General features: G+C 46.3%; 45 protein-coding genes (1 of these 45 running past the window's edge). 30 read left to right on the forward strand and 15 right to left on the reverse strand.

The genetic code is table 11. The annotated features are described in order from the left end of the window. Positions 1 to 76 precede the first annotated feature (76 nt). The 6 genes from CALK_RS11955 to CALK_RS11960 form a co-directional block, all read right to left on the reverse strand. A complete protein-coding gene (locus tag CALK_RS11955) occupies positions 77 to 1030 on the reverse strand; it encodes a GGDEF domain-containing protein (RefSeq protein WP_022636084.1) in 954 nt (317 codons plus the stop codon). After that, the gene (locus CALK_RS02575; protein WP_022636085.1) at positions 1027 to 1224 is read right to left on the reverse strand and encodes a hypothetical protein; all 198 of its coding nucleotides are present in this window, start codon (positions 1222 to 1224) and stop codon (positions 1027 to 1029) included. Before CALK_RS02575 ends, CALK_RS11955 begins: the two co-directional genes overlap by 4 nt. Further along, positions 1224 to 2291, reverse strand: a complete 1068-nt coding sequence (locus tag CALK_RS02580) for a LacI family DNA-binding transcriptional regulator (protein WP_022636086.1) — start codon at positions 2289 to 2291, stop codon at positions 1224 to 1226. Before CALK_RS02580 ends, CALK_RS02575 begins: the two co-directional genes overlap by 1 nt. Before the next feature lie 126 nt (positions 2292 to 2417). Continuing rightward, positions 2418 to 2594 (reverse strand): putative motility protein, encoded by a 177-nt coding sequence (locus CALK_RS02585; protein WP_162146692.1) that lies wholly within the window; start codon positions 2592 to 2594, stop codon positions 2418 to 2420. Between the two features lie 58 nt (positions 2595 to 2652). Further along, positions 2653 to 3618 (reverse strand): radical SAM protein, encoded by a 966-nt coding sequence (locus CALK_RS02590; RefSeq protein ID WP_022636088.1) that lies wholly within the window; start codon positions 3616 to 3618, stop codon positions 2653 to 2655. An 11-nt stretch (positions 3619 to 3629) separates the two neighbouring features. Continuing rightward, the gene (locus CALK_RS11960) at positions 3630 to 5876 is read right to left on the reverse strand and encodes a patatin-like phospholipase family protein (RefSeq protein ID WP_022636089.1); all 2247 of its coding nucleotides are present in this window, start codon (positions 5874 to 5876) and stop codon (positions 3630 to 3632) included. A 98-nt stretch (positions 5877 to 5974) separates the two neighbouring features. Here CALK_RS11960 and CALK_RS02600 point away from each other — a divergent pair, with 98 nt between their 5' ends. Both CALK_RS02600 and CALK_RS02605 read left to right on the forward strand, forming a co-directional pair. Beyond that, positions 5975 to 7477: a hypothetical protein gene (locus CALK_RS02600; RefSeq protein WP_155851769.1), complete on the forward strand. Its 1503-nt coding sequence runs from the start codon at positions 5975 to 5977 to the stop codon at positions 7475 to 7477. Then, positions 7452 to 8054, forward strand: coding sequence for a hypothetical protein (locus CALK_RS02605; RefSeq protein WP_022636091.1), 603 nt, complete (start codon positions 7452 to 7454; stop codon positions 8052 to 8054). Before CALK_RS02600 ends, CALK_RS02605 begins: the two co-directional genes overlap by 26 nt. Positions 8055 to 8057: 3 nt before the next feature. Here the strand turns inward: CALK_RS02605 and CALK_RS02610 are convergent, their stop codons facing one another. Continuing rightward, positions 8058 to 8966: a helix-turn-helix domain-containing protein gene (locus tag CALK_RS02610; protein ID WP_022636092.1), complete on the reverse strand. Its 909-nt coding sequence runs from the start codon at positions 8964 to 8966 to the stop codon at positions 8058 to 8060. Between the two features lie 518 nt (positions 8967 to 9484). On the opposite strand from CALK_RS02610, the gene CALK_RS02615 reads away from it, so the two are divergent. After that, the gene (locus CALK_RS02615) at positions 9485 to 10489 is read left to right on the forward strand and encodes a hypothetical protein (protein ID WP_022636094.1); all 1005 of its coding nucleotides are present in this window, start codon (positions 9485 to 9487) and stop codon (positions 10487 to 10489) included. Between the two features lie 6 nt (positions 10490 to 10495). Here the strand turns inward: CALK_RS02615 and CALK_RS02620 are convergent, their stop codons facing one another. Next, positions 10496 to 11473 (reverse strand): FAD:protein FMN transferase, encoded by a 978-nt coding sequence (locus CALK_RS02620; protein ID WP_034636463.1) that lies wholly within the window; start codon positions 11471 to 11473, stop codon positions 10496 to 10498. Positions 11474 to 11502: 29 nt separating this feature from the next. Further along, complete coding sequence (queF, locus tag CALK_RS02625; protein WP_022636096.1) at positions 11503 to 11955, reverse strand: preQ(1) synthase; 453 nt, start codon at positions 11953 to 11955, stop codon at positions 11503 to 11505. A 135-nt stretch (positions 11956 to 12090) separates the two neighbouring features. Here queF and CALK_RS11965 point away from each other — a divergent pair, with 135 nt between their 5' ends. The 17 genes from CALK_RS11965 to CALK_RS02710 all read left to right on the forward strand — a co-directional run bounded on the left by CALK_RS11965 (position 12091) and on the right by CALK_RS02710 (position 35857). Next, positions 12091 to 14088 carry an HD domain-containing phosphohydrolase gene (locus CALK_RS11965; protein ID WP_022636097.1) on the forward strand — a complete coding sequence of 666 codons (1998 nt, stop codon included), beginning with the start codon at positions 12091 to 12093 and terminating at the stop codon, positions 14086 to 14088. Then, positions 14078 to 14962, forward strand: a complete 885-nt coding sequence (locus CALK_RS02635; protein WP_022636098.1) for a DMT family transporter — start codon at positions 14078 to 14080, stop codon at positions 14960 to 14962. Before CALK_RS11965 ends, CALK_RS02635 begins: the two co-directional genes overlap by 11 nt. Before the next feature lie 95 nt (positions 14963 to 15057). Further along, a complete protein-coding gene (locus CALK_RS02640; RefSeq protein WP_162146693.1) occupies positions 15058 to 15618 on the forward strand; it encodes a LolA family protein in 561 nt (186 codons plus the stop codon). Further along, positions 15599 to 17101: a flagellar hook assembly protein FlgD gene (locus CALK_RS02645; RefSeq protein WP_022636100.1), complete on the forward strand. Its 1503-nt coding sequence runs from the start codon at positions 15599 to 15601 to the stop codon at positions 17099 to 17101. Before CALK_RS02640 ends, CALK_RS02645 begins: the two co-directional genes overlap by 20 nt. Then, a complete protein-coding gene (locus CALK_RS02650) occupies positions 17073 to 18140 on the forward strand; it encodes a hypothetical protein (RefSeq protein ID WP_022636101.1) in 1068 nt (355 codons plus the stop codon). The genes CALK_RS02645 and CALK_RS02650 overlap by 29 nt, the downstream gene beginning before the upstream one ends. A 10-nt stretch (positions 18141 to 18150) precedes the next feature. Beyond that, positions 18151 to 19137, forward strand: a complete 987-nt coding sequence (locus CALK_RS02655; protein WP_022636102.1) for a hypothetical protein — start codon at positions 18151 to 18153, stop codon at positions 19135 to 19137. Positions 19138 to 19165: 28 nt separating this feature from the next. Further along, complete coding sequence (locus CALK_RS02660; RefSeq protein WP_022636103.1) at positions 19166 to 19621, forward strand: hypothetical protein; 456 nt, start codon at positions 19166 to 19168, stop codon at positions 19619 to 19621. Positions 19622 to 19636: 15 nt separating this feature from the next. Beyond that, positions 19637 to 20119: an SsrA-binding protein SmpB gene (gene smpB, locus CALK_RS02665; protein ID WP_022636104.1), complete on the forward strand. Its 483-nt coding sequence runs from the start codon at positions 19637 to 19639 to the stop codon at positions 20117 to 20119. Next, positions 20116 to 21225 (forward strand): N-acetylmuramoyl-L-alanine amidase family protein, encoded by a 1110-nt coding sequence (locus tag CALK_RS11970; RefSeq protein WP_022636105.1) that lies wholly within the window; start codon positions 20116 to 20118, stop codon positions 21223 to 21225. Before smpB ends, CALK_RS11970 begins: the two co-directional genes overlap by 4 nt. After that, entirely contained in the window at positions 21218 to 22051 is an 834-nt protein-coding gene (gene murI / locus CALK_RS02675; protein ID WP_022636106.1) for a glutamate racemase, read from the forward strand. The genes CALK_RS11970 and murI overlap by 8 nt, the downstream gene beginning before the upstream one ends. Before the next feature lie 2 nt (positions 22052 to 22053). Beyond that, complete coding sequence (locus CALK_RS02680) at positions 22054 to 22776, forward strand: YebC/PmpR family DNA-binding transcriptional regulator (protein WP_022636107.1); 723 nt, start codon at positions 22054 to 22056, stop codon at positions 22774 to 22776. Positions 22777 to 23131: 355 nt separating this feature from the next. Then, complete coding sequence (locus tag CALK_RS02685; protein WP_034636466.1) at positions 23132 to 24232, forward strand: CapA family protein; 1101 nt, start codon at positions 23132 to 23134, stop codon at positions 24230 to 24232. A gap of 197 nt (positions 24233 to 24429) precedes the next feature. Beyond that, a complete protein-coding gene (gene ftsH, locus CALK_RS02690; protein WP_420806137.1) occupies positions 24430 to 26466 on the forward strand; it encodes an ATP-dependent zinc metalloprotease FtsH in 2037 nt (678 codons plus the stop codon). Between the two features lie 15 nt (positions 26467 to 26481). Further along, positions 26482 to 27294, forward strand: a complete 813-nt coding sequence (folP, locus tag CALK_RS02695; RefSeq protein WP_022636110.1) for a dihydropteroate synthase — start codon at positions 26482 to 26484, stop codon at positions 27292 to 27294. Positions 27295 to 27300: 6 nt separating this feature from the next. Further along, positions 27301 to 28587, forward strand: a complete 1287-nt coding sequence (locus CALK_RS02700) for an SUMF1/EgtB/PvdO family nonheme iron enzyme (RefSeq protein WP_022636111.1) — start codon at positions 27301 to 27303, stop codon at positions 28585 to 28587. Positions 28588 to 28589: 2 nt separating this feature from the next. Beyond that, positions 28590 to 35096 (forward strand): hypothetical protein, encoded by a 6507-nt coding sequence (locus CALK_RS02705; RefSeq protein ID WP_155851771.1) that lies wholly within the window; start codon positions 28590 to 28592, stop codon positions 35094 to 35096. A 71-nt stretch (positions 35097 to 35167) separates the two neighbouring features. After that, positions 35168 to 35857, forward strand: a complete 690-nt coding sequence (locus tag CALK_RS02710) for a hypothetical protein (protein ID WP_022636113.1) — start codon at positions 35168 to 35170, stop codon at positions 35855 to 35857. A 33-nt stretch (positions 35858 to 35890) separates the two neighbouring features. Here the strand turns inward: CALK_RS02710 and CALK_RS02715 are convergent, their stop codons facing one another. Next, on the reverse strand, positions 35891 to 36616 hold the full coding sequence (locus tag CALK_RS02715) for a pyridoxine 5'-phosphate synthase (RefSeq protein WP_022636114.1): 726 nt from the start codon (positions 36614 to 36616) through the stop codon (positions 35891 to 35893). A gap of 17 nt (positions 36617 to 36633) precedes the next feature. Continuing rightward, positions 36634 to 37677 (reverse strand): divergent polysaccharide deacetylase family protein, encoded by a 1044-nt coding sequence (locus tag CALK_RS02720; protein WP_022636115.1) that lies wholly within the window; start codon positions 37675 to 37677, stop codon positions 36634 to 36636. A 151-nt stretch (positions 37678 to 37828) separates the two neighbouring features. Here CALK_RS02720 and miaA point away from each other — a divergent pair, with 151 nt between their 5' ends. From miaA to glgC, 5 genes are all read left to right on the forward strand, one after another. Continuing rightward, entirely contained in the window at positions 37829 to 38737 is a 909-nt protein-coding gene (miaA, locus tag CALK_RS02730) for a tRNA (adenosine(37)-N6)-dimethylallyltransferase MiaA (protein WP_022636116.1), read from the forward strand. A gap of 3 nt (positions 38738 to 38740) precedes the next feature. Beyond that, positions 38741 to 39049 (forward strand): hypothetical protein, encoded by a 309-nt coding sequence (locus CALK_RS02735; protein WP_022636117.1) that lies wholly within the window; start codon positions 38741 to 38743, stop codon positions 39047 to 39049. Positions 39050 to 39067: 18 nt separating this feature from the next. After that, positions 39068 to 40480, forward strand: coding sequence for a HEAT repeat domain-containing protein (locus CALK_RS02740; RefSeq protein ID WP_022636118.1), 1413 nt, complete (start codon positions 39068 to 39070; stop codon positions 40478 to 40480). 37 nt (positions 40481 to 40517) lie between these two features. Beyond that, on the forward strand, positions 40518 to 41084 hold the full coding sequence (efp, locus tag CALK_RS02745; RefSeq protein WP_022636119.1) for an elongation factor P: 567 nt from the start codon (positions 40518 to 40520) through the stop codon (positions 41082 to 41084). A gap of 118 nt (positions 41085 to 41202) precedes the next feature. After that, the gene (gene glgC / locus CALK_RS02750) at positions 41203 to 42450 is read left to right on the forward strand and encodes a glucose-1-phosphate adenylyltransferase (RefSeq protein WP_022636120.1); all 1248 of its coding nucleotides are present in this window, start codon (positions 41203 to 41205) and stop codon (positions 42448 to 42450) included. Between the two features lie 44 nt (positions 42451 to 42494). On the opposite strand, the gene CALK_RS02755 is transcribed toward glgC, so the two are convergent. The 4 genes from CALK_RS02755 to CALK_RS02770 all read right to left on the reverse strand — a co-directional run bounded on the left by CALK_RS02755 (position 42495) and on the right by CALK_RS02770 (position 46866). After that, positions 42495 to 43904 (reverse strand): hypothetical protein, encoded by a 1410-nt coding sequence (locus CALK_RS02755; protein ID WP_022636121.1) that lies wholly within the window; start codon positions 43902 to 43904, stop codon positions 42495 to 42497. Beyond that, positions 43897 to 44994, reverse strand: a complete 1098-nt coding sequence (locus CALK_RS02760) for a helix-turn-helix transcriptional regulator (protein WP_022636122.1) — start codon at positions 44992 to 44994, stop codon at positions 43897 to 43899. The genes CALK_RS02755 and CALK_RS02760 overlap by 8 nt, the downstream gene beginning before the upstream one ends. Before the next feature lie 97 nt (positions 44995 to 45091). Then, complete coding sequence (gene ahcY, locus CALK_RS02765) at positions 45092 to 46519, reverse strand: adenosylhomocysteinase (RefSeq protein WP_022636123.1); 1428 nt, start codon at positions 46517 to 46519, stop codon at positions 45092 to 45094. 101 nt (positions 46520 to 46620) lie between these two features. Then, positions 46621 to 46866: a hypothetical protein gene (locus CALK_RS02770; protein ID WP_022636124.1), complete on the reverse strand. Its 246-nt coding sequence runs from the start codon at positions 46864 to 46866 to the stop codon at positions 46621 to 46623. 83 nt (positions 46867 to 46949) lie between these two features. On the opposite strand from CALK_RS02770, the gene CALK_RS02775 reads away from it, so the two are divergent. From CALK_RS02775 to CALK_RS02795, 5 genes are all read left to right on the forward strand, one after another. Next, a complete protein-coding gene (locus tag CALK_RS02775) occupies positions 46950 to 48335 on the forward strand; it encodes a leucyl aminopeptidase family protein (RefSeq protein ID WP_022636125.1) in 1386 nt (461 codons plus the stop codon). Then, positions 48332 to 48868, forward strand: coding sequence for a nucleoside deaminase (locus tag CALK_RS02780; protein WP_022636126.1), 537 nt, complete (start codon positions 48332 to 48334; stop codon positions 48866 to 48868). The genes CALK_RS02775 and CALK_RS02780 overlap by 4 nt, the downstream gene beginning before the upstream one ends. 459 nt (positions 48869 to 49327) lie before the next feature. Beyond that, positions 49328 to 54964 carry a chitobiase/beta-hexosaminidase C-terminal domain-containing protein gene (locus CALK_RS02785; RefSeq protein ID WP_022636127.1) on the forward strand — a complete coding sequence of 1879 codons (5637 nt, stop codon included), beginning with the start codon at positions 49328 to 49330 and terminating at the stop codon, positions 54962 to 54964. A 147-nt stretch (positions 54965 to 55111) separates the two neighbouring features. Beyond that, on the forward strand, positions 55112 to 57373 hold the full coding sequence (locus CALK_RS02790) for an ATP-binding protein (protein WP_022636128.1): 2262 nt from the start codon (positions 55112 to 55114) through the stop codon (positions 57371 to 57373). A gap of 89 nt (positions 57374 to 57462) precedes the next feature. Then, positions 57463 to 57671, forward strand: partial view of a 1-acyl-sn-glycerol-3-phosphate acyltransferase gene (locus CALK_RS02795; protein WP_022636129.1) — the beginning only. Its footprint extends 934 nt past the window's final position; the window shows 209 of its 1143 coding nt (coding positions 1–209); its start codon is at positions 57463 to 57465; its stop codon lies beyond the right edge, outside the window.

Here is a 57671-nt window from a genome sequence, read left to right on the forward strand (position 1 = left end):
ACATGTACTTTGCAGAAAGTCAAAGATCAAATTCGGCCTAAATATACATCTCTTGTGAGGAAGAAACAATACTTTTTTATTTTCTGCTTACCCCGGCTTTTCTTTTTCGTCGTTTCTCTTCATAGAGTAGGCTGTCTGCTTTAGTGAGTACCGCATTAAAAGCTCGTTCTGTGTAGTTTTCAAGAAGTGAGTAACCGATACTGCAACTGAGGGTGAAACCGTTTTCAGGGTGTGCTGTATTGTATGATGCAAAGTTTTTGCGAATCCGTTCTACGATTATTCCTATGGTTGTTGCGTCAATTTGAGATGCAAAAATGGTGAATTCATCTCCCCCTATACGACCGATAATATCTTCTTCTCGAACAGAATTTTTGAGTATTTGTGCAGTTGCTGCAATAGCGGTATCCCCTGCTTTGTGACCAAGGGTATCATTTATTACTTTTAGGCCGTCAAGGTCAATAAACATGAGTCCTGCCACGGTGTTTGTTCTCTTTAATCGTGCAAGCCGTGAGTAGGAGAGTGTTAAAAAACCTCGACGATTATAGAGTTTTGTTAAGTCGTCAGTTATTGAAATTTTCTGCACTTCCTTAATTAAAGAAGCTCCTTTTATTGCCGTGGCGATCCCCATGCGAATAGATTCATATGCATCGATTGGAATATTTCGTTTGTATTCAAGAAGCAGGATTCCCGTTTGTTCTTTATTAAAAAATATGGGCATGTAGAGTATGGTTAAGCGTTTTGACTGGGCTTTGTCTCGATGTTCAATATGTTCAAAGGGGACTTGTTGTTCCCGGCTATCGAATTCGCTGATCGTATCTCCACGAAGCTCAATGATGTTGTTTGCTGTTTGAGGGGGTAGCCATTCTTCATACTGAATTGGGGTATCGTAGAGAAAAACTTGTACATACTCAAGCTTCAACGACTCTTTGACGTGGAGTAGACTTTTTGTTAATGAGTGATAGTCAAAAGAGGTGATAATATCTTCAATGAATCCACGGAGTTCCCACTGAGAAAAGACCAATTCAGTCATTTTGTTTTTTCAGAACGAACTTCAGTGGTGTTAATTATACGGTAAATTTGTTCAACCGCCTCAAATATGTCAATGGGACGTACGGTGAATAAATCGGTATATTCTACGGTGCATTGCAGGAAAAAGGTCATTACATCCCGCCAGATTGAGATATCTTTTTTTGCCCGTTGTGATCGAATAATTGCGGTATGCACTATTTGTATGAACTGCTTCTTGTCAAAGGGGGGGTGGAGAGTGCTGAGGTAAGTGACTGTATCCACGGAGAGATGGGGAGATCGATGTAGCCATTTTCAATAAAGTGAGCTGAGAGAGGATCTACACATACTGTTTGAATCGATGGCTGTATTGGTGCGGGAAGTGGGATTTTACTTTGTATGCAATTAATATTTTCCGTCGATTCTCGGGTAAGTAATTCTGCTGAGATGTAGTTGATTTTATGCTCTGTTTCTGGATGTGTACAGAGCTTTTGAAGGGCTTCGGCGGCTCGATATCCTAATTCGTCAAAGGGTTGATTTAGGGTGGTGAGAGAGGGGGTAGAGTTTTGTGATATGTCAGAATTGTCAAACCCTCCAAGAAGCACATCGTCGGGGACAGAGATTGTGTGTCTGTCAAGGGCTTGGAGGGCACCTAGGGCGGTATCATCATCCACCGCTGCTATGGCATCAAAATCTGCTCCTCTCTTGAGGAGTTGTTCCACTGCTTCTTCGCCTTCTTCTACACTGAATTGACAGTTCCTAATAACGAGTTTTTCCGAAAAGGGAATACGGAACTCCTGCAATGCTCGCATATAGCCTGCAAATCGTGCCTGTGCTTCTTCGTGGTCGTCGGGGCCGCAAAGAAAGGCAATTTTTTGTTTTTTACAATCCGTGATGAGGTGGCGGACAAGGTGGTATGTTCCTGCTTCGTTGTCGGTGAGAAAGGCTGTTTCTCCAGGGCATGAAGAAGCTATGGATACGCGTGGTATGCAGGGGATTGAGTCAATAAACTCCATGAGAGTGGCATTACCGATATCCTCAGCAATAAAGCCTCCTAAATAGATGAGGCCATCAAGCTTTGTATTGGTTCGTATGGCATCAAAAATTACTTTATAATGTTCTTCAAGTTTTCCGGTTTTTTGTTGGAATACGGAGATATAGGCTGTGACATCAATATTGTTTTGTCTGCAGAATCGTTCTATGCCCTTCCAGACACGGTGTTGTCCCGGTTCTTCAATCGTTGAAAGAAGCACTCCAAAATTGAGGCGTTCTATCGATTTCTTCATATCCCCTACCCGTTTTGTATAAGACTGTACATCGTATATAGGGTATAGTATTTACGGGAAAATGCATGGTTTTTCTGTTCTTGAGCAGGATTCTGTACTATGGGAGGCAGGGGCCTCCCCACGAAATTAGCCTTGAAGATCGATCTGGGTGCCTTGGTTTGGCATGTTTGCAGACTGCGGCATCGCACGCAGAAGATTCGCTGCTGTTGTTTCTGCGCTGTCTATGGCTGTCTTTTGGAGACGGCTGTTGATTTCAACCGCAAGACGTGCTTGATTTACTCCACCAACAGATACATCGCTCATAAAATACTCCCGGTTATACATTTACTCTCCCCATATATCGGCAGAAAGAAGTAATTCTTTATCTATTAAAGGGAAAATCTTTCAGATATTTCTGTAAAAAATACCTCCCCTTCGCGGCAAGGCTCTGTAGGAAAAGGGAGTCGTATCGGTAGAGATAGGAGGGGTCGAAGTAACAATTAATGTGGCATCCGGAACAATAGGGGTGTGAGCCTTCTGTTACCAGATATGCGTGCCGCTTATACGATGCATAGGCCGTCGAAAGATCGGGGGTGATTGGTATGGCGGTTTCTTTGTTGTGGTAGCAGGGTAAGGCGAGGGTGTTATCCGGGAGAATAACCACGGTAGATTGCACTGCTTTACAGCGAGGCGCTGTTGTGGAGTTGCCCCCCCTTTGTCTGAGGGTGAGGTGGGCTTTGTTTAGGTATACGCGAGGATGTTTTGCCCATTGTAGAGCATATTCATGGGTGCTTGCACTGACGGGGTCATGGCCGGTATCTGAAAAGACAGGATCCAGAATAAGCATGAGTTTTTTTTCTTCGCAGAGCGAGATAACTCCCTTCAGTGAGTGAATGTTTTCATTGGTATAGGTAAAGAGGATATCCGGCTTCATCTTGTGAGCACAAGCGATATCAATAGCTTCCAGCACAGAGTGATAGGACCTGACGCCTCGAAGCATGTCGTGTTCTTCTGCCGTATCTGAATCAAGGCTGAAATGGAGAAGGTCTATTTTACCGATGAGTTGAGATACTCGTTTTTTAAAGAGAAGAGTATTTGTGGTTACGGAGGTTATAAGCCCTTCTTCTTTTGCCGCAGATAAAAAAAGAGGAAGGTCTTTATGGAGGAGTGGTTCTCCTCCAGTAAAATCGACAAAGCGACACCCGACTTTGCGTGCCTCTCTAATATTGGAAAGTACGTGAGACGGATTTGCGTATTGGGGTGATTTTTTCTTCCATATGTTACAGAACGTACATTTTGCATTACATGCTTCAGTAATATAGTAGTGGAGTAGGAGTGGTTTCTTCATAGTAATCCTCTTTAAAAGCTATGGCCGAGGGAAAACCGAATGAGCGATGAGGGAATGGTTTTTGTTTCTTCCGGCAAGTTGTTTTTCAGTAGGGTTGCCCAAGAAAATCGCACGGGTCCTACGGGGGTGTCAAGGGATAATTCTGTTTCAATTCCGAGAGATTTTTGTTCCGCTAATTCTCGTGGTGTTCTACTTGTTCCAGCATCCCAGAGGGATAGTATATCGAGATAATTGCTGAGATAGAAATCACTGTCTCTTAGCCGGAGTCGTTTTTTAAAGGTGAGGAGTAGCGCCTTATCTATGGAGAGGGCGTTGTCTTCAAGGCCTGCCAAGGGAAGGGTTATGTTGACATCGGAGGGAGTGTGAAGCCTTCGGTGGCGACTGCCTCCGAGGTAATTGCTGTTGGTGATGGTTGGGGTTTGGTCTACCCAGAGATATTCGAGGCTTGGTATAAAAACCACGTGCTCATTTGGGAAGGAAAAGGCGCGTGTGTGGTTGCCCGCAAACAGAAGGGATGAAGAGGGGAGATTGAGATTGCGTGCACCGGAAATAAGCCAAAAAACATGTCTGCTTCCCGTAGTAGAAAAGGGCTCCTTGTCAAGGGTTTCTGCAATGAGGGAGCCCCAAAAGTAGGTGTGGAAATTATTGTCAAGGGCAGGGATCTGGATGTCTGTGCTGCGGGAGATTGTGGCAGATTCAAATTTAACACCTCCAAGGCATTGTATGGTGTTGTTGAAATCGAGCCCGCCGGAGAAAAGAAACCCCAATTTTGAAATGCGGGTTTCATCGTAGGATACCAAGCTGAGGGTATCATGGCGATCACTATCGGTGACTATGGTGTCTCGTTCGCTATGTCGAATAATGTCTTTTGCACTGAGATAGCTTTGGAAAATATAATCGTTGCGAACCTGCGTTGCCACGGGAAGACTTCCCATGATGTTCAGGGCGTATTTCTCCCGGTGTTTTCCATATTGGATATAGGCTTGTATTTTTGTTCCAACGCCCCAAAGATTGCCTATTTCGGGAGCAAGGAAAAATTCTGCGTTGTAGTAGTTGTCCACACGGCTTCCAAAAGAAAGACGGAGACGCTTCTTTTCTTCTACTTCGATGAGGAGGGTGTCGGATTCAGCATACACATTTACTGTGGAGAAAAGCCCTGTTCCGTAAATGGTATTTATGCTATGCTCAATACCTTCTGGTGAGAGGGTGTCCCCTTTCTGAATATGGGAGTGTCGTGTGATAAATCCATCTCGGGTGTTTGTATTACCCAGAACATGAATGGTTTCTATGGGAACGGGGCTCTTTTTTGCTGTCGTGTCTTTATCTTGGGCGAAACCTAAGGCTGGGAAGTCGGTTTTCAAAGCTTCGGCCGTTTTTCTATAGGTGAGATCTATGTATTGAAATATGTCTCCAGCTTCACGGTGTGACTGGCTTTCTGCGGGGGCATGTATTAAAAGATCTGCTCGTTTTCTTCGTTTTTGTTTTCGCGCCTCTATGGTATGACCCACAACTTGCAATCCAATATTTATGGGGCTGTTGAGATCCTCTGCAGTAAAGAGCGGTGAGGTTGCATCTGAAGCTATAACAAAGTCATCATCTCCAATGTATTCGGGTAAGATGGGAAGGTTATCGGTGATACCGCCGTCTATGAGGAGGGTTCCTTCATGGGGTACCGGGGCAAAGGCGAGAGGGACTGATGCCGAGGCCTTAATCGCTTTTACGAGATTTCCTTCAGAAAACACAACACTTTCACCGGTGAGTAGGTCACTGGCAACCACCCGTATGGGTATCGGTAATTTGTCGAAGTTGCCTGAAGCAGATTGCAGTTTCGGGGCAATGAAGGGGGATAGTTTTGTGTAGATTACTTGTGCTTCAAGAAGGGAAGAGGGCATTTGGGGGCGGAAGTCAGAGCCAAATTGAAGGGTGAATATTGGGGTGGGACTGAGGTGTTTTTGTGGTATGGGTATATACTGTTGCTGGGGTATATTACGGATTTCATTACGGAGATCGGTGTTTTGGAGTATGTATAAAATCTCATGGCTGCTGTAGCCTGCAGCGTAGAGGCCGCCAATAATGGCTCCCATACTTGTTGCAATGATGAGGTCTGGTTGTATGTCTGCTTCTTCCAAGGCGCGAATTACCCCGATGTGAGCAAAGCCGCGTGTGCCCCCACCGCTTAAGACCAGCACGGTTTGTGCGGAAGCAGATAGAGAGAAGGAGAGTATGAGAATATACATGAGTAAATGGTAGAGTTTCATAGATAGTAGTCTCCCCTCTTTTCCAATAATATAAATTATTTGTATCATCTTGTTTCATATTCACTGTGCCTATGAGAAAATCAATACAATTTTGGGGAATGATTTTTCTTTGTTCGATGCATATTGCCGGGGTGGAAATTCCCCAAACGCTTGATGATGTACATCTTCTGTATCGGGAGGGGGTACTCTCTGCTGAAGATGCGGAGCGCTATGAAGATCTCATATTGACACCGCTTATACCCTCGAAAGAAGGATGGGAACGTCTTTTAGCGCTTTCGTCTTTTTCTGTCAGCACAGAACTTCCAAGTGCGACGACCGTGGCTCTGTACATTGACCATGCAGAAAAACACGAGGATGATTTTTTTTCAAGATACCCAGAGTTATACCCCTATGCGCATCTTATCGATCTTACCGCGCAACCGCACTTGTTTTCAGGAGATGTACGGCTAACACACCGGCAGAATCCTTATTATGGCCATCGGGGCGGGCGTATTTCTGGAAAAGTGCAGGTTGACGAAAAACTGGAGTTGCAAGCAAGTCTTGCCGCAACGGACACGTCGGTGTATTGGCATGAGCGAGCCCTTGTGACAACGCCTTCTTCGAAGTGTTCCCTCAGTATTGGTTCCTATACTCTTCCGCCAAACCCCTTAGTATGGGGAGACTTATCCAAATCATCCCGCACTGCCGCCACAGGATCATTCCTCACTCCCTACCGAGCAATGTGGAACGGGGTTTCCTTTTTTCATGCTGGAAGGCACGGGCCCTCTCGGGTCTTTGTGCACAGCCGTGGTTCGGGCATACTCGGTGGTGCCATGAGTAGCTATGAAACTTCTTCTGCAGAGTATGGTGTTGGTGCATTTGGTGGATCGCTTCCTGGTTCAGGGGTACTTTTTGTTCGAAGAGAAACATCGCGCGGTCGTATGGATTTGGTATTAACAGAGGAGAAGCGGTGGGCCTTTTGGGGGGAGTTTCGCAATAGCAGGGGTGCGCGTTCCGGCCATACTGCAGTGTCGTTTGTACAGGAGGGGTATTATGCACCCTTTGCTACGCAGTATACAACGCTGAAACGAGTGCGCCCTCAGAATGATCAGGCGGGGTTTATAGAACATCGAGGACAATATCGCACGGGAGTGGTTCGTTTGTATCGCCATATTGTACTCGCCTTTTCCGAAGCTGCACAGTATCAAAGCATCCTTGGAGGAGTAACCGTATATTCTCCTTTGTACCTTCGAACGTCTCTTGCACGCACCTACGAAACGGTACGTGATGTATCGGTGCGGCTTACGTGGGAGAAGGAGGGGCGTTGGAGCCCCCTGGAGTGGATGGATGTGATTTTCCGAGCTTCTCAGAGATATGAGTATACACGATGGGTTCGAGCCTTTCTTCGTCAAGAGATTCGCCTGCATTTGGATCAAATGCAGGCAACGGGCACCTTGTTTTTTCGCCAGCAGGTTTGGCGAGATAGAATTATGCCATACGTCGGCATTGGGCTGAGACGGGAGGGGTCTCACGGTGGGTATGGTTTTCGAGTGCAGGGGCCCCCGGGAAAAGATTTTATATCACGAGGAGTTATCCATGGGAATTTTAGTTATTCTTTTTAGTTGCATGTTTCTCTATTCTTGTGCCCTTGAGGAGTATCCTCGCCGCACGGAGAATGCCTCTTTTACCGTATATGTTGACTCTCAGAGTATTTTTGTACAGGTCCTCATGGAGGAGAATGAATTTATCTTTTCTCCTGATACAACCGGATGGGATTCAGATAGTCTTTCTAAAGAAACAGACACCTTTTTTGCTATCGGTGGTGATACTTTATTGGCTTGTTCTGCTTCGGAGAAATATGATCAGTATCCTTTTTCCATTCATTGTCATAGCGGAATCATTCTCGCCTCAATATGTCTTGATTCAATAGTCGTTGTTGTTCCCATTGGATATGATTCCGGTCGGCGGGATACTCTTCCACGAGGTGATGTCTACATTACTCCAGCAAAACACACCATGGTACCAGTTTCACTTCTGTATGAATTGGCGCCATCCCATGTTCTCATACCGGCCCGAGGTCCCCATGATTTATATGAGCATCTTCTTACGGCAATGAGTTCCGTGGGGGGAGTCGTCCATCCCATACGAACAAGGCAGTACTCCTTTACCAGTGATGGATACTCTCTGTATTGGGAGTAGTGCTTAAAAAGGGTATTGGGTTTTATGAATCTCCCGAAACTGATAGGGCGCTTTTCCCACGTGGCGATGAAAGATTTGTTCCATCTCTGCAATACTTGAAAAACGACAGTCATGGGCAATATCTACTTCACTTGAATAGGAAGAAATAAGGCGTTCCTTTGCTACTTGCAGGCGTCTGGTAAGGACGTAGGTAGAAAAGGGTGCCTGGCGTAAGAGAAGGCATGCCCGGTTTACTGTTTTTGCTGAAGTGTGAAACTTTCTTGCCACGGTATCTACGTTCAGAGAATCGGTGACAACATGGGCATCAATATGCGTAACAATGGAGTGGTAGAGGGGGTTGTCATGGTTTTTCTGTGCAAGGAATGTTATATATTTTTTCTCAAGGAATGTCCAGAGAAGTGCGAGAAGTGCGCCCGCAAAAAACGATATGCCTAAGGCGTGTAGGGGTGCTATGGTTATGGATCGTCCTTGCCTTTGTACAACCACGGGAAACGTTGCCGGAGCAAAGGAGCGTTGTTTCGCCCCCGACACAAGAGAGAGATGCGAATCCTCTCTACCAATGAGAATATTGAGACCGAATTTCTCAGGTATCTCTCCCCCGAGGAACATGGGAGGGATCTTTAGGGTAAAACGTTGCTCATCACGTGCGGTGTGTATTTCGGGGGTAAGTCGCAGCGGTACCGATGAGTAGGTTCGTGTAAAGAGGGAGTCTCGATGAATTTTGGTGTTTACCAACTGTGCCTGTGGCGTGGTAGTAAGAGAGGTGAATTGCAATATGGTAAGTTCTTCGTCGGGGTATGGGGCGCTTCTGTTTTCATGGTCTATGTAGAATGTTATGGTGTCATTTGGAGAAAAGGTGTCCCCCCGAAGCCCCAGGAGTAACTCGAGCTTATTGTTCTGTTTTTGCGGCACGACAAAGAGCGTATCTGCGTTCTCTATCCAGAGAGTGTCGGGAGTATAGGGTGCGGGGAAAAGGGCAAGGGTATCACGGTTAATCTCATGGGCAAAAAAGAATATCCCCGGTTCAATATGTCGACGGAGAATCGTGTCATTTCGAAAGTAGTGTAGGGATATTTCGGCACCATGATAATATTGATTCGGAATATCCTCCGTGGGGAGGTGTATTCGGTATGGTGGATTTGTAAGTGAAGCAATTCGTTTGGTTATGGTGCGTTGTGATTTGTTTCGATAGGCAAGAGAGAAGGTGATGCTGTCAAGGGGGGTGTCCCATTCTGCTGCAATGGTACAGGTGGCATGGGATATGATATCTCCACGGGTGGGAGTTATAAGATTCGCCCATGTCGGAGAAAAAATGGTAAGAGTGAAAAGGAGTATGGTGAGTTTTTTTTCACAGAAGGTCCATTCTGATAAATATACACCCTAAATATTAAATTATTTTATATATTAAGTCAAGAGAGGTAGACACAAATATGGCATTCTATGTGATTTTATTACTATTTTCTATACCCCTTTTTGGGGAAACCTCTTACTATACAAATGTGAATAGTCGCTTGTGGATGCCGCCTGAGTATAGTGCGCAGGGAGAGGCGTCTCAGGTGTTTACGAAAACAGCGCATCCCGAAGCAAACCCTGCTACGCTTTTTGCAGAATCGAAATCTCTCCACGGTGGGTATAATAATTATTTTCACAATAGTTTTTCCACTGCCTTGGCGGCTGTACAAATTCCTGTAGATTCACTACAGTCCTTTTCTGCGGCCGTGGCCTATCTTCTTGTTCCTGGTATTGACTCGGTTTCTGCTGTTGTTGATGACCACGGTGTTCCTGTTGAATATGAAATAACTTCTGAAAGTGCCTCGGAGATATATGTGAGTTTGGGGTATGTACGCCGCATTCTGAGGAGAGATCTCATTGAAGCGTATGCCGGGGCATCGCTACATATGAACCGTCGTCGTCTTATTGCATGGACGGGGCACGGTCTTGGGGTTGATCTTGGGGCGTATGCCCGTGTATGGGATCGCCTTCATGTTGCAGCTCATATCAAAGATGCCACAACTCATATGATGTATTGGAACGAAGAGTATACAGAATATGGTCTTCCCCGGGCATATGGGGCCCTTGGGTACACGGTTGATTTTGGAGATAATTCTGGCCTCAATCTTTCGTATAAGACGCCAGATCTCTTTGGAAATTCCGGTGTGATTTATGAGGACTTTTCAACGCCAGAATATTATGAAACGCCAGCCTTGGTGCAGTCTGTACGGAGTGATCTCGGGTTGCTTGTGCGCGCAGCTTCTTACGGGGCCGAGTTTTTTTACAATACCGTTTCTTTTCGAACAGGCTATACCATACGCAATTCTCTTACCTTTGGAGCAGGGGTCAGTCTCTTTGAGCGTGTTACCATTGATTTTTCCTATGAGAATGCTCCGGATCTGGCTCATACCTATAAAATTGGTACAACCTTTTCCTGGGAATAATTGCCCTTAGTCTCTACAGCGAATATCCGGGCTTTGTGGACCTTGTATGGTATGCACCGTTGCTGCGCGGTCAACAATGATTGCAGTAATGTCAGGCAGGGCGGAGAGAATCTTCTCAGCCTGTGCCACTGGGTGGGCGAGTAGTCCTGTGGAAAGGATATCTGTGGTGACTGGGTTGTTTCCAATAAGAGTCACACTTTGATTTTCCTCGGTTGGGTATCCTGTTTTGGGGTTTAATATATGGTGGATTCGGTGCCCCTTCGCATCGCGTCGGTATCGTTCATAATCGCCGCTGGTAACAACCGATCCAGTTGCTACATGAAGTGTACAGAGCACGGCACCTGTTTTCCGTGGGTGTTGTACGCCGAGAATAAAGGGTGTGTCTGTCGTATCATGTAAATAGAGATCTCCCCCAATTGAGATGATAAATCGGGGGATGTCTTCCTCCAGAAGATAGGTCTTCAGGGCCTTGATTACATAGGACTTGGCAATTCCTCCCACGTCAAGGGTGCTTTTGTCATGGGAGAATATGAGCGTATCCGGGGCAATAGTGGTTAGGTGTTCCATTCCGGTATAGCGAAGCAACTGGGGGAGAGCCTCTTTTGTCTGAGCACTGTGAAGATTGGGTAGGCCGCTTTTCTGGGGGGTATTCCAATAGTGGCGAAGTGGAGCAGTTGTGATGTCAAAGGTTCCCCCGAGTACTTTATGGCCCCACTGGGCTTGCTGCACCATATCAAAGAGTTCTTCATCTACTATTACCGTATCTGAAGTGCGGTGGTTTACCTGCCATACCCACGAGAGGGTGTCCATTGGTGAGTATCGTCTATTATAGCGATTGAGCAGTTGAGTAACCCCGTCCCACAGGGTGTCATCCGGCGGGGTGGGAGAGGTAAGGGTAATGTCGATGTGGGTTGAAAATTTCCAAAATCTTCGGTGATGTTCCTCAGGTGTTGTATCATGGTTTGTACAGCCGCTGAGGAACATGAGCCCACAGAAAATACCCGCAAGAATATTCATCCGTGATATGAGCGGGTGTGTGGTGTGTGTCGTAGTAGTAGCGTGTCTGCTCCATGAGGACGCTGTACGGGGGTTTCAAAGACTACGGTTGTGTCGACATTTCCCCGGGGGAAAAAATCGCCTGTGACCATGGCCCAGGTGGGGGAGAGTTGTTCGCACAGATGGGTAAATATGAAGTGAGTCACCTCTTCATGGTAGGTGCCAATCATGCGAAAGGCGTTGAGAAAGAGCTTCCATGATTTTAATTCTACCATGGATGTATCTGGTTGGTAGTAGAGCTCAATTGAGCCAAAGTCGGGGTAGCCTGTTTTGGGGCAGACACAGGTGAACTCTGGAAAGACAATACGGACAACTCCCGTGTTGTCCATTGGGCTGGGAATGGGTTCCAGTTTAGGAAGACTTTCTTTGGTTCCAGGCTCCTGTAACAGGCGGATATTATCGTAGAACATGTATCCTCACTTATGGGGGTGTTTCGGTATCAGTACATTGAAGAAAATAATTAATTATCTGCTGTGTGACTTTTTTTATATTAAATTACCCTATGAAGTGGTCTGCGAAGTTGGTTTAACAAAACAGCGGGTTTTATGGATATAGACAAGAGAAAAGTGCTTGTAATTGATGATGATGCGACCCTTTGTCATGCCATGGAGCGGTATTTGCAGAAAAAAGATTTTGATGTGCTCACCGCCTCCGATTGCGAAATGGCTCTGGACCTGCTCAAGCAGGATTACCCCCATGTAATTGTCGCAGATATAAATATGCCGGGAATGTCCGGGCTTGATTTGCTCAAGCTGATTCGTCAACGAGATAAGGTAATTCCTGTTATTATTACCACGGGTGATCCGAATATTAGCACCATGATTGAAGCTATACATAACGGTGCGCAGGATTATATTATAAAACCCTTTTCTATGACCATGCTACGGGAGAAGATTGTAGAAACCCTTGAGGTTATTCACCGGTATAAAAATACAAACGTTCTCGCTGAACTTGTGGCAATTCACTCCGTATCAAACCGTCTAAGTAGTACCCACGAATATGATGAGATCCTAGATATTGCCTTTGACTCATGCCGAGAGTCAACCAAGGCGGGGCGGGGATATATTATGCTCCGTGATGAATCGGAAGAGTTTCTTAATCTTGTTCGCGTGTGGGGCAATTATCATGGTCCGGAGTATACCCGCATACAGCAGAATGACGGAGAGTGGGAGGCGGCCAAATGGGTATATCGTAAAAATCGTGCTGTTGCCCTCTACGACGGAGCCTCTTTTCCGTATAAAGACCTTCCCTTTGCTCAGGAAGTTACGGGGGTGACGATTCTTGCGCCAATACGCATAAACGGAACCCCCCATGGTGTGGTGAGCATGTCTCGACAGAACGATGACGGTGAGCACGGGAAAATAGAGCTGAGTCTATTAGAGATTTTAGCGGGGCAGTTGGGAAATGCCCTGGGAAGTGTAAAGCTCTATAAGGCGTTAAATAAACGGATTTCTGATCTTCATTTTATTTCCGATTATGCAGAGCAGTTTGTGGGCTTGTTGCAGCCTGAAAGTGTGGTTACCTCCTTTGTTGATACCATTTGTGACTATTTTACCGTTGACTATGTTGGGGTTCTCTTTTTAAAAAAGCGGGGCGCAGCTCTTTATTATTGGAGTACGTACGAGCTGGACAAGGCGCAGCACGATGAGATTATGGACGGCCTTGTTACCTGTTATAACGATAACTCCTCAAGCACTGCCCTTACATCGCAGCAGGTACAGCTTGCCAAGGTTCGTGAAGATGGGGAGCACCCAAAAGATGCGGCTCCGGCCTTTTCCTATGCTAAAACCCTGCCCCTTGTGTGGGGAGAGTTTGAGTTTGGCTCCATTACGCTACAGTGGGTAGATCGCGATGTCGATTTAGAGGAGAATGTTAAATTGCTCCGTGGGATAATTAACCAAACCCGTATCGCCTTAACGAATGCAAAGTTATTTAATGACATTAAAGAAAATTATATTCGCACGATTAAAGCCCTTGCCATTGCCGTTGACGCAAAGGATACCTACACCCATGGTCATTCCGAAAATGTAATGTTTTATTCTGAGATTCTCGCTCGGTATATTGGGCTTTCAGAACAGGAGATACAACTGGTTAAAGATGGCGGGTTACTCCATGATATTGGGAAGATCGGTATCCCCGGGGTGATTCTGAATAAGCCGGGCCCCTTAACCGATTCAGAGTATAACGGGTTTATGAAAACGCATCCAGCTCTGGGAGCAGATATTATCAAGGATGTGCCCTTTCTCCGAGAGCTGAAACCGCTCATATTATACCACCACGAACACCATGATGGTTCGGGATATCCTGAGGGGTTGCGCGGGGATGAGATACCTCTCGGGGCGCGTATTATTCATATTGCCGATGCCTTTGAAGCTATGACATCCAATCGTCCGTATCGAAAAAGCCTGGGAAACCAGGAGGCTGTATGTCGGCTTCGCAAAAATGCCGGTTCACAATTTGACCCTGCGCTTGTTGAGACTTTTATCACGGCCATGCTTGAAGCGGGAAAGCTCAGTGAGGATGAGTTAATTGGTGTCTCATAGGGATCGTTTAATACGACGAAAAGCTGTTTTGTACATGGTGTTAGCTTCTCTCTCCTTTGCGGTTATGCAAAGTGCCGTAAAGGCAACACCAGAGGTTTCTGTCTTTCAGAAGGTGTTTGTGCGAAACCTCGTTTCTTTGGTGATTGCCTTTGTGCTGATACGGAGACATGGGGGGCGGCCGTGGGGGACGGGGAAAAAATCAAGAATTCTTCTTCTGTTTCGTTCTCTTTTTGGGCTTCTCGGGGTTTTTCTTATCTTTTTTGCCATAGAGCATCTGAGTGTGGCCGATGCTTCTGTGTTTATCCGCCTCTGTCCGTTTTGGGTGGTGCTCTTATCGGCGCTGTTTCTCAGTGAGTCATTGACAATTCCCAAAGTTGTGTCCCTTCTTTTAGCCTCCCTCGGTACTATTATTATTGTGCAACCCGGTTTCGCCTCAGAGGGGGATACAGCGCATATTCTTGCCGTTGTACTTGGGGTAATAGCCTCATTTTGTGCGGGGGTTGCCTATCTTTTGGTAAGCATACTTAAGTCCTATGAGAAACCGGCAACCATTGTATTTGTTTTTTCTCTGTTTTCTGTTATTGCCATGTTTCCCTTTGTCCTTTCCGACGAGAGAATTCCCCAAGGAGATGAGGTTGCACTTCTTCTACTTATTGGTCTCAGTGCTGCAGCGGGGCAGCTTTTTCTTACGACATCCTATCGTTTAGGAAAAGCCTCGGAAGTCTCCATTTATAACTACTCCGGAATTGTTTTTGCTGTGTGTATCGATATTTTCTTATTTCAGACGATCCCTTCTTTTTTTACGATCCTTGGCGCTCTCTGTATTACTGTTGCGGGCATTGTTGTATATTATGGGGGGCGAAAAGAAAACTAATAAAACCAGTAACATAATCGGTAGTACAGGCAAAATACCGTTACTACGGGGGTGCAATAATGCGAATGCTGTTTTTAATTTTGGTTCTATGTGGTATGTCTTTGTCATCTGAGCTTGCTGAGATTGTTTCGCAGCGCTTAGACAAGCCCCTCCGGTTTTCCTACGATCTTGAGATTTATTGGGATGTGCGCGAAGTGACCACCAGGAGTAGCGGAGATGTTATTCTTGATCAGCCGCGGCGAAGTTTTCGTTTTTCCGGTAATGATACAGAATGGGTGAGTGACGGGATTACGGTATGGCAGTACAGCGCCGGCACAGATCAAGTGGTGATACAGGACTATCTCGATTTTGACCCAACCCTGCACCCGTCAACCATGCTTCGTCGTTTTACTTCATATGATTTTGAAAAGGTACGTGATTCTGCGGGTACCTCTGTGTATCAATGGCAGGCACCACCTGATACGCTGGTGGAGTATCAGCAGATTGATGTTTATGCAGACATTTCTGCGCGGCGGTTAGATACGATTCGGTTGGTGGACCGTGACAATAATATCAGCACGTATCGCATTACGTCATTTAAAGAAAAGACCGATCTTTCGGAAGATCTCTTTGAGTTTACTCCTCCCCGGGGGGCGCATGTTATCGATAATCGATAAGGGTGTCCTTTGGGGGCTTCTGTGTGTTGCAGTGGCTGTACAGGGGGCTCCTGTGGCGTTTCGTGAAGATATTACCCTCTCTTCAAACGAAATTGTTCAAGCAGCTCATGTACATGATGGTGAAGATATGGTTCCCCTTATCATAAACGATGAGGGAGTTATGGTTGCTGTCTCTGAAACATCCCCTTTTTCTGGTGTTTCAGGCTTTTCATATGTGTGGCATCCCCTTCGTTTACAAGAACTTGGTTTGCCTGACGACTTGGCTCCACCCCTCTGGGTGCCCCGTATGGGTGCTGTGGGAGAGGGCGCGTTTTTCCTCCGAGATTTTTCAGAAGACTCCCTGCGCGTGGCAGCACTGCCACGTGGGGCATGGGATGAGGTTCAGAGTATTTCCTTACCAGCGGAGTCACGTCGTGGCTTTTTTGGTGTTGCCCCCGTGGCAGATGCGGACGGTGTTTGGATCCCCCTCAATTATGGCGGAGTTGTTCGAGCTATCTGGGAAGAGTCGGGTGATTTTCAGTGGGATCTGCAAATGATTCCCGGCGATACGGTACACACCTTGCGCGACGATTCTTTGTTACAGCCTGAACCTGACTCGGTTGCTGATACGGCTCGGGTTCGGTCTATCTACCCCGTAGAAGATTCTCTCTGGGTGTTTACAGCAACGCCGGTCTCGTGGGTTTTTACCGATTCAGCTTGGAGTGATACGACTCTCTTTGCCGACGCGTCCCTGCTGGGAATGGAGCGTTCTCCCGCGGGGCGAACTACCTACTATGGGAGTATCGGAACTACCCCTGTGTTATATGTTGAGGGGGTTTCTGGTGAATTTGAGCAATATGATGTGCCGAATCTCGGTGCTCTTACCTATGGTGATGATTCAACCCTTATTGTCTTTACCACAGAATCGCAGGGACGTTTTTATTCCATAGAAAATACTGACCCAAAGCAAGAGGTATCTTCGTGGCAGCGCTCGTACAATGCTGTCTTTGACACCGCCTTTGTTTTGCAGGATCCCCGCGTATATGGTGTTGATCTCGTGGCGTATGCTGATTCTTTCTACCTTTCCATTGCAACCTCAGACGGAGCGTTGTTTGGGGCTTTTGACCAGCTTGAACGGGCCCCGGAGTTTACCCTCTTTCGCACTGATCGTCCGGTGCGTTCAGATTTGCGAGAAGTCTATGCGCAGCCCTCCATCTTGAATAACCGCTTTGATCGGGTTCTTTTTGTGTACTCCTTGGAGGAGGCGTCCACCGTTACTATTGATATATTTGATGCAAATATGGATTTTGTTTGTCGCATTGTCGATGAAGAGCAGCGTTCCCCTGGAGGAACACAGCATAGTACAGATCGCCGGTATGATAGCTGGGATGGTACTCGTAATAATAGTGGTGGAGAGCGGGTCTCCCCCGGGGTGTATATATTCAGAATTCGAACAGGCGGAGGGGAGCAGGCCTTTGGAAAAGTCGTTGTTGCAAAAAATTAAGATCCTGAGTATCCTTCTTCTCAGTGGCCTTGGGCTGTCTGTTCTTGCCTCTGGTCGTGGCGGTCGTGGTGATGCGCTTATGCGGGCTCCCATGGGGGCCTATGCAACGTCGCTTGGTGGTGCCGCAACGGCGAGACCTGCCTTCGGAGATGCGTGGTGGAATCCTGCATACTCCGCATCTCGACAGGCAAATCATCTCTCCGCTGGGGTTGCTCGAAAAAGTCTTGATCGGGGAGAACATTTTCTTGCCTACGATGGGGCTGTTTCCCAAAGCCCCTTTGGCTACTCAGTTCTATTTCGCCATAGTGGCTTTCTGGGGCTTGATTCCCTTCGTGATGATCAGGGAGAGATTCTTGAATCAGGGGATAATTACTCTCTCATGCTGATGGGTGGGCTCTCCTTTCGTGTGCAGGATGATCTTTTCCTGGGGGTGTCTACGGGGTGGCGGTATAATACTCTTCCCACAGATTTTCATGGAACAGAAATAGAACAGCGAACCTCCTCTGGCTTTGGCGGTATTTCTCTCTTTGCCATGTATACAGGGCTATCAAATCTTACCGTTTCCGGTGGTGTTCGTGAACTATTTCTCGATCAGTCCTGGAGCAGTGATGACGCAACGGCAATCTATTTTGCTATTGAAGATACGGCCCTCACTCCATTTACCGTATCTCTACAGCACGATCCTGTTTTTTCAGCAGAGGCGCTTTCTTTTTCCTACGATGTTGATGTCTATCTTTTTTCTCACGGGTTTCAGCGGCTTGATCATCCCTTTCTTATGGCTAATATGGGGGTAGAGTGGGGGGCAAATGAAGTAGTACAGCTTCGTGCTGGGGTGATGGATATTCTTCTGGATGGCTTTGTGTTGAACCCCGATGAAGAGGTGCTTTCTGAGAAATATCGCCCTCTCTTCACGGGTGGTTTTGGGGTGCAGACAGATTCCATAATCGATTTCTACTCCATGGTACTTAATTACTCTCTTCGGGGCAGCTCTGTGGGGGCGGGATTTGATCATGCCGTCGATTTTGTATTTCAGTTTTAAAGGACTTGGTATGTATCTCATATTTCTTCTTCTGTTTCTCTGTAGTGTGAGTGTGCATGGTCGGGACTATTCTTGGGCGGGGCGGTCTGGGTTTCAGTTTCTTCGTCGCCCCGTCAGTATCTCGTCTTCCGGTATGGGGGGTGGGGGAACGGCCGATGTTTCCGATTTTACACGATATATTAATCCAGCCCTTGCCGGTGATATGGAGGGGCCGGAGTTAAATATGGCCTTTGGAAACACAACCTTTCAAGATAATTTGCGTTTTAGTGGAGAAATGGCTTTTCCCTTTGGCAGTTACTTTTTTGGTATCACCATGCTGAATCATAGGATTGACGATATCTATTTGACTGGTGATCTTCAAAGCGAAGTTCCTACGGTTTCAACAGCGTGGCAGAGTTCTGACTTTTCTGTGACAGCAGGGGTTAATAGAAATCGCTATTTCCGATGGGCCGTATCTCTTGGCGGGGCATTCGAAGAGTTTGACGGGTATCGGGCGGGGGCCTTTGTGGCATCGGCTGGTACACAGGTTCGTTTGTTGGAAGAGCAGCTCCTCCTCGGATTTTCCGCATTGAACCTTGGTCAGAGTACCTCATTTCTGCGCGACTCAACCGATTTGGGAGATGGTGAAGATCTTCCACGGACATTTCGTGCCGGTGCTGCGTGGCGTACCTCCCTGGGCGAAGTTCGTGTACAGCCCTTTGCCGATATTGTATATTATCATACCTATGATCCTGATGACGGTGTGCGAGAAAATATCTCTGACAGGGTTTTCTATCCCCTTGGGCTTGTGGTGACCCCGGTAGAATGGATGCGTTTGCGGGTTGGGAAAAATCTGGGCCATGAAACCGATCTTGTTGCCTTCGGGACAACCCTGCAAGCGGACTACCTCTCCGCTCGACTGGCCTTTGCAGTACAGGATTTTGACGGGGCTCGACATATGGAATGGAACCTCGGTGTCGGCTTTGATATTGGTGGGTTTGCGCAACAGGAAAAATAGATCCTATTTCGTTATACAAGGAGTGTGTATGAAGCAGTGGGTGATTCTCGTAATACTCTGTGTGGTTCCGGTGTGGGCCAATCAAAACCTCGCCTTTCATCAAGAAAGTCAGAACATCTATGTGGGGATTCACCCCGCTTTTGGTTCGTATGGTTCTGTGGGAGTTTCCGGTGTCTATGAACGAGGGGTGATTAACGATATGTTTTCTCACGGTGGTGAGGTAAAACTCCATGTTGGGGGCTTTGGTATGGCCGGGTTGTACCGGTTTAACTTTCACCCCTTTGGTGTTCCTGATGCCAACGTTGAGGTGGCAGATGTGATGGATTTTTATACCGGTCTCTCGACGGGACTCTGGTTATCTAACAGGGTTGGGTTTATGTTCTCTCCCATGATTGGAACAAAATACTATTTTACTGATACCATTGGTGGTTGGTTTGAGGTTGATTTTTATGGGATTGATCTCGGGATAGCAATTGTTCTGTAAGATAAAAGAGGTGTAATGGCGAAGAAACAAAAGGGTGTATCAACTAAGAGCGGTATCACCCGTATTAGCAAAAATCGCAAGGCCTATCATGAGTATGAGGTACTCTCAACATATGAAGCAGGTATGGTACTTACGGGAACAGAGGTAAAAGCGCTGCGTGCAGGGAAGGTCAACTTATCCGATGGGTTTGTGCGCATTGAACGTGGCGAGGCATTTTTATATAATGTTCATATTGGGCAATATGAGAATAGTGCTGTGTATGCCCACTCGCCAGAGCGTGTTCGGAAGCTTCTCTTAAAGAAAAAAGAGCTCCTGTATCTCTTTCAGCAGACCAATAAACAACCTTTGACACTAGTTGCACTGGAAATTTATATTAAGAAACGCTGGATTAAATTAAAAATAGGCCTTTGCCGAGGACGCAAGCTGTATGATAAACGTCAAAAAATTAAAGAACAAGAGAGCACGCGGAAGATTGCTGCTCTTATGAAACGTGGATGATGAGAATATACAGTACCCTCCTTGTGTTTTTGTGGATCACCTCGCTCCACGGCCTTTCTCTTGTAGGTCTCAGCGGGAAACCGTACTCCCTTGATACCATTACCCGTGAGGGGCGTTCCTTCATTCGTCCAGCCCAAGTGTGTGATTTTTTACGATTTTCCGCCACGACAGAACAAAATTCCTTTACCCTTGTTTCTCAGGGTGATACGTTACTGGTTGACGGTCATTCAGGAGTTGTTTCTCATACGGGGGATACTCTTTCCCGGGCACGTGTATACGTGGAAGATTCTCTCCTGTTTATGGAAGCCCGCTCTTTCTTTTCCCTGTTGACAGAGCTCACCTCCTTTTACTTTGTTTTTCAAAAAGATACGGTGCTTGTATCGCGAGAGCCACAGTTGCCCTTCTATGATGTATCAGGGGTTGTTGTTGTAGATCCCGGTCATGGGGGGCGAGACCCCGGGGCCATTGGTCCACAGGGAACCTACGAAAAAGATGTAGTTCTCAGTCTTTCAAAAGCTCTTCGCGATTACATAGAATCCGTTTCTCATATTACGGTGTACCTTACTCGTGAAGAAGATGTCTTTGTGCCACTTATGGACAGAACCGCCTTTGCAAATGAAAAGCAGGCAGATCTATTCCTCTCGGTCCATGCCAATGCTGCCTTGGACAATAAAAATGCCCGTGGATACAAACTCTTTTTTCTTGCTGAAGCAGAAACAGAGATGGAACGGCAGGTGGAAGAGCGCGAAAATGCTGTTATTGAGTATGAAACAACCGATGCAAATCGAGGAGTTATTGAATCAATTCTTTCAGATATGATGTCCACGGAATATCAAAAGGAGAGTCAGGAGTTTACCATACACTCTCTGGAGACGTTGGATCGATCTGTGCAGAGTGTTGCCCCCTTTGGAAATGGAGTGGGGCAAGCAAACTTTTTTGTATTGCGCGGTGCAGAGATGCCGGCGGTGCTTGTTGAGTCAGCTTTTATTTCTCATCCTGAGGAGGAGAAAATCTTACGTACGTCCTCGTTTTATGAAGAATTTGGCTCCGCTCTCGGGTCGGCGGTCGTCTCTTTTCTTGAAATAAATGGTTCTTTCTATGAGTGATTCACGACCCATTGCAGTTTTTGATTCCGGGTTAGGTGGCTTGTCCGTTGTACGGGAGTTATTACAATTGGTTCCCGGTGAGGATATTATCTATTTTGGTGATACCTTGCGTTGTCCCTATGGGAGTCGCTCTACAGAAGCAGTTCGCGAATTTGCCCAAGAGGTGGCCACGTATCTTCTCTCACAGGATGTAAAGCTCTTTGTGGCAGCGTGTAACACGGTGTCTGCCACTGCCCTTGATGCGATTGAAGCATGTGTTGGCGGTATGATCCCCGTCATCGGTGTGATAGAGCCGGGAGTGAAGGCAGGGATGGAATCATCATCGCAAAAATGTATTGGAGTTATTGGGACTCGTGCAACCATCGCCTCTCGTGCCTATACCAATCTTTTTTACACCTATGATCCTCTCATTACCGTATATGAAAAGGCTTGTCCCTTGTTTGTTCCCTTTGTTGAAGAGAATATTCTCCGGGGAAAACTCCTGGAAATGCTCATTGATGAGTATCTTGACGAATTGGTAGATCGTGGGGTGGATACGATTGTCTTAGGATGCACCCATTACCCCCTCTTAAAAGAGTCTATTCACTCTGTGGTGGGTGGTCGCGTCTCCATTATCGATTCTGCGTGGTGGACCGCGCAGGAAGTGCGCCAAATGCTTCATACACGGGCACTTTTCTCTCCCAAAGAGCAGGGGGAGCACCTTTTCTATGTAACAGACATAACACGTAATTTTACAGCCGTGAGCCGTTCGTTCTTAGGACGTGATGTGAATGTAAAAAATATAGACTTACACAGGGAATTGCGAAAATTAAATAAGGAGATATAGATATGGCTGGACATTCAAAATGGGCTAATATAAAGCATCGTAAGGGTGCACAGGATGCTAAACGGGGCAAGGTGTTTGGGAAAATTATCCGTGAAATAACCGTGGCGGCCCGTCTTGGCGGGGGGGATCAGGAAACAAACCCGCGCTTGCGGACTGTCCTTATTAAAGCCAAGTCAAACAATATGCCCAACGACACCATTGACCGTGCTATTGCTCGTGGAACCGGTTCTGATGATTCTGTTCAATATGAAGAAAAAGTTTTTGAGGCGTATGGACCGGAGGGGGTTGCCTTTGTCATAGAAACCCTTACGGACAATATTAATCGTACGGTGAGCGAAGTTCGCCATGCCATAAATAAGCACGGCGGGAATCTTGGTACTGATGGTTCGGTGTTATGGATGTTTCGCAGACAGGGGGTAATTTCTCTTTCTGCTGAAGGAATTGAGGAAGAGGAGCTCATGGAGACAGCCTTAGAGGCAGGAGCATCAGATATTGAGCAGGATGGTGCGTATTTTGTTGTTTTTACTGATCCAGGAGCATTCTCCGATGTAAATGATGCTCTTGAGCAGCAATATACCTTAGAAGAGAGTGATGTGAAGCTTATACCGGAAAATCATATTCGTCTCACCAGTGATGAAGCCATTGAGAAAGTCTTTACCTTTCGAGATGCCTTGGAAGATCTCGATGATGTACAGGCGGTACATGGCAATTTTGATCTCCCATAGCTTTCTGTATTACTCCGTGAAACCACCTGTTTGAGAGATTCTTTTTGGGTAGGGACCGAAGAGAATTCACGGGTGGTTTATCCATCTGTTCGTAAGTTGTATCTTTTTTGTGATCGGTGATTTATATTTAAGAAAATTAGTTTTCCCGAGAGGGCTCTATGTGGTATTATCTGGGTGCGATTGTATTTTTGTTATTTGGACTGCATGTGTTTTGGGCGGGACGAAAGCCATGGCCTACGGAGAGTGATTATGGAAATCGTCTTTTTTCTATTTTAAGTTTTACTATTCTACAAAGTATCTCAGCTCTGTAAAACGAGCTGAACGGGGGAGCGGTTTTGAAGACTATTTCCGTTCAATGCGAGCCCCTTCCTATGAAACTCCCTTAGCCGATTCAACTGAAGTAACTATCAGTTCCGTGGGGGATCTAATGACCCGTCGTGATTTGGCTGCGCCTGCATCACGTCGTTTATGGGATGAAATTGGTGACTCCCTGTTTTCCGCAGATTTTGTCACCGGAAATTTAGAATTCCCCATAAATCCACATACCCAGCACTATCGTATTTTACGGTACTCCGTGCGGGAAGAGTTTGCTGAGCCTTTTATTTCTCTTCCCCCGAAAGGCGGGTTTGATTATTTCTCCCTTGGTAATAATCATATAAACGACTCTTATGCTGAGGGGGTGCGAAATACCATGGAGTATCTGGATGCACATTCTATACTCCATAGTGGGTGTTCGGCCGTTGAGGAAGACATCGATACGTTTCCCATTGTTGATATCAACGGTATTTCCGTAGCTCTCCTCTCATACACCTTTACAACCAACGGGGTTGAGTTAGAAGATGATTTTACCTATGGAGTTAATCTTGTACGGTTCAATGCTCTCGATGATGCAGACTACGATCCATCTCTGATCCATCGCCACATAGAAAAGGCTCGCCAAGACGGTGCGGATCTCATTGTCTGTAATATCCATTGGGGGATAGAGTTTGAGTACTACCCGTCAAAACGTCTTGTCTCACGGGCTCATGATCTCCTTGAGGCGGGGGTTGATGTCATTGTTGGGCATCATCCTCATATTTTGAATCCTGCTGAATGGTATACCACTAAGGATGGACGAAATACCCTCTGTTGCTACTCCTTAGGAAATCTCACATCCTTCGCTCTGAAGCGGCCTACAATGAAACTCTCAGAGATCGTGAAATTTTCCGTTGAAGCGGGCAACGCGAGTGATGGTTCACGAAAAATTCGTCTGACCGGTGCCACCATAGAGCCAACATTCTTTTGTAAGCATGGCTTTGGTAAAAAGGCTGATCACCGTATTCTTCCCTTGTTTAAAACCTACGAAGAGCTTGACAGTCGTTCTGATTTGACGCCCTGGCAAAAGTATCAGATACGCCATGTGTATGCAGAGTATCAACAGTATTTTCTGCAGAAAGATGCCTTTACATACGTGTAGTAATTAGAACCTTTCGAGAGTTTCCTTTTACGAAGAAGCGCCCTTATATATTTTAGTCCTCTTTGTTTTTTACAGGAGCAGAAGTGACAAACCGTAAGCAGAATAGAACCGAGCAGAGAGAAAATAAACAACGACGGCTTGAAAAACAGAATCGCCCGGGAAAGCCACAACCTTCAGTAACACCACCGAGCAATCCCATGAAAACCATGTTTGTCTGGGTACTTGTTGTTGTTCTTATGGTGGGCTTGCTTCGTGCTCTTGATCCTGCGGGAGATGGGGTTGTTGAGCTGAAATACAGCGAGTTTACCCGGCTTCTTGCTCTTTCAGATGGTAGTATGAAGGAAGCCGAGGATACCTCAGCGGTAATAGAAGAGGTGCAAGTAACTCTCAGCGGACTTCGTGCAAATCTCATGGGCTCTGTGAAAGATTCGCGTTATTTAGAAGAGGTTCTTGAGGAGGGGGAGCCCGTGGAATCACCAGAGTTTACGGTGGTCCTTCCCTTTGTAGATAGTCATATGTTATCCTCATGGGAGAATCGGGGGTTTTCTGTTTCCTTTAAAGAACAGGAAGTCTCATTTTGGGAAATTCTTCTGTCTGGATGGCCAGTACTGCTTCTTATTGCATTTTGGTTTTTTATGTTTCGCAATATGCAGGGCGGGCAAAAAGGAATGTTTAGCTTTGGCAAATCACGGGCAAAGCTTCATAATAAAACTAAGACCAGTGTAACCTTTGATGATGTTTCCGGGGCTGAAGAGGCAAAGGATGAACTTGCCGAAGTGGTTGATTTCCTAAAGAAACCGGAGAAATATCAACGAGTGGGTGGAAAAATACCGAAGGGGATTCTTCTACTTGGGCAGCCGGGGACGGGGAAAACGCTTCTTGCCAAAGCCGTGGCTGGTGAAGCTGATGTGGCTTTTTATTCTATCAGTGGTTCTGATTTTGTTGAAATGTTTGTTGGGGTGGGGGCATCCCGCGTACGAAATCTTTTCGAAGAGGCAAAGAAGAACTCGCCCTCTATTGTCTTTATTGATGAAATTGATGCAGTGGGACGTCAACGTGGGGCCGGTCTTGGTGGTGGCCATGATGAGCGTGAGCAAACATTGAATCAGATGCTGGTGGAGATGGATGGGTTTGAACAAAACTCCGGTATTATTCTGATTGCCGCAACAAACCGCCCCGATGTTCTTGATCCCGCCCTCTTGCGTCCGGGGCGATTTGATCGTCAAATTGTGGTTGATTCTCCTGATCTCCGTGGACGGCAAGGGATACTTGCGGTGCACACAAAAAAAATTCCCCTAGGTGATGATGTATGCTTACAAACAATTGCGCGGGGTACTCCAGGGTTTTCCGGAGCAGATCTTGCAAACTTGGTAAATGAAGCAGCTCTTCTCGCCGCCCGCTTTGATCAAGCAAAGGTTACCATGCTGGATTTTGAAGAAGCGCGTGATAAAATACTCATGGGTATGGAGCGCAACAGTAAGATCTTAACGGAGTATGAGAAAAAGACCACGGCATATCACGAAGCAGGGCACGCCATATGTACCCTCCATTGTGCCCATGCAGACCCGCTCCATAAGGTGACAATTATTCCTCGTGGCCGTGCCTTGGGGGTAACCTTCTCCTTGCCCGATGAGGATAAGCACAGTTACAGTAGAGATTACATGCTTGATCGTATTTGTGTTGCCATGGGTGGTCGTGTGGCGGAGTTATTAGTCTTTCAGCAGATGACAACGGGGGCGTCAAACGATATTAAGCAGGCTACGGATATGGCCCGTAAGATGGTTTGTGATTACGGCATGAGCGAGTTGGGACCAGTGGCCTATGGGAAGAATGATGAACAGGTGTTTCTCGGTAAGGATATTTCGCGTCAGCGTGATTTTTCTGAAAGAACTGCTGAGCGCATCGATGAGATTATTCGAAAAATTATTGAAGAACAAGAAAAACGGGTCTATGATATCTTTGAGACGCATCGTGATGAACTTGATTGTCTTGCCGAAGCCTTAATTGAACATGAACATTTGGATAAAGAAGAAATTGATATGGTGCTTCGCGGGGAAAAAATTACGGTGAGTAAGAAAAGTCGAATGGCACGTATTTTTTCATTGCGTAAACGTCGAGAGAGCGAGGCGGAAAAAGATCGTGATTCTGGGCAATATGCGTCGGAGGAAGATCGTAATAGCAAGGCGGAAGACATCTCTGATTCGGAAGACCTTCCTTCCGATGATTCAAAGTAGATACGGGGAGAGTACATGGGCAATGAGCCGCGACCATGGAATGTAATGGGAATTCTCAACGTTACGCCGGACTCCTTCTATGATGGTGGTACATATACGGACTGTGTTGCAGAGCGGGCGCAGCAAATGTATGATGATGGTGCCGTTGTAATTGATGTTGGCGGCGAGTCGACGCGCCCCGGTTCATTGCCTGTATCTGTGCAGGAGGAGTTGGATCGTGTAGTGCCTGCTGTTGAAGAGATTTTGCGTACCGTTCCCGTACAAATTTCCGTTGATACAACAAAAGCAACTGTTGCCCGCGCAGCGCTTCGAGCGGGGGCGACCATGGTGAATGATGTCAGCGGAGGTCGATTTGATCCTGATCTGCCCAGGGTTGCAGCTCAGGAAGATGCCTCTGTGGTTGTAATGCACAGCCGAAAAACCCCCCGCGATATGCAGGAAGATCCCTCCTATAAATCAGTCTTAGAAGAGGTGGCGCAAGAGCTCCAAGAGGGAGTTACGCGGTATGTCTCTGCAGGGGTTGCTCACCACAATATTATTATTGATCCGGGAATCGGCTTTGCCAAAACGTATTTCGATAATATCGCCCTCTTAGGGGGGTTGTCATCACTTTCTCTGCCCTATCCTCTTTTAATCGGTACGTCGCGGAAGTCATTTCTCGGAGCAATAACCGGCCGTGATGCTGCTGACCGTCTCGCCCCTTCTTTGGCAACGGTTGGACATGCCTATACACAGGGAGTTCGATGGTTTCGAGTGCATGATGTTGCAGAAACGGTTGATTATTTAAAGACCCTTGATTTTCTTACCACTGTGTCACCACAGGAGTAGCTTGCTATGGAAAATCTGCAGCGCCTGAGGCGTATACGAAGAGTATTTTTCTTGCTTCTTGCGCTATGTCTTATGCTACTTCTTTGGATGTATTTCCTGGGACAAGAGGCCTTTCGTCGTGAAGAGCAGGTCGCTGCCCATAGTCGTGCCCGTGCTGATAGCCTTGCCCGTGCTGATAGCCTAGCCCGTGCTGATAGCCTTGCCCGTGCCGATAGTCTTGCCCGTGCTGATAGCCTTGCCCGTGCTGATAGCCTAGCCCGTGCTGATAGCCTTGCCCGTGCTGATAGCCTAGCCCGTGCTGATAGCCTAGCCCGTGCCGATAGCCTTGCCCGTGCTGATAGCCTAGCCCGTGCTGATAGCCTTGCCCGTGCTGATAGCCTAGCCCGTGCTGATAGCCTTGCCCGTGCTGATAGCCTTGCCCGTGCTGATAGCCTTGCCCGTGCTGATAGCCTAGCCCGTGCTGATAGCCTTGCCCGTGCTGATAGCCTTGCCCGTGCTGATAGCCTTCAGGCTTTGCAGGAGCGGTGTAAAAAAGATACCCTCCCTCCATGGACCTATTTGCAGCCGGCGCCGGGACGATATGACGAGTCTCTCTCTGTGACCTTACAGAGTGTAACCGAGGATGCTCGTATTGAGTGGCGTTTTTCCACAGACGATACATTTCGTTTATATGAAGGGGAGTCTATTGCAATTGCTGATTCCGTAACCATTGTATATCGCGCTGAAGATCCATGTGGAAATGTTTTTTCACCCCGTGAAGGAACGTACGAAATTATCCCTCGAGAAAACCCTTGTCCAGAGGGAATGGTGTATATCACTCATGGAGGGGACCCCTTTTGTATTGACAAATATGAATGGCCGAACCGCGCCGGTGAGCTTCCCGTAAGCAATGTTTCCTTAGGACAAGCACGTGATTCTTGTTTTTCCCGGGGGAAGCGTCTTCCCACAGCAGAGGAGTGGCAGAGGGCGTGTGAAGGCCCGTATGAATGGCAATACCCTTACGGTGATACCTATGAGGTCTTTCCCTGTAATATTCGCAGTGAACGCCCGCGTCCTGCCGGGTATTTCCTTGGCTGCAGAACCTGGGATGGTGTCTATGATATGGTTGGAAACCTCGCTGAATGGACAAATACTCCCTCCGATGTCTCGCCCGGCTTCTTTGTTGTGCGTGGCGGTTTCTGGGAGAGTGGTCGCCGGGCCGATTGCAGGGTAAGTCGTCACAGTTATTACCCACAAAATCCACACAACCCCGTGGGGTTTCGCTGTGTTACTACTCCTGAGGATAGGAATTGATTGTGGGAAAACTAACTATTTTGGTGATACTGGGTATGGCGTGCACTCTTGCGGGGGTTGAACGTATCCTCCATGATGTATATCCGGAAGAATTTACCCCACTCTATGGCCTACGTCATCAAAGCTCACCTCTAATCACTCCGCCCCATGATCTTCTGGGAGCTCCCTCCTTTGGTACCGTGCGTGACACCACGGAGATTGATTTCGAAAATCGATCAATAACCTTTCGCGTATATGATACCTTGACAAATACCCCGCTTCGCACGGTCCATTATACGGAGCTTTCCCAATACCTCTCCGATATGATGATAGAGGGAATTGAAAATAGTTGGAATGAACATCTCTCCGAGCAAGGAGTGGAGGCGCGGCGGCGACGTGCCAGGGAAGAGGATGATCTTACCTTTGCTCTTCCCACGGAGTTGCCCTTGTGGGCACGAAGAATACTGGGTGATGAGCCGCCACAGCTGAGTATTTCCGGTTCACAGTCACTGCGTGTTGGATATGAACGTACTGTTTCTGGTACTGTGGGAGATGAATCAAATTTTGATCGCAGCTCCAGTCCGGTCTTTGAACCCACGAGTGATTTTCGTATTCAGGGGTCGGTAGGGCGGCTTCTCGATATGGAGATTGTCCTTCGTGGAGAAACGGGAAGTGATGCCTTTTCAGATCTTGATGACCAGCTGAGTGAGATTCGCCTTCATTACCGAGAAAGTTATCCAGGGGAATTGGAAGATGACATTATTCAGGAAGTTGAGTTAGGGCGTACTAATTTCAATCTTCCCGGTTTGGGGTTAATCGGGTATCCCACAGGAGGAGAAGGGCTTTTTGGGGTAAAGGTGAAATCGAGAATTGGCCCCTTGGATCTCACCACTGTTTTAAGTACGGAGCAGACCGAAAGCAAGTCTGAACGTATTGATTTGACGGCGGGGTCTCGACCGGTGATAATTAATGAAAAAGATTATGTTCAGAATCGTTTTTTCTTTGTTGATACCTTGTATCGTGAAATATACGCACGGGAATTAACCGATGAAGCCCGGGTGAATGAATATCTGCAAGAGCAGGGGCTTACGTCCATTCCTACGGTTGAACGTCTTGATATATATAAAGAGATCCCCTTGAGCAGTAGTGATGGGGATACGCGGGATCATTTTATTGAGTATGCAGACCCTGATGGTCAGCTAAGTTTTGGCCGATTTCGCCGGCTCAATCCCATGGATGAATATGAACTTGACAGAAATTATAATATTATTCGATTTAATAATAGCTTACGTTCTTCCAGCCGTGTTCTTATGTCTGTGGAGTTTAGTGATGGTCATGAGGGAACGGGCCAGCCAGATACAATACGGGCTGAAATAGAAGGGGAGGAGCGAACTATCCTCACGGGGTTACGTGTGTTGAAAAACCCTGAGAGCGATACCTACATGGACAACGAAGAGTTTCCTCTCATGTTGCGTAATGTTTACAGTATTGGACGAGGTGATCCATCGGGGTTTGAATTTGATATTAAGCGTATTAACGATGATGGTCGTTCAAGCCGGCGCAATAGTGATGACGACCTGTTCATTGATCTCATGGGGCTCACCAGTGATGGAATTATTGACCGAAATAACTCTACGATCTTCGATCATGAGGCAGGGTTTGTTTTCATTCCGCCTTATATGAGTGATGAGATAGATGATGACCAACGTGTTGATCCTCTTCATCCATTTACCAATAGAAATTTGGGAACCAACCGTAATGATGAACCAAATGTGAATGATGCAATTTATGATCCACGAGCACGGAACCTTGACAACCGCTTTGAAATACATACCGCAACGAGTGAGCGCCGGACCCGATTTAGTCTCGGATTTGGTCTTATTGAAGGCTCTGAGCGAATCTGGCATGGTGCGGATACCTTGGTACCGAATCAAGATTACACCATTGATGCCTTTACGGGGGAAGTTGAATTGGTATCTAACCGTGCACGAAGCTATAGCCACGTTGATGTTTCATATCAGCAGGAAGCCCTGTTTCTTCTCGATAAAAAGACTCTTTTTGGGATAAACGGGTATCTTCAGTTTCCAAATCTGGGACGAAACTCGTATCTCTCCACATCCCTTCTTATGTTACGAATGAGCTCTGGAAGTGCGACTCCACGTATGGGAACCGAACCCTTTAATCGCCTTTCGTACGGTACAAGTTTGCGCCTTGACTTTCAGCCGGAGTGGATGACCGCTGCGGTAAATACGATCCCTGGTATAGACACCGATGCCCGGTCTGGAGCGCGCTTTGATTTTGATATAGCCCGGAGTGTTGTGACCTCAAGCGTTGACCGGTCAGATGGTGCTTTTGTTGATAATTTTTCAACCAGCGCACGAAGTTTTAACCTTTCAAGCAACCATTTTTCATGGTATCGTTCTTCCCCACAGTATCATCCTACCCCCGAAGAGTATTTTTACAATCCTCCGGCATGGCATTTTTACTGGCATCGCCCCGTTGCAGGGGATAATCGTACGGAAAAACGTGATATTTACCCCAGTGATACTATTCGGCACCAAACAGAGTATGTGAGTACCCTCCGATTGACCGCACAACCCTTTCCGCCAGATCTGTCTCTTCAGGAAGGACTTGCTCAGGCAGATGAAGAAGTGACTCCCTGGGCGGGTATTATGCGTGGCTTGCAAGGGAGTCTTCGTGATCGGCAGGATGATCGGTACTTTGAGTTTCATCTTGGCCCGCATGAATCATCGGGAACCCTCTATGTAGATATGGGTGAGATCTCACAGGATCTCTCCCTTGATGGCGCACAGCCCAATAATCGGGAAGATTTTGAGAAGTTTTCCGGCACCTTGACTCCCGATGATGACCTTGGTCTCAACAGTCTTCCCGATAGCCTTGAATACTGGTGTTACCCTCGATGGGACGGGGACGGCTTTGTGTGGGATACCCTTCGCTATGGTGATGAGCGGTTAGGAAAATGGGCGGATGATCCTGCCCGCGACAATTTTCGTCTCTACGATTCGGATAATCGGAGCAATCGCATGTATGTGAACGGTACAGCGGGAAATATTGTGGTTAATGATCAGCCTGATCGGGAGAATTTTAACCAAGACGGCCGTTTTCTTGTGGGAAGCCAGTCTCAATACTTTCGTTACGAAATTAATCTTGATGATCTTGAAAACCATCCTTACACAGAACCGATTCGGCGCAGCGATGGATCTGAAACAGGGTGGTACCGGGTACGACTTCCCGTGAGTGTTATTGCCGAGCCGGATTCTATTGTCGGAGAGCCGGCATGGAGTGATATTACACAGGTGCGGATGCTCTGGAAAGATTTTGCTGATTCCTATGCAGACACAGCGTGGAAGACCCTTGAGTTTGAAGGGATGCAGTTTGTCGGAAATCAATGGACAGAGTATCTTGATACAGCCTTTGTTGCAGATGTTGATGAGGTTGAGGTAGGAAAGGTGATTGCCAGGACCCTTGATTCACGACGGACAGAACGATACGAAGAGCGAATTCCCGTAGATATTGATAGTACTGGCGGAGAAGCGGTTACGCACTATACATTACAAGTTGATTTTTCATCTATTGAGCCAGCCTTTACTTCTGATGATCAAGATTTCCACGGCGTTGAGCGCCGTTTCTCTCAGCAGGGAAGTCTCGACTTTTCCCCCTACTCAGATATCGAATTTTATCTCTGTGAGGAACGGTTGCCAGGAAGTCTCTCTTCTCTGGAAATAAACCCTGATAATGATGTGTGGTTTTCCCTGCGTTTAGGAAACAACGACTCTTCATATTATGAGTTTCGAACACGGGATCTTCCTTCAGGAGGGGAATGGAACTGGGAACAATTTCAGGTATCTCTCGATGCGTTAACACAATTGAAACTAGATTGGTTTAATACGTACGGTTCACGGTCCGGTGGTATTGATACGACCATTACAACCGATCAAGGGGAATTGCGCGTGTACAGCACTAATAATAACTACCCCTCGCTTAGCTCAATTCGATGGATTGGGGTTGGGGTGGTAAATCAGGATGCGCAGGAGTATGACGGGGTTATAAAGCTCACTGATTTTAAAAGCACGGGTATTAGTAACTACAAAGGGGTGGCCATGCGCTCCTCTCTTCGTCTGGATTGGGCTGACTTTATCGATAATACGATGAGTTTTGATTACCGTGATGCTACTTTTCGCAGTATGTCTGACAATGTGAATATGGCCAATAATGCCACCATGAGCAGTGGTATTAGCGGGGAAATTCGTCTTGATCGTTTCTTAGGTGATCGCCACGGATTTCGCGTGCCTGTTGGGGGGAGTGTAAATGCACGGTTGGAACGTCCCGTACAACGAGCAAACAGTGATATAGAGTTGCGTCAAGATGGATCATATGATGGTTTTCGCGATATGGGACGTGATTTTGGGGCTATTCTTATTGGGCGTGATTCGAGCGAAGCAACGAATGTGACCCCCTCTGAAGAGTATCAAAATATCAGTCGTGACTACACTTTTTATACAGGGTATGAAAAAAATCGTACCTCCGATGGGGTCTTAGGGCGGCTTATTGCTGACAGAATTAGCGTATCTTACGACTATTCCTATCGTGAAACAATAAACCGTCATGGACGCATTCCTCTGAATGAGCTTATGGATTATTCCCATTGGGGAATCGATTACTTCCATGCTGATATCTATGGGCAAACACGGCATAATTCCGCCCTATCTTACGATATGACCCCCGCTCGGCCTATTCGTGACCGTGCGTCGGCGCGGCCCTTTGCTGATCTCAATATCTCCCTCTTACGGGGGCTTCGCTTTAACCTGCTTCCCGAACAGATGAATCTTGATCTTATCGATTTTAGTTTTACCAGGACAGAGGACTATAGCTCCCTTGACGAGGTAGAGCAGAGTTCCTATGAGTGGGAGCCGGAGCGCCGCCTTCGTATGCAGCATGGCTTGTCCTTTAACTATCGTCCCATTGATCCTCTTACTCAGTTTCGCTACTCTCTCTCAGTGGATCGTAACTTTGACCGTTTTTTTAATCGGTGGGACGGCAGTTCATTCAGTGAGTTTTGGAATGAAGATGTTTTGTTTTCCCGTCAGCCCGAATGGCGAGACTATCACTTTCTTTTTTCGGAGAACTCCCGCCGCCAAAATGCTTCCATGAGTTTGAGTCCTGACATTGGTCGGTGGATAGATCTTTCAACGGATATCACAACCTCATACAGTCACTCCCTCGATCTTGCCTCCGATAGTACCGATTTAGATTCACGTGTATCAAATGAGTTTCGTGTTTCCAGCGGGCTTCATCTTCGCCGTCTCTTTCGGACACTTTCAGATCATATCGAAGGCAATCGGGAAGAGTCTCAAGGCAGTGTGGCAGGTAATATTGCCGATTTCTTTGATCTTGTAAATCTTTCAACAGTAAACCTTACCTACAGTGCGTCCATGGAGCTGCGTAATACGCGCATGACCCCGGCGTATTTTGATACATATTTGGGTGGAGACTATGTTGATTATTTTGCCTACACCCTTGGTGTTCATGGGCGTTCTCTTCGTGATATTATGACCGGTGATATGGATGATGAATCGTACTTTGGTGGAGTGCGGCATCGTAACGATTGGTATGATGGGGTTCAACGTAATACGGGAGATCGAAGAAATACAACACGTCGAGTTGAAGGGCGGACAAGTTTTGATATTCCCGCCTTAATTGATCTTCGTATTAACACTCTTTCCTTGCAGTGGAATCAGACCTATACCATAACCCCGGAGCTCACCCGTTTTGATACCACAACGACGTGGCCCGATTTTCGCATTGGAGCAAGTACCTCCTTTCTGGAAAATCTTGAGAATATTCGCCAAAATTTTCGAAGTTTTCGTTTGCGGACAGGGTATAATTTTAATAAGCGGCTTCGTAAGTATTCTACCTACTGGATTGATGATCGTCCGGGCAGTGAATATTTGGAAGACCATACCTTCCGCTATGGCTTTTCTCCTCTTATTAATATTGATGCGACCCTGCGTCAGCCCGGTATAAACGTTAAATACACCCTGAATAGAACCTACGATACCACCCTCACCATGTCCCATACCCTAGAGCCTGACCCCGATGTTCCCGGGCAACTACAGCTTGTATCAGAGTTTGATGGTGGTCGAAAGACCATATCTACGGTGCATTCCTGGGAAGCAACGTATCGAACGCGGGGCGAGTCGGGAAGGTCTGTGCAATTTTTTGAAGGTCGCCCCGTGGATGTTGTGGGAGACGTAACCTATCGTCTCAATATTTCTATTGATAAGAAAGAGCATCGTCGGCACCGTGCCGATAATGACGGCAACCGTTCAACGGAAGATATGGTAGAGTATGATGAACGAACCTTTACCCTACGTCCACGGGTGGAGTATACCTTCACCGATAAGGTTGATTTTTTGTTTTCCTATGAGATGCAGCGGCGCATTACCGGTGAAAGTCAAAATGTCCGTGATACGGATCGTCTCTTTGCGGAAGTAACTGTGCGTTTTTAAAATATTTTTCCTTAAGTTATCCCCTCCGTCGCCGATGGAATAATATAGACGGTTTAACTAAGGTGGAAACGATGCTGGGCAATATTTTATCACAAGGATCATCTGCAGGGGGAGGTCTTCCTACTTCTGTCGATAAAAAGCCGGGAGTGAAGCAACTTTCCCAAAAACAAGGGTTTTCCTATCAGGCAGACTCTTTCCAAATGAGTGTACGGGATTCAGCCGGTACAACCTACGATATTTCACTGTTGAAAGAACGCGCACAGAGTTTTGATTTTCAGAAGTATACTGAGCAGGATCAGGGTACTTTTGGTGATATTCGGGGGAAAAGTCAAGACTCTTTTACGCAGTTGCTTCAGACAAGTTACTCCTCCTATTCTCTTGAAATATCTGTTCAAAAGGACTCAGGGAGTACAGGCGAGCTCTCAACGGAAGAGCTCATTAATCAGCTTCCTGATAAATGGAAGCCCCAGGGAGTGGTTGATTCAATTATGAGCTTCGTACAGGGCTTTGAGGGCAAAACGGATGCTGAGGGGCGTGAGTTTTTCGAGATGACGAAAAATGCTGTTTTAAAAGGCGCCGAAGAAGCCTTAAAGAAGCTAGAGGGCTTCCCTGATTCTGTGGTTGGTGTCGCAGAGGAAACGGTACGTGCTCTGAAAGAAGCCTTGGAAAATTGGGGACAGGAGCGTGGGTGGATCTCTTCTGAGCAAGAGCCAACCGAACCAACACCCGATGCATCATCGGGCCTTGATATCACTGCATAAACGATAAAAGACCGCCTTAAAGCGGTCTTTTTTTTATACCAGACTTCCTGTGTTGATAAGACGAAGCATCTCTTGAACAGCTCGTTCGAGCCCAACAAAGACAGCCCGACTAATGATTGAATGCCCAATATTTAATTCGTTCATGTGAGGCAGTTGTGCAATGGGCGCTGTGTTGTGGTAGTTGAGCCCGTGCCCTGCGTTTACGGTGAAACCGAGTTTATGCGCATATTCCGAGGCTTCGCTTAGTTTTTCCAACTCTTCCTTTTGAGCAGCCCCCTGTGCGTTCGCATAGTATCCCGTATGAAGTTCTATATGAGTTGCACCGGTTTTTTTTGCTGCTTTTATTTGTTGAAAGTCAGGGTCAATAAAAATTGAGACAATCGTATTATTTTCCTGAAGTTTCTGGATGAGCGGGGAAATTTCTTTTTCCCGTCCTTGAACAATTAGACCTCCTTCTGTGGTACGTTCCTCCCGTTTTTCCGGAACAATTGTTGTCATATAGGGACGTACATCACAGGCAATGGAAACCATCTCTTCCGTAAGAGCCATTTCAAGATTAAGAGGACAGGTAATTGCCTCTTTCAGCACGTAAATATCTCGGTCAATCATGTGTCGTCGATCTTCACGTAAGTGGGCCGTAATGCCATGGCATCCGGCAATTTCTGCTACGGATGCGCCGTGTACTGGTTCAGGTTCAACTCCGCCGCGCGCCTGTCGTAGGGTTGCGATATGATCAATATTTACTCCAAGGGTGGCCATGGGAATACCTCCTGAGGTTATGGTAAGGGGGAAAGGTGAATACCCCGTTCTTCAAAGTACGGGGCTGCCTCTTCAAGGGCAGAAATAAACGCCGGTGTTGCAGCAACCCAGAGGGTAACGCTTCCTGATCGTATTGCCCGATCAGCAACCTGTTTGAGGCGTGGAAGAATATCTTCCTCTGTATCAGTATCAAAGGAGACATTTTCGTAGAGATAGGTGAGCCCCTGAGAACGGGCATCTTTTCGTTCTTGATCTGTGTTTGGGGCGGGTAACGCAGATATGGGGCGTCGGTCGTAAAAGGGGATATTACGTGCACTTAAAGCTTTGAAAAAGGTTTTTCTGCTGCGGGAATTACTGAGTACCCGTGATCCCCCAACAGAGGCAACTGCCCGGGTTGTGGGGGCGTTTCGCAAAATATCTGCAATTTTGAGTTCCATTTCACTCAAGTTATTATCCAGCATGATGGTGAAGCGGGAGCGAACGGTATTTCGATCAATCATAGATTCCAGGGGGATCTTTGTAAGAACTGCTTGATCATATCGTTGTAGGAGAGAATAGTAGTCTGTAGCGTTGTCTTTCCATGGGATGAGTACATAGGTAAAGCCACCGTAGGGGAAGGTGAGGTAGTCAAGACGATCGCTCGGTGAAAGTGCTTCTACGCCGTGTATAATAAAGTGAACCTCCCCCGTATGAGCCGCATAATATCTTCCTCGTTGCAGAATAACCCGAATATCTTCCTCATCTCTCCGACTGCTTTCAAAGTGCACAATTGTGCGTTCATTTCGCTCGTGCATGTAGGAGTCACTGAGGGAGTACGAGGTTCCCGAAGCACCTTGCTGAACCCGTTGCACAATCTTTTCCATGGGTACTCCTCGGGGAACAGTGCAGACAATCTCACGTACTCCCGTTGCAAGGTCGAGGGAGATAGAAAAATGATTTCGCTCCATCCCGTACTCTTTCAGCTTATATACGATGTTTCGTTCCAGATTGCTGAGTTTCTGTTCCAGGGCGTGTTGACTTGTGGAAAGTTGGGTTGTACTTTCCCGCAAGGAGAGAAGCATTGCCAAGAGAGCCACGGCAACAAAGAAAGTAATAAGGGCTATTTTTTTATTTTATCAGGAGTCATAGATAATTTCATTGTTGTAGGATGTTGCACGTAAAATAATTATTTTAACGTGTACTCAGGGATAGAAACCGATAATAGGATGTTTTATGAAAATACCGGTTGTGTTAGGCCCCACGGCAGTGGGGAAAAGTGGCTTCGCCCTTGAGGTTGCGGAAAAAATACAGGGGGAGATTGTCTCCTGTGACTCTCGGCAGGTGTATCGATTTATGGATATCGGGACGGCAAAACCCTCATTGCAAGAGCAGAAACGAGTCCCACATCATCTGCTTGATTGTGTAGATCCTTCCCATGAATATTCTGCCGTGCAGTGGGCAGAGGCTGCGCAACAGGCCCTTGATGACATCTGTTCCCGGGGGCGTATTCCCGTGATCTGCGGGGGAAGTTTCTTCTATTATCAGGTTCTTGCAGAGGGGGGGCGGGGCATGTCTCAAAAAAATGAGACCTTTCGTCGTGAATGTCATGCCCGTGAGCAGCAGTCACCGGGAGTTTTGTATGCAGATTTGCAGCGGGAGGATCCTCGTCGGGCTGAAAATATTCATCCCCATGACATCTACCGGACCATACGTGCCTTAGAAGCACGGTATTACCCGGCAGACAGGGTGAATGAATCTGTCGGGGGTGACCATGAGTTTGTACCTCTTGTTCTTACCCGTCCTCGTGCGGAGCTCTATGAGCGAATAAATACCCGTGTTGTCATGATGAAATTCCATGGTTTGATAGAGGAGTTTTCTGCTCTCCTTGCGCAGGGCTACGGTGAGAGTACGCCCGGACTGAAAAGTGTTGGATATAAGGAGTTATTTAATTATATTCATGGAAAGTGTTCTCTTGATGACGCCCTGTCTACAATTCAACGGAATACGCGAAGATATGCAAAGCGCCAACTGACATGGATACGTAATAAACTCTCTTCGAACTATGTATTCAGGGCAGATCAAACATGTTCTATGGAAGAGACTGTATTGCGATTGGTGCATGGAAAATACGAAAAGGAGTAGGGTGTGACACAACGATCGAGGGGTGATCAGGAACAGCTTCGTTTGCTTTCACGTATTGTACGGCAGAATGAAGTAATGATTAGCTTATTGCGAACCCTTTGCGGGGAGAAGAAAACAGAAGCCCGTGCGGCACGTGTTCCTGCTGCGGATCAGGGGACAGATGTACAAAGTACAAAGAAAAAGAGTAGTCCTGCCGATAGAAGGAAAGAAGAGGCCATCGCTGAGCCCCAAAAGACACCGCGTAAATCGGTTGACACTTCAGAAAATAATATTGGAGAGCCTGATCCATATGATCTCTTCGATCTAAAATAGATTTCTCAGGGAGAGCCCGTGAAGCTCCATTATTCGATTCTTATTCTTATGAGCCTTCTCATTCCCCTTGCGGGGAAGACGAGACAGAGTGCGATCTACCGTATTCCCCATGCAGACTTTCTTCACGGAGGGAGCCTGGCAAGTCAGTATCGCCTGGTGTTTCTCCATGATAGATCCGACGAGCTTGAGCATGTGCATATGGGAAGAGCTTCATTTGGGGTGAGTGAATATCTTAATCTGTCCCTTGACTGGACAGGAGAGGGAGTCTCCTTTGGGGTAAAAGGGCGCATTATGAGTGAGCTGAATGGGTGGCCCTCCCTTGCTATTGGAGTGCGCGATCTCTTTGCCAGCATGCCCATGGCATATGACTTACAGGATGTTGAAAAAGCGGAACGAACAGGGGAGCTTTTTATTGCGGCGGGACGGACGATTGATCCTTACGCAGTACGGTTTCACGGAGGAGTTACGAGTCTCCCTGATTCAAAGAGTGACCAGTTTAATCTTTTTGTGGGCATGGAAAAGCATATTGCCGGTTCTTTTTTTATTACGTTAGAAGGATGGAGCATGGCCGATCGGTTTCACCTGCTCTTTTCAAGTACCTTTCGGTTTTTAGAAGATGATCGCGGTGAAGTGGTCTTTGCCCTCACAGATCTTGAACATCTTCTGCGAGATTCACGGGGAAATACAAGCTTGGCCCTTCGCGATGACGGGCGCGATGATGGTGTTCGACCGGCCATATCCCTCGGGATTGGGTATACTTTTCCCACGGGGGTGGGGGAAACCGTGGCGTTTCGAAGTTTAGAAGATTTGTACCAGCAGGGACGCGACGATATGGATGCGCTCAAACAACGTCTAAGCCTGCTGGAAGATTCCCTGGAGGATCTTTCCGTACACCATGGTCATACCACGCATCGTGTCGATTCCCTTGCGGAGTATATTGCGTCCATAGATTCTCTCTCTCCTGAATATCGAGAGGTGTACTATATACTCGAAGATTTACATCGGCATTTTACCACACGCCCAGTTAATTACGAACGGATCCGTCGGTATCAGCAAGATATCTACGGCTTGGGAGATGCCGCTGTGGAGCCACTTCTTACAATTGTAGCACAGGAGGATGTGCCCGTTCCTATTAAATACCAGGGTGTCTCTGTTTTGGGGCATATGCAACGCAGTGAAGCGGTCCCCCTGTTTCTTGAACAGTTGGCAGAGAGTCAGGATAGTCGGTATCGGGTGGAGCTGATTGTTGCTCTCGGGTTTATTGGAGACCGATCTGCGCAGGATGTCATAGAAGAGCTTACTACTTCTGCAGATACCATGGTTTCTACGGCAGCGCGAGAGGTATTAACCATGTGGGAGACGGGGGCTGGAAGAGAAACCCTTCAGGAGCAAAGCCCCTTTACCATCGATCTTGAATACATTGAACAGTAATAGTAACCAATAATTTTTTCTAAAGGTAGTGCAGTGTATGTTTAAAGCAAGTCAGTTATCAGAAGGTAATATCATTATTTTTAATAAGGAACCGTACAAAATAGTGGAGATGAAAAATACCATGACCGGTCGTGGTGGTAACACTATTTCAACGGTATTACGTCATATCATTAATGGGACACAGGCAAAGCACCGTTTTAAATCTGATGATAAGGTGGAACGCCCTTTTATTGAAAAACGTGATTTTGAATATCTCTATGCCGCAGGGGATGATCTTTTCTTCATGGATCTGGAGACTTTCGATCAGGTTGATATGAAGCTGGAAGAAGCCGGAAGTGCTGCAGGATACCTTATACCAAACACCAAATGTACCCTTGAAATATATGAAGGCCGCCCCATCGGGATTCAGGTTCCGAAAACAGTAGAGCTGAAGATTCTTTCCACAGAGCCAGTTATTAAGGCAGCAACCGCTTCTAATAGTTCTACAAAACCGGCAGAGCTTGAAACGGGAATTAAGGTGCAGGTTCCCATGTTTATTGAGGAAGGTGAAGTAATTGTTATTAATACGGTTACAGGAAAATATCAGGGAAGATCAGAGTCGTAGCCTTTTTATGGTGGTAAAATGAAAAAAAATCGGTATTTCATTGCCGATTTTTTTTATTATGCTATCATTCCCAAAAAGAGTAAAAGCACGTAGTAACTACCAAAATGAAAGGACTGTTATGGATACCTTTAACAGAGTGTCAGGGCATCCCAATGTTATGGCCATGGTGATGGCCGGGGGAGAAGGGTCTCGTTTGTATCCTTTGACGAAGGACAGGGCAAAGCCAGCGGTTATATTTGGAGGGAAATACCGAATTATTGATTTCGTTCTTAATAATTTTGTCAATTCAGGAATTTATAAAATTAAGGTGCTTACCCAGTTTAAGGCAGACTCCTTAATTCGTCATATTACGGGTGGATGGACCTTAAGTCCCATGCTTGGTCAATATGTAGATCCTGTGCCTGCACAGATGCGCACCGGAAAAAATTGGTACCAGGGTACGGCCGATGCGATTTATCAAAATCTTAATCTGATTAAGGATGAAAACCCGGACTATCTTGCCGTGTTCGGTGCTGATCATATTTACAAGATGGATATTTCTCTGATGTTGAAGTATCATATCTCCAATGGCGCTGTTGCGACGGTTGCGGCGATACCAAAACCTATTGATGAAGCCTCTGCTTTCGGCGTTATTGAGATAAATGAAAATGGGAGAATGATTGGGTTTCAGGAAAAGCCTGCTCATCCTAAGCCGATTCCCGGAAACCCTGAGATGGCCCTTTGTTCCATGGGCAATTACATCTTTACGAAAGAGTTCATTGTGGATCGTCTCTGTGATGATGCAGATGATACTGCCTCAAGCCATGATTTTGGAAAAGACATTATACCTGCAATCTACGAAAAGTTTCCCGTATATGTGTATAATTTCGCTAATAATGTTATCCCCGGTGAAACAAAAGAGCAGAGTACCTATTGGGAAGATGTGGGAACCATCGAAGCGTATTATCGGGCAAATATGACCCTTCGCGATGTTATACCTGATATTAATCTGTATAATTCCCGCTGGCCCATACGGACAAAGGCAGGGCAGAGTGCACCCTCAAAATTTGTGTTTGGGAGCAAGAAGAATGAAAAAGATCCCCGGGTGGGACAGGCAATTGATTCCCTTATCTCCGGTGAGTGTATTATCTCCGGTAGTGAGGTGATTAACTCGGTCTTATCACGAGGGGTGCGTGTTCATAGTTATTCACGGGTAGAAGACTCCATTGTCTTTCCCGATGTAGAAATTGGGGATCGATGTAAGATTCGTCGTGCAATTATAGACCGTGATGTAAAGATTCCTGCGGGAACGGAGATCGGCTTTGATATTGAAAAAGATCGTGAGCGGTACTTCGTATCGGAAAGCGGTATTGTTATTGTCTCATAGATCACAAAAGGAGCGCGGCGCATATAATCTGTGCCGCGCTCTTATCACAACGAGTTAATAACTTGATTCAAAAGATGTGATATCTCTTCGGTCACATCCTTTTCTTTAAGAATATGTTGTAGGGAAATCTCCGCGATAGTTTTCACTCTTCCATGCCGTTCTTTCAGTTGTAAGGCGTGGGAAAAAGCCTCATTAAACTGCTTTGTTCGGGTAAAGAAGTGGCAGAGTTCAGTACGCAGAATATCTTCCTGTTCTCTATCCACGGAATCGAGAATATCACGGGCTGCGGCAAGGGTTTGTTCAGAGGCGGTTTTTTTGCCGATACGATGGTAGGCTTCTGCTAAGCTCAAGAGGCTACGGAACCGATACGTCCTGTTTTCTACAGAGCGAATTATCTCGTGGGCTTGGGTGAAAAAACCACGGGAGTCTCCATGGAGTATCGTATGATACATTCCAGCCTTTGCCAAGGCAGGTGCTGCTTGGGAGGGGGTATCGATACGGGGGAGGTTTGTCTGTATATTTGTTCCGTGTATGCTCCGTGCCTGCTCTTTTTTATCGAGGGCAATAAGGGTATCCACAATAGTAGCAAAGGCGCTGAAGCGAAGATAGGGTGATTCTGTAATAGTACTGGCCCTTACAATGGCTGTGTTGAGGTTTTTAAACGTGGGGGCCATGAATCGAAATTGTTCAATATAGGCACTTTCCTGCAGGTAGGTATCACGAAGATCACCCTGCAAAGCGCGTGCTTCTGTTTCCATGCCCATGGCACTGTAGGCACTGAGGAGTGAGAGTGTGAGGCGTTCACGCAAGAGTGATCTTTCCATTGCTGTGAGGGATATGCGCGCCCGTTCAAGTAGTTTTAATGCCTTTTCCTGCTCATCAATGGCATGATACATAACAGCCAGAGAGGTAAGTAGATCGATGCGAAGTGGGGCGTGAGGAAGTTCATTGAGGTAGCCGAGGGCGTTTCCTAGATGCTTTCGGGCTCTGTCGTCACTCTGTCTGTTCGTATATGCTTCAGCAAGAAAGAGGGAGACGACCCCCTTGTAGTAGGGATCACTGAGCTGATCTGTGATAAATAGCAAGAGAGAAAATAAATCTTCCTCGGCCTGGGCCCGTTGTTGTATTGCTGGAAGAATACGTGATTGTAACTCTTCTAAGGTATAAGAACCAACGGGGATGGTGCCGGCAATGAGATCTTGGGTTGTACGTGTAGAACGATATCTATCGCGGCGCAGGGTTTGTAGTTCCGAGAGGGCTTTATTGTAGAGGTGGAGGGCTTTTGAATAATCCTGCGAACTCATTTCTTCAGCTTGGGAGATGAGCTGTGCTGCTTCTTCGATAATTTGCTGGGCCTGTTGTTCCCGTCGTTGCGTATGAACAAGAAAAATGATGCCGCCCACGGCCAACACCAAGAGAACCACCACAAGGTATCTGATGAGTTTCTTATTCATGCCTATGCTCCTTTTTTCGATATTCATTAGGTGAACAGTGACAGGTGTCTTTAAATATACGGTTGAATGTGGAGGGGTACCGATATCCCACGGCAAGAGCTATTTCGGTTATTTGCCGATCTGTTTCACGAAGCAGTCGCTGGGCTTCTTTTATACGTAATGTGTTTACATATTGGCGAAACAGCATGGCATAGTTTTTTCGCAATAATTCCGGAATTTGAGAGCGACTGATTCCGGTGTTTTCCGACACCATCTCTACGGATAAATCGGGATTATCAAATTCAGAGCCGATGTAGTCCGTCAGCCGTTGGAGATCTTGGTCAATATGATTTTGAAGGAGGATGTTCTTATGTGGAGGAAGCGGAGCTGGTTTTTCCTGCGGTACTCTTTGATAATAGAAGAAGAGGGCGAAGGAGAGAATCGCCCCTGCCACGATGCCATACAAAAGGAAAAATGGCGATTTTTGTGTGACCGCAAGGGATGTTATGGTGGTGCTGTAGGGGGTTGTAATTGTGTTTTGTTCATGATTCGTGAGGACAATGGATTCTACGTGTAAGCTGGGACGAAGCTCTTGAATATCTTCAAAGAAGAGATCATGCTCATTGAGCCACCATTGGGGGGGAATGAAGTTTTTCAGCAGGAGTGGATGTGTTGTGTCTGACGAGCCTGTTTTAATGATCTTACAGAGCTTTACCCGAGAAGGGCTGTGTTCTGCTTCGGTGGTTGTATTAAGACAAACGGTGATGCTTTCGGTTCTGTTATCAGCAATTGAAAGAAGCAGGGTATCATATTCGGTAAGAGCAAAAAGCTCTGTTTCGTTTTCAAAGCCAATCCCTGCATAGGGGTAGGCGTACCCTTCTTGGAGTGTGTAGGTAAAACGGATTCCCCGATCTGTTTTTTCATGGAATACAGAGCTCTGCCCTTTCCATTCAAGGGAGTCGGAAAAGGTGTAGATGTGTATGGTGTCATCTTCCGGAGTGTAGATAAATCGGGGGCTCCCACGGTACGCCGTGATAGAGAGTATCCCTGCGATAAGGAGTAGAAAGATTCCTGCAAAAAGAAAAAATCGTGCCCGTTCTATTTGTTTCATACTCATTTTATCCGTACGTGCAGAGTCTTCTCATAAATATATTGGGACACATGAAAAATGTGTCCCTTTTTTTCTTGATGAATAAGAAAAGAACGATTTAATATCGGTAGTGTTCAGGCTTAAATGGCCCTTGAGGATTCACTCCGATATAGGCTGCCTGTTCCTCCGTCAGTTTTGTAAGCTGTACACCCAGCTTCCCTAGATGGAGGCGAGCCACTTCTTCATCCAGTTCTTTTGAAAGGCGGTACACCTTGTTTTCATACGTTCCCTGCTTGTTCCACAGGTCAAGCTGTGCCAAGGTTTGGTTGGTAAAGCTGTTTGACATAACAAAGGAAGGATGCCCCGTGGCACACCCGAGGTTTACCAATCGTCCCTCAGCAAGAAGGAAAATAGTTTTTCCGTCGGGAAAGATATATTTGTCAACTTGGGGCTTGATATTGATTTTTTCTATCTGTGGCCACGCGTTGAGCTTATCAACCTGAATTTCATTATCAAAATGACCGATATTACAGACAATTGCCTGATCCTTCATTTGCGACATGTGTTCGGCTGTGATAACGTCTTTATTCCCGGTGGTTGTTACGTAAATCATGCCTGTTCCGAGGGTTGCCTCGACAGTTTGCACTTCAAAGCCTTCCATGCTTGCCTGGAGGGCACATATCGGATCAATTTCAGTCACGATAACCCGCGCACCAAAACCTCGTAAGGAGTGGGCACAGCCTTTTCCTACATCGCCATAGCCGCAGACCACGGCAACTTTTCCGGCAATCATTGTATCCGTAGCCCGTTTGATGCCGTCTGCTAAGGATTCCCGGCATCCATAGAGGTTGTCAAATTTAGATTTTGTTACGGAATCATTTACATTGATGGCAGGAAAAAGCAAGCTCTTCTGTTCCATCATCTGGTATAATCGATGTACTCCCGTGGTGGTCTCTTCTGACACACCGCGAATCTCTTGCACAATGGATGACCAGAAGGTTGGAGTTTCGGCATGAACCGATTTGAGTAGTGATTTTACCACCGCCTCTTCTTCTGTCTCTGCTGGTTCATCTACCCAGGAAGAGCCTTGTTCGAGTTCGTATCCTTTATGAATGAGCAGGGTGGCATCGCCGCCGTCATCGACAATAAGCTGTGGGCCGGTTTCTGCTCCAAAACGGAGGGCTTGAAAGGTGCAGCGCCAATACTCTTCAAGGGTTTCGCCTTTCCACGCAAACACGGCGGTGTCCGTGGCCGCAATGGCTGCGGCAGCATGATCTTGTGTGGAGAAAATATTGCACGAAGCCCATCGGATATCCGCTCCCAGCTCCTGGAGGGTTTCAATGAGTACGGCTGTTTGTATGGTCATATGGAGAGAACCCATTATGCGCACGCCCTTGAGAGGTTTCTCTGTGCCATATTTTGTTCGCGCCGCCATAAGGCCCGGCATCTCCTGTTCTGCAATTTCAATCTCCTTGCGGCCCCATTCGGCCAGTGAAGGGTCTGCAATAACAGAGTTTCGTGTGTCCCATAAGGTAATTTTCGACATAGGTGCTCCATGGTTGAAGTGGTGTATAAAATATGCTCTTTCTGTGTACAGGGAAGGGGAGATAACGCGTTCGTTGAGTTTTTTCATCTCCGCGGGGAATTTTAGGGAGTATCTGCAGAAGAGTCAAGTTCGTCCTCAAAGACTGCTTCAAGGTCTTCTGCTTCGAGAGATTCCATAAGTATTCTACTCACTTCTGCCTCATCACGTCTAAACTCATACTCTGTACGGAGAAGAAATTCAACACGCGTAAGGTATTGTATAAGGGAGTTGAGAACTTTACTGATGACCATAAAGAGGATGAGTTGCGTTACCAGTACAGAAATCACAATGACATAGTGTATTTCCATGAAACCTCAATTGCCTCACGCGGTTTGTTTTTGTGGTTCGTGTATAGTATATTAATATATACTTTTGCTTTCAAGGAGAATATATGAATCTGGAGATACAGGAGAAACAGGGACGGTACGATACGGAAATTCGTCTTGTTACTGAAAAACAGGCAGAAGAGATCCGCGATTTTGAGGGGCGCAGTGGCAGTGTCTGTGTTCGCTATGAAGGAGATACTACGTATATTTACGCAGCTCTTGGAGAGGAGGGTGATCTCTTGAATCCTGTGGCAGCGGCAGTGCGCGTTGCGCGCAATCTCAAGCGGAAGGCTCTTTCTCTTTATGTGGAGCGGTCCCATGACTTTGCAACCTATGTACAGGGAGCCCTTCTTGGGGCATATCGGTTTGAACAGTATAAGGAAACACAGACGCCCCCCTTGGAGCATATTGAATTTGTCGGTACGGGGCTGCAGCAAGAGGCTCTTACGAAGGGGCGTATCTTTGCTGACGCAACAAATTACACCCGGGACTTGGTAAATAAAAATGCAGGTGAAATTTACCCCGATGCCCTTGCACGTCAGGCGCAGCAGTTGGCCATGGAATTTCCGGCTCTCACGGTGACGGTGTTTGATGAAGAAGAAATTGCCCAAGAGGGGCTTTCTCTTCTCTCGGCTGTTGGGCAGGGAAGCGCAACTCCCCCGCGATTCATCTTGCTGGAGTACCAGGGTGCTGCCCCCACGGAGGATCCGCGAGTTCTTGTGGGAAAAGGGATTACCTTTGACGCGGGGGGACAAAATCTGAAGCCGAGCGGTTCTATTGAGAATATGCGTCTTGATATGGCCGGCGCCGGTGCTGTCCTCGGCATCATGAAAGGGATATGTCGGTTGGGTCTGCAAGAAAATATTGTCGGTGTCATACCAGCAGCCCAAAATGCCCTTGGTAAAGATGCATACTATACGGGCGATGTATATCCCTCCCATGCAGGAAAAACCGTGGAGGTACTGAACACCGATGCTGAAGGACGCCTTGTTCTTGCCGATGCAATTTCCTATTGTCGCAAGGCATACCGTCCTCGTGAAATAATTGATATGGCAACTCTTACGGGGGCAATGGTTGTTGCTCTGGGAGATACGGTTTCCGGTCTTTTCACGAATACTCCCGCTCTTTCAAAGGGGCTCTTTCAGGCGGGGGAAGCTGTGCGGGATCGTCTGTGGGAACTGCCCGTCTATACAGAGCATATGAAGGCCATGGAGAGTGATATCGCTGATCTGCGAAATGTTTCTACCCTAAAACGGAAGGCTGGGTCTATCACCGCTGCTGCTTTTTTGCACCATTTTGCTGAAGAAGTACCGTGGGCACATCTTGATATTGCAGGCACGGCATGGAACGATGCAGAACCGCGCGGGATTACGCCGAAGTATGCCACTGGAGCAGGAGTTCGTGTCATATTAGAGTATTTACAACGCCAACAGGGTGAGCAGTCTGCATGACCATACTCTATGAGTGCGGTGAATCACTGCCCCAGAACGATGAGCTTTTTATGCAGCGGGCCTACAGTCAAGCCCTGCATGCATATGAAAATCGGGAAGTTCCTGTGGGGGCAGTGGTTGTTCATGCAGGTCAGATTATAGGACGGGGATATAATCAAATAGAAAAACTACAGGATGCCACGGCCCATGCGGAAGTTCTTTGTCTTGGTGCTGCGGCTCATCACCATGGTACATGGCGCCTTACAGAGTGTACGCTGTATGTCACTCTTGAGCCGTGCATGATGTGCCTGGGGGCAATTCTTCAATCACGTATTTCACGTGTTGTCTTTGGGGCAGGGGATAGTCGCTTTGGTGCACTGCATAGTGAAGCATATCGGTCACAGGCCTATGATGCCTATGGCCGGTTTCCCGAAATTATCCCGGGTATATATGAAGAGCAATGTCGCGAGCTAATCCAACGGTTTTTTCGGGAAATACGAATGCAACGGAAAATGGAAAAAGAGCGTGCCGCCGCACAGAATGAGTCTGTATAGCAGTGGGGAGATTCTTTTCCTCCTTCAAACTGACTAAAGCAGTTTTTAAGAGATGCTCTGTTTGATATCGCATGCATTGAGAGCTTATTGAAATGTTTATCCAGTTTTATGGGGTAGTAAGGCCATAATTTGATTTTGTATGCTTCCTTGGTGCATAATATGTACAAAGGAAACTAGCGAATTTTAATTTACATATCCACCATTGTAACAGTGCAAGCTATCTCGAAGTGCTGCAATAGAGAGGGTGCATGACAGGAGTTGTTTTCCTTGGTATCCTATGGGGGCTCTTTTTCGTATCATTTACTTTTTTTAGATAAATCTTGATCTAAAAATCAAAACACACTTTGCTTTTTTTGTATATTACACAAAAATAGGATAGTTAGTTTTATTTTCTCTATTTTACTATACGGTGAATATATTTAAGAATAACGGATTATACCATTCAATAGGGGTGATACTATGAAAACGGTACAACAAACATGGGTCTTGCTGCTGCTTCTCTGTTTTGTCGGGGGAGTACATGCGGTAAGTATTGATGATTTGAATCTTGCAATTATATGGAATCAGAATACTACCATGGATAAGGCTCACACGCCGTATCGTTTGTGGCGGGAATTGGTTAATGAAGGGTCTGAAGAAGATCGTCAAGGGTGGCGCGAGGCTCCTGAAATTGGTAAGGCGCAGTTAAAGTTTTATCTCGCTGCTCTTTCTAATGGAGCTGTATCAGTTGATCCCGATAATTCTCTTGATGCGGCAGGGGTGCCCGAGGAGCTTTCCTATGGGGATGGTTTCTCCTATGAAGGAAATGATGGTGTTCTTACTAATCTTGCTGTATACAATAATTCCCATTTCTATTCAAACGATTTTGACCTTGATCGCCTCTACAGTGATTTTGGGGGTGAACGTCCCGATGCTGTTATTTATATAAACGCGGGGGCGTCCTGGTCAGAGCCCGGGGAAGATAATGGGTTGTTTGATTTGCTCTTAGATGCTGCGGAGGAAGGTATTGGTGTATTAACTGTGGGTGATGGCTCTGTTGGCGATGCGCGGAATATTGATCCATCACGGGAGACTTTCCCCGTTATGGGGGTTCAAAACTGGTATCGTTTAAAAGCATTTTCCGATGCAACTATCCGTGAATTTAATTTCCTTGAACAAACTGATTTTACGGTTCATCCGGATTTTGAAACACCCGATGTGGTACATCTCCGTCTTGATTCTGTAGAAGGCGAAGAGCGATATCGTATTGCCTTGGGAGAGTATCAGTCGGCTCTTCCCGCAGATGAGGACATTATTTATGAGGCCCGTATGGTTCAGCGTCCAGGTGGTGATGGTGATCAAGGACACTGGGATGATTCGTATTATGATCCCGGAGATGGGAAGTGGTTTGAGTATAATACCATGGAGGTGCTCCGCAGAAACGATAACATCTACAGCGAAGATGGAAACGATGTTATTATTAATCATGCCAATGGGGAGTGGTCTATTTATGCAAAGGCTGTTGATGTAATTGAGCAGGATCTCTATGCCCCTGAAATGAGTGCGGGGGTGTATAACAACCATGATGTTATTTTGGGCTATGATACTCTCCCAGGAAATGAACGTATTTATATAGTTGATGAAACAAGTTGGAGCTCCGTCGCTGATTTTGGTGCTGAGTTGTGGATTGATGGAGAGATTTTGACAAGATACGGCGAGGCGTTGCCGGGGCTGGAATCACGAAGTGATCTAGAACTATATGGAGAGTTTACCACTGTCGGTGGACGTGATGTGTTCCGTTTTACCCGAGATTATACAGTAGTGAGTCCTTATACGGATCGGGAGATATTGGTAATTGCCGAAGGCCGTCAAATTGCTGGTTTTTCTCCGGGTGATCCCGGTGAAGACCTAATATGGTATAATACGGATAATCCCAACGAACCAACTAACTACTTCGGTAGTTATGCCTCCGGTGGATATAAAGATTTGCAAATAGTGCTATTCCCCGATGAGTATGATGATAATGCAACCGGGCAAATTTTCAACAATGTATTTCCTTCCCTTGCAGGTGAATCAACGCTTGAATTCCGTGATTGGGAACATACGCAAGATCGTACGGGGCGTCTTCGTGCGGCCGCTGATATTTGGGCATTTAACGAAAACCTTGATTTACGAAGCTTTGAAGAGCTTTTTGATCAAGATGCAGAGTTTGCTAAAGATGCATACTATGTAAATTATCTTGGGAAGCAAGTTGCGGGGAGAGAGGGATACCCCCATTTTGTAACTCCTCCCGGCTCAACCGATGAGGAACCGCTGTATCCGCTGCCAAGTGATGTCGATCCTGTGCAGTTTGAGTTTTCCTATCCCGCATCCGAGAAACGCCACGATCTGCATGGCTACGATGAAGATGGCAAGCTGTACCATGCGGTGTCAGTGGTGCAAACAGGGCAGCGTCGTCTCGGGATGCTCGGGTTTCAACCAACCTACTTGAAAGATGTTTCTACCGTAATGGGTATGCTTGAAGATATTACGCGGTGGATTGCCGTGGATGATTGGCGCTATCCTGATCCGCAAATAAATTTTGTCTATGAAGGAGCAACAGAGCCAGCAGATGGGCGGCTTGTCTATACTGATGTGGATGAAATAGAGCTTCAGGTCGATTTTACGGTGAAGGGGCAGGACCTCCGTGATTCTCGATATGATGCGATCCTTAAGGTGACCTATAATGGAGAAACCGAGGAGTTGAGTATCGATAACTATACGCGTAATGCTGGTGAGGAGGTTGATATTCACACCTTTAATCTTCGTGAAGCCTTTGATGTTGATCCCACGGAAAATGATGCTCAGAATATTAGCCTGAATGCGTATATTGAACCAACATCCCCGCGGTTTATTCGTGGAAAATCTGAAGGATCGCTGACCCTGCGTAAGCTTGCGCCTCCTTCTTTTGATGCTGATGATGATCAGTTTGAGGAGAGTATTGAGGTTCGTATCTCTCAGACCGGTGATGTTGATGGTAATGCCGTGAGTGATGAGGTAACCATTGAAGTGACAGATCCCAAGGTGGACGCAGGGCTTTCGGAATTTGCGTATACCTTAAATCAAGGGGGGACTGTTCGCGCCTTTGCCTCTGCAGATCGGTATCTCAACTCTGAACGGAATGAAAGTAGTTCCTTTACGCAAGAAGCGACCATGCCTGCCCCGCAGGCTGATTCCACAGATGGTACCCTCCTCTTTGCGAATGATACGGTGACTCTTTTTGTTGATCTGAGCAGTCTTGACAGTGAACCTGACTATGAAATAGAGTATACTGTTACCTATGACGGGACTACTGTAATTTCCACTCGTGGAGACCGTAATGAATCAGTGGAGATTCTTCTGGAAGGCTTTATTGACCGTGAAACCCGCGCAGTGACAGACTTTACGGTGACGGCGAAAACGATTGGTATAGATGATGTTTGGAATGATAGCCGTGAAGTAACCTTTGATTACTCGGTACGAAAGTTGAGCACCGATCCATCACAACCAGTGACCATTGATTTTTGGGAAGATGCACACACCCTTGAAGTGGCTGCGGTTTTCGATGATGTTCGATTTGATGAAGAGATTGATGGAGCCTATGCCCATATCCGTTTAGGAGAAGACGAAAATAGCACTGAGAGAACCAAAGAGAGCATTGCTCACTTTGATTTTGATGAAACAGAGTCTTTTACGTTTGTGTTTTGGGCAGAACATCCTCGATATATTCATTCTGATATCGTGGATAATAACGAGTTCGTGGTGGAACAGCGACAGCTGCCAGATCCTGTTGCGGCCCCCTCTGATGATGAGGCCAATAACCGTGATGCTTATCACTTCTATGATCCTCACGATATACGCATATCCCTTGAGCGTGATGCGAATTATGATGATGTGGCCCAAGGTGATTTTGTAATAGATATCAGGGGGGATATTGATGGTGAATTGCTGGAAAAATCGGCAAACTCCCTTAATATTACCATGGATGTTATCAATGATCTCATAGATATGGGGCGGGGAACCCGTTCCCTTGATTTCAGAGGACGAACAAATCCTGCAGAAGGGGTTGATTACTGGATCTCCAGTGATGAGCAAAACTATTCATATAATTTCAGGACAGTTGATCTTGATATTGCTGTTGTGGATGGAGATGAAGAGTCCGATGAACTGGGTATTGTCTTTTCCGCCTCGGATCCTGTAAACAATCGTCAGCTTACTGATGGACGTATCTTTTATACCTATGAAGGTCACGACATGTCCCCCAATGTTCTTGATACTTCCGATGCATCAACCTATTCCGGCAGTGCTGACCATGGAGAGGAAATAACAATCCCCAACGGTGTAATCCTTACTGCCATAGGCTTTCGCAACGGGTATGTGCCCAATAGCCCCGATGAGGGAACAGATATTTTCATACGGGACGCAACACTTCTTATTTCGCCGGAGGACAGAACCGCCTTTGGGGATGCCCTTGAGGTTCGTGTTCAATCAAATCTCAGTCCCATTCACTATGAGGTGTATGGTGAAACAGGGCAGATTGACGGAAACAGTGGTACGATTATTCTGGACAGGGGAGATCCCGCACCCGGTGATAGCGTGAATGTAAATTTCCGTGCCTGGGTTGAGGGGGATGATGTAACAGAGGGTGTTGAGGAGGAGCGTCTCTATTATCGGCGCATGTTGCCTGATGTTGGCATTACTCCTTCTTCGGGAGATTATCCTGGAGATATTGAAGTCACCATGACAAACAGTGCCCCTGCGCAGGAACGAGATATCTTTTACTCCTTTGACGGTACACCTGACCGGGATGATGACCTGTATGAAGACCCCATTACAGTTACTCCGGATATTGATGTTTTTGGTCGGGCCTTTGTAAATCCCGATGTGGTTGAATCAAACGGAGCTGGCGGATGGTTACCTTCCAACACAGAAGAACGTAATTATCGACGTGTCACGACGGGTGTTGATGAAGGCAGTGCCTATTTTGACCGTTCTTCATCACAGGATGATCTGGATGCTGACGGAATCATAGATCTGGCAATTGTTGAGCTCGCAGATCGCTGGGATGACTTGGCCTTACCGGACAGTGTTGCCGCGGTTTTTCCTGGTACCTCAGATATTCTTGTTGTGAGTGATGGTATTACGTGGGAAGACTCTGATGATATGGATAATAAGCGAATCCATGTCTCTCTGCCCTTTGAAGAACGTAATACCGGATTTCCCACGGATGAGTATATTACCTTATATGGTGCTCAGTACACAGGGAATGTTCGTGTTGCCGACTCAGTGGCTCCGGTTATTTCTCGAGCGTGGTATCTATCAGGAGATTTTGATCTTGATGGAAATAGAACTGCTGATACTCTCAAGGTACAGTTTTCAGAAGAAGTTGTGTCCTTAACGGAAGGTGCGCCCCGTGAAGATAATCTCTTTTTCTTTGGATCACTGGAAAATCCCTACACGGGAGATATTACCTTCCATGATATGAGCAACGATACGGTGTGGTTTATTGTGGAAGACCTTTCTGCCCGCATGTATCCATACCAAGGAGATTCTCTCTGGATTCGGACTTCCTCTCCAGTTGATATTATGGATGGTGCTGGAAATGTACAGGCCACAGAATTAAACCGTCGTGTTGAAATGGATGTAGAACGTCTTCGAATTAATATTCGTATGGATGCATTTTGGATCCTTGATAACCCAGATTTTTCTGGGGTGTCATCCTATACTGATATTGGAACCCCCGTTGCGGGGAGTGATATTTCCGTGTCACTTGGTGGGGCGATTATTATCGATCCTCGTGTCCCCTTTACAGAAGAGCAAGTCCTTTCTAGTGATTTTGATGCGCAGGTAACAATCCTAGATGAGGTGGGGAATACAGTTGTTTCTACGTCCGGTAAAGATGACGATCAGTCAAATATAGAAGTTGTTCCGCTTATGTATGATGGGCGTTATGTGATTGCCATTGCATGGGATGGAACAAATCGTAATGGTCGTCAAGTGCATGCCCGTTCCTATAAAGTACATGCGCGGACGGTATGGCCCGGTATCGATGGCTCCATACGAGTGAACGGAGTTATTCCTGTAATGAAAGATTATTAACGGGGCTTTTCCTCTTTTTATTTGGCTCCTCCCATTGGGAGGAGCTTTTTTTTTCTGCGGATTCGGTGCAAAAAAATATTGCCTTCCATGGTGAAACATGGTATACTCAGAAGTCTGGTGTATGGCAAGTGTTCACTCGGAGGATGTGTGAAATATGTAGGTATTCTTCTCTGTTTCATGGTAACAGCTCTCTCGGCGGCTCCTCTCGTTTCTTTGGAGAACACGCGTATTGTGCAGGATGATTGGGGAGTTTCTTACGAATGGGGGCGTTTGCCCATCGACTCTTCCGGAGTATATCGTGTAGAAAGTGATGTGAAAGTTGTGTACGCTGATCTTGATAATCTTGCCCTCTTAATTCCACCATCTCCCTATCCCATGGAAGTATTTATAAATGATGCCCTGGTGTATGTTTATGGAGATTTAGAAGATACACAGTGTTTAGCCAACTTTTCACCTGCCTTTGTACGCTTGGGGCCCGAACTCATTACGCCAGATCAAACGAATCAATTTACGGTATATTTTTACACCGATGGAGAACGGGTCGCCCTGCCGGAATTTCGCATTGGTAGTCAGGAGCGTATCGAACGGAGATATCTTCTTCAGAAGCTACTCAACAGTACATTTATTCAGCTTCTTTCGCTCAACTCTTTGATCCTCTTTAGTGTGTTTATTATGCTCTCCTTTTATACCAAGTATAAAACAAAAATATATCGTTATTACGCCCTTCTTTCTCTTTTTATCGGTTTGGCCTATATCCCCTTCGTATTTAACTACAGTACAGCTCCTGAAATCTTTTTAACAAAGGTATCTAAATCATCTTTCGTCCTTGCAGCTTACTTTATATTCCTTTTTTGTATACACCTGTATCGAATACAGGTATGGATCTTTCTGAAACGGCTCTTAGCTTTTTTCTCCTTTGCAGGGGTTGTGCTTATTTTTGCACAGCAGACAAAATATGCTGTTAATGACACCTTTGCTTTTTTTATGGTGATGCAGATTCTTCCACTTTTTCTTTTCGCGACAAGCCTTATTTTGTGGCGAAATATGTTTGTTCGAGGTGTTGAGAATATTCTCTTGGCAACAGGCACACTCCTTTTGCTTGCCACATCTTTCTATGACATGTATTTTATCCTTGTTGAGAAGGAGCCCTTTTTCTGGTCTACTGCCTATGGGTACATGGGGTTATCTGTTGCATGTGTATGTGTTTTAATGATTCATCACAAGCGTGACATCGCTTCTATTGAGTTACAGAAGCTTGAAATTGATCAGACCAGTAGAAAATTACTGCATTCAAATCAGATGTTAGTAGAGTCTACGCGAAAGATAGAGGAATATGCTCATCTGAAAAATCGGTTCATTAAAAGTATTACCCATGAAATAGTTACTCCAATTAATGGAATCGCCGATTCAACTGATTATTTGCGGAGTCTTGATTTTGAAAGGGATACAGCTGAGCCTTATATTGATAACCTACTCATCTCCTACTATAATTTAACGATCCTTTTTAATAATTTAGTTGATTATACCAGTCTTGATGAGTCAGATATCACCTTAGAATGTCATAAGTATAATTTTGAAAAATCTATACAGCGTCTGGTTGAGTATACTCGTAAGAATGCTCAGTCAAAGGGGTTGACCTTTTCCTTTGAATATACCTCAGGTGGCTTGCCCTCCTTGGTGTATGGTGATGAAAAGCGAATCGCTCAGGTAATTCTTAATTTATTAAATAACGCGATAAAGTTTACCGAATTTGGTTCTGTTACCCTTAAGATATCCTGCGAAGAACATACTCTGTTTTGCTCAGTAAGTGATACTGGTGTCGGGATAGATCCGACTCTGAAGGAAAATATTTTTAAGGCCTTCACCAGTGAACGGTCCTACTCGACGGGAAAAGAGATGTATGCAAATATTGGCTTAGGTTTAGCCATTACCCACAGAATTGTCACATCCATGGGGGGAAATATTTCCTTTAGGAGTAGAAAAAATCGTGGTTCTACGTTCTCTATTGAGGTTCCGCTTCAGCGTATCTCAGATTCCCCCAGTACGGACTCTTCTATAGAGCAGAAAAGAATTTTGGTGGCTGAAGATAATCCCATTAATCAGAAACTTATTACGATTCTCTTAAAGACCTATAATTTGGTAGCTGTTGTAGTCGGAAATGGCTTTGAAGCTGTTGAGCGGGTGAAGCAAGAGTCCTTTGATTTGGTTATTATGGACATTCAAATGCCTGTAATGGACGGACTTGAAGCGACGCGTGAGATAAAGAAATTATGTCCCTCTCTGCCCGTTATTGCATGGACTGCAAACAGTACCAGTGTTGAATGTTCAGCCGCAGGTGTCGATGGCTTTTTATCAAAACCAACCTCAAGAGAATCGTTATATCACGAAGTTCTGGATAGAATTACATAATTTTATTGAGTTTCGTGAACGGACATACTTGCGGGGGCAAAAATAACGTATTTTCTGGCGGTGCAATTCTTACTATGAAGGGATAGTACATGTCAAAACCGAGCGGAAGGAGTTCCCGTGAATACACATCACGGCTCTACTCTGAAATGGCTGGTATTGAAAAATATGTGACGCGAGTGTTTTCAAAAGTTGCCTTTCCAAAAGAAGATATCGACCGCCTCTTTTCTGTTGATAATGAAAGAGTTACTATTGTCTGTACTCATCGTAGCCATGCCGACTATCTTGTAACGGGCTTGGA

Source organism: Chitinivibrio alkaliphilus ACht1 (assembly GCF_000474745.1).
Taxonomy (GTDB): domain Bacteria; phylum Fibrobacterota; class Chitinivibrionia; order Chitinivibrionales; family Chitinivibrionaceae; genus Chitinivibrio; species Chitinivibrio alkaliphilus.

What these genes read in the sequence shown, in the direction of transcription:
- CALK_RS11955 (WP_022636084.1), bottom strand. Translation starts at nt 1,030, where the DNA reads ATGACTGAATTGGTCTTTTCTCAGTGGGAACTCCGTGGATTCATTGAA.
- CALK_RS02580 (WP_022636086.1), bottom strand. Translation starts at nt 2,291, where the DNA reads ATGAAGAAATCGATAGAACGCCTCAATTTTGGAGTGCTTCTTTCAACG.
- CALK_RS02585 (WP_162146692.1), bottom strand. Translation starts at nt 2,594, where the DNA reads ATGAGCGATGTATCTGTTGGTGGAGTAAATCAAGCACGTCTTGCGGTT.
- CALK_RS02590 (WP_022636088.1), bottom strand. Translation starts at nt 3,618, where the DNA reads ATGAAGAAACCACTCCTACTCCACTACTATATTACTGAAGCATGTAAT.
- CALK_RS11960 (WP_022636089.1), bottom strand. Translation starts at nt 5,876, where the DNA reads ATGAAACTCTACCATTTACTCATGTATATTCTCATACTCTCCTTCTCT.
- CALK_RS02600 (WP_155851769.1), top strand. Translation starts at nt 5,975, where the DNA reads ATGATTTTTCTTTGTTCGATGCATATTGCCGGGGTGGAAATTCCCCAA.
- CALK_RS02605 (WP_022636091.1), top strand. Translation starts at nt 7,452, where the DNA reads ATGGGAATTTTAGTTATTCTTTTTAGTTGCATGTTTCTCTATTCTTGT.
- CALK_RS02615 (WP_022636094.1), top strand. Translation starts at nt 9,485, where the DNA reads ATGGCATTCTATGTGATTTTATTACTATTTTCTATACCCCTTTTTGGG.
- CALK_RS02620 (WP_034636463.1), bottom strand. Translation starts at nt 11,473, where the DNA reads ATGTTCCTCAGCGGCTGTACAAACCATGATACAACACCTGAGGAACAT.
- queF (WP_022636096.1), bottom strand. Translation starts at nt 11,955, where the DNA reads ATGTTCTACGATAATATCCGCCTGTTACAGGAGCCTGGAACCAAAGAA.
- CALK_RS11965 (WP_022636097.1), top strand. Translation starts at nt 12,091, where the DNA reads ATGGATATAGACAAGAGAAAAGTGCTTGTAATTGATGATGATGCGACC.
- CALK_RS02640 (WP_162146693.1), top strand. Translation starts at nt 15,058, where the DNA reads ATGTCTTTGTCATCTGAGCTTGCTGAGATTGTTTCGCAGCGCTTAGAC.
- CALK_RS02645 (WP_022636100.1), top strand. Translation starts at nt 15,599, where the DNA reads ATGTTATCGATAATCGATAAGGGTGTCCTTTGGGGGCTTCTGTGTGTT.
- CALK_RS02655 (WP_022636102.1), top strand. Translation starts at nt 18,151, where the DNA reads ATGTATCTCATATTTCTTCTTCTGTTTCTCTGTAGTGTGAGTGTGCAT.
- CALK_RS02660 (WP_022636103.1), top strand. Translation starts at nt 19,166, where the DNA reads ATGAAGCAGTGGGTGATTCTCGTAATACTCTGTGTGGTTCCGGTGTGG.
- smpB (WP_022636104.1), top strand. Translation starts at nt 19,637, where the DNA reads ATGGCGAAGAAACAAAAGGGTGTATCAACTAAGAGCGGTATCACCCGT.
- CALK_RS11970 (WP_022636105.1), top strand. Translation starts at nt 20,116, where the DNA reads ATGATGAGAATATACAGTACCCTCCTTGTGTTTTTGTGGATCACCTCG.
- murI (WP_022636106.1), top strand. Translation starts at nt 21,218, where the DNA reads ATGAGTGATTCACGACCCATTGCAGTTTTTGATTCCGGGTTAGGTGGC.
- CALK_RS02680 (WP_022636107.1), top strand. Translation starts at nt 22,054, where the DNA reads ATGGCTGGACATTCAAAATGGGCTAATATAAAGCATCGTAAGGGTGCA.
- CALK_RS02685 (WP_034636466.1), top strand. Translation starts at nt 23,132, where the DNA reads ATGCGAGCCCCTTCCTATGAAACTCCCTTAGCCGATTCAACTGAAGTA.
- ftsH (WP_420806137.1), top strand. Translation starts at nt 24,430, where the DNA reads ATGAAAACCATGTTTGTCTGGGTACTTGTTGTTGTTCTTATGGTGGGC.
- folP (WP_022636110.1), top strand. Translation starts at nt 26,482, where the DNA reads ATGGGCAATGAGCCGCGACCATGGAATGTAATGGGAATTCTCAACGTT.
- CALK_RS02700 (WP_022636111.1), top strand. Translation starts at nt 27,301, where the DNA reads ATGGAAAATCTGCAGCGCCTGAGGCGTATACGAAGAGTATTTTTCTTG.
- CALK_RS02710 (WP_022636113.1), top strand. Translation starts at nt 35,168, where the DNA reads ATGCTGGGCAATATTTTATCACAAGGATCATCTGCAGGGGGAGGTCTT.
- CALK_RS02715 (WP_022636114.1), bottom strand. Translation starts at nt 36,616, where the DNA reads ATGGCCACCCTTGGAGTAAATATTGATCATATCGCAACCCTACGACAG.
- CALK_RS02720 (WP_022636115.1), bottom strand. Translation starts at nt 37,677, where the DNA reads ATGCTTCTCTCCTTGCGGGAAAGTACAACCCAACTTTCCACAAGTCAA.
- miaA (WP_022636116.1), top strand. Translation starts at nt 37,829, where the DNA reads ATGAAAATACCGGTTGTGTTAGGCCCCACGGCAGTGGGGAAAAGTGGC.
- efp (WP_022636119.1), top strand. Translation starts at nt 40,518, where the DNA reads ATGTTTAAAGCAAGTCAGTTATCAGAAGGTAATATCATTATTTTTAAT.
- glgC (WP_022636120.1), top strand. Translation starts at nt 41,203, where the DNA reads ATGGATACCTTTAACAGAGTGTCAGGGCATCCCAATGTTATGGCCATG.
- CALK_RS02755 (WP_022636121.1), bottom strand. Translation starts at nt 43,904, where the DNA reads ATGAATAAGAAACTCATCAGATACCTTGTGGTGGTTCTCTTGGTGTTG.
- CALK_RS02760 (WP_022636122.1), bottom strand. Translation starts at nt 44,994, where the DNA reads ATGAAACAAATAGAACGGGCACGATTTTTTCTTTTTGCAGGAATCTTT.
- ahcY (WP_022636123.1), bottom strand. Translation starts at nt 46,519, where the DNA reads ATGTCGAAAATTACCTTATGGGACACACGAAACTCTGTTATTGCAGAC.
- CALK_RS02770 (WP_022636124.1), bottom strand. Translation starts at nt 46,866, where the DNA reads ATGGAAATACACTATGTCATTGTGATTTCTGTACTGGTAACGCAACTC.
- CALK_RS02775 (WP_022636125.1), top strand. Translation starts at nt 46,950, where the DNA reads ATGAATCTGGAGATACAGGAGAAACAGGGACGGTACGATACGGAAATT.
- CALK_RS02780 (WP_022636126.1), top strand. Translation starts at nt 48,332, where the DNA reads ATGACCATACTCTATGAGTGCGGTGAATCACTGCCCCAGAACGATGAG.
- CALK_RS02785 (WP_022636127.1), top strand. Translation starts at nt 49,328, where the DNA reads ATGAAAACGGTACAACAAACATGGGTCTTGCTGCTGCTTCTCTGTTTT.